Consider the following 51558-nt stretch of genomic DNA (forward strand, 5'->3'; position numbering starts at 1 on the left):
TGGCGCCCGACGGACCCACCATGTCATGATCGTCGCCGCCGGAGACCGACACGTCAGGTCGTACCCCCGCCGACATGTGAGCTCGTACGCGGACAGCTGAGGTCTTGGGCGATGCGAGGACGTAGCTCGCTACGACGCCCGCACGCGATCAACCATCCGGCTACCAGACGCTCCCGCCAGCCGTAGTCGAGTAACTCCACCAGATCGGCCGCTGCGGCGCGCCGGGCACAGCGTCGCAGCCGCCATTGGAACAATCGTTGACGTGGTCGTGGCATCACCAGCGCGTGTCCCATCAGCTCCAGATACCGCCACGTGCCACAGCGCCGCCGCACTCGCAGCTCATGCCGCCCGGCCGCGTCGAGCAGGACTAGCCCGAGGACAGCACCAAGGCAATAACGCATCCGGGCTACGACGTTGCGCAGCATTTGCACGATGACATCGAGCCCTCCACACCATCCGCTGTTTAACAACTGGCCGCAGTGCGTCATGCGAGTCGAAGATCAGCGTAGATCACGAGGGAGGGCTTGTCGTTGGTCCAGAGCCTGCAGACGTTGACCCAGTGCGCAACCGTCACCGATCCAAATCGTGTTCAGTGAGGCTGTTGGCGCAGCGCAGCCGCGATGGCCAATCGGCCTTCGACAGCGGCGTCCGCGCCGCGGAGGCTATGCTGCCCAAGGCACGTTGGCACCCCGTCGAGGTCAGCCCACTGCGGCCTTCCCCAGAAACGTCTGGACGCTTCGAGTAGCTCCTCCGCTACCTCCAGCTGATGGCGAACAGCACCGACCGCCGTGACGGCGTCCACCACGATCGCGACAGCCTCCTCGGGAAGGTCAATGTCGCCCAGCGCAGGAAGCGCCAGCAGCAGTCGCTGTGCCCGATCGAGGGCTGTCGTACCTTGGTTGGCCACGATGACAAGTTCCGGCCAGGTGAGGCCAGGGCCTCGAAAGTGCCCTTCCAGCATCGCCAACGGAATCGAATCTGTGAGCACCGCGGGAGCCATCAGGTAGTCCCAGCCGGCGTCTTCAGCCAAATTGCGCCACACAAGGTGAAGGTGGTGGCCGCTGGCAAGTTTCACGGTGAAGACCGGCCATCCGCCAGGCGCGCTCAGCTGAGTCAGCATCACGTCGGTGTCCGCTGGGTCCACATCGAAGGCGTTCACGGCCGTGCTCGCGCCGCCAACTGCCCAAAGCAGTGCGGGCCACACCGCCGGCTGATCCAGCCATGGGGTGGCGTCGAGCAACATCGACGGATCGAGCGCGGGTCTGAACGCGTCGAGATAGCCGGGAATCATCACCGCGGCATCCTGGCAGGGGCTCCCTGCGTTCTGCAACGCTCCCCGCACGAATCCTGAGGCGAACGGCTTTGACGCCCCTTATCGTCACAGTGTGTGTCACGCTCCTGCCGATCCCGACGAGCTGACCATCCGCTGTCTTGAGAACCCCGATCGCACCGTCCGGCTGTATGACCTTCCCGGATGAGTCCCGGACCGGTTCTCCGTGGAGCTCGATGCGGATGGGATTCGTGCGCGCTTCGGCCCGGTCGACGTGTGGGTCTGGAACGACGTCGAGCGACCCGCTTCGTAACGGCACCGGCCGACGACTTTCAGGGTTGGGCTGGCCAGCAAACCTGGTCGAATAACCATCCCAGGATCGACGCCAGCTACCACCGCGGCGGTCATGTGGCCTTGCGGAGGACGCTGAGGCTGTGGTTCGCCCGCATCGAGAGCTGGTCGGCGTCGGTGACCAACTGGATTCAAGCGATGCGCGGATGAGGCGGCTCGCCGACGAGCTGCGACCGTTCCTGCCAGACGCAACGGCGAGGCAGCCGCGTGATGCCCTGCTACCGCAGGTCCCGCACCTCGGCGAATAGTGCCGCCGAGTCACCATCTTCGAATCGGTATGCAGCAGTCTCATAGGATCCGGCGGCCAGCCAGAAAACGTCAGCGTCACCACTGCCGGTACCCATACAGCCACGGAAGCGTGACAGGTCCACCGGTATTACGTCACTGCTCGTGGCACCCAGCGCCGTCAGATACTCCCCGATGCAATCCTTGTCGCCATCAAATCTGAACTGCAAGACCGACGTCATGTCATTGAGGACGAAGAAGCGTGCATCGCTCATTCCGCAGGGCGGTATCGGAGTCCGGAACTTATCCATCCAATCTTCGAGCGACCCTTTCGACGAACCAGGGCACGCCCGCTGATCATTCGAGGCGCAGCCGGTCAGAGCTACCACGGACAGCATGCTCACGACCACGCCGAGAACATGACGCATCCTCACCATGACCACGGCGTGGAGCCAACCATTCTCACTTCGCGTCCAGCCCTCATGCCGCCTCCTGCCGACCGTCGCGTCGGATGACCTTGCCGAGAGTGTCGTGCAGATCGGCTTCGACCAGGTTCAGGAGGTCGCTGCCGAACGCGCACAGTGACAGCTCCCAGGGATGGCCCAAGGTGCCGAACCGGAGGTCCTCCGCAAGGTAGATGAAGTAATCCCCATCGGGGTACGGCGATAACGGCCAGCCGGGCCGGCCGATATTCTCCGGGCCGATCAGGCTTGGCCAGACCCGGTACGACGGGTGCTGCCAGTCCAGGCACAGGATCGAGCCTTCTCCCACCAGCGTCGTGAATCCAGCGTGCAGAACCCGGACCAGGCCATCCAGGCGGTCGTCTCCAGGTTCGTCGTCGAGGCTGCTCAAACTCCAGGTGACCGACGGGACCGGCTCGAAGATCGCCGGGAATCTGTGCATGCTGGGCCGGAAGTCGAACACCTTGGAGAAGTAGTCCCAGACCTCCTTCTCGTCGCCGGTCAACTCGCGGTACGCCTTCGTTACCACCGCCGCACCCCTACTCGATCCTCAAGGCGTACTGCGATTATGAATGGGCGATGCTGAATCCGATCGCCACTCCTGCGGAGACCACGACGTGACCGGGCGCGAGGTCTTCGCCGGCTCCAGACGCTCCCCCGCCACCATGCCCTCGGTACTCCTGGCGCATCCGCTCAGGGTCGACGTCCTCAATATGGACCACGGCTCCGAGCTGGAGACCGGCGGCTTCGGCATACAGCCGCGCCTTGCGTCGGGCGGCGTCAACCGCTTCCCGGCGCGCCTGGGCACGCAGCTCGGGTTTGGCGCGTACGTCGAACTCGACACTTTCGACATGATGGGCGCCGGCCGCGACGACATCGATCAGAAGCTGCTGAATCTCGTCGAGGTCGGGCGTCTCGATGGAGAATGACGACGCACACTTGTAGCCGACGAACTTGCGGCTCTCGCCATACCCGTCCCAATGGCTTTGCAGGCCCAGCCGCGAGTTCTCGACCGCCGTGTCGGCGAGCCCGAGCCGGCGAACGGCTTCGCGCACCGCATGCACGCCGCTGGTCGTGGCGGCAAATGCAGCCTCCGGCGACGCCTCGACTCGGATGACAGAGACCTGAATACGCGCGAGGTCGGGAACCGCCCGGACGCTGGCAGCACCAAATGCGGTTACACCCCACGGCTTGTCGATCAACACCCGGGAAGTCAACCACGGTTTGGTGCGCGCCACCGACCCGTGCCAAATGCCGACCATCGCGGCTTCCTCAGTGTTTGCCTGCCGCTCGGCAGCAGCAGGTGGCCGGACTGGCGGAGCGGTGATCCGCGGGCCCTGCGTGAGAAACTCGCCTGGCCGGTTGAGGGCGTGCTCTTCGACGTGGAGCACAACGCCTACTGGTACGGCGGATGGGGCGAACGGCCAACCGATTCCACTGCTGCCATCGCGCTGGCCCGGGAACAGCTCTGCACGGTCCCCCAATTGGCGCCGGTGTACTCGCACCGGTATCTGCCCGCTGAGCGTGGCGTATCGGGTCACCCGGTGTTGTCGGTGCATCAGACGGACATCATCTACTACGGCATGGACTTGCTGGACTACGTACACCAGGAGTTCTCGGCAGGTTCCGGCATGGATCGCGCGGATCCGCGATGGCAACCCCGAGCAACCGTGCGTTTCTGGCGAGAGTTCGTCGAATAGCCGCTGAAGGCGGTTCCTTCGAAGCTTCGCAGAAGTTTCTTCTGGAGGAGTGTCGGATCCGTTGCGAGTCCTTCGTAGCAGAGGTGACACGTCACGATGACCGCGAAGCAGGAAGTGATCGCTATGACCGCCACCTATACCTGGGACGTCTTCTCCACCCTCGACGGCTACGGCTCGTTCGTCGAGGGCGCCGACTGGGGCGGCTACTGGAGCAAGCAGGGCCCCGAACTGCTCGAGCACCGCGCCGCCCTCTTCGACACCGAGCAGCGCATGGTGTTCGGCGCAACCACGTTCCGGGAGACCGCTGCAATCATGTCCTCGGGCATCGACCCCAACGCCCTCGACGAGTGGAACGTCCGGGCGATGCGCATGCCGGCCACGGTCATCTCCGCCACGTTGCAGGACACCCTCGGCTGGCCGGACGCAACGATCGTGAGCGGCAACGCCGTGGACATCGTCGCCCAGCTTAAAGCGCAGTCGGACGTGCCACTACGCTCGCAGGCCAGCCTGTCGCTGAACTGGGCGCTGATGGCCGCCGGCCTGGTCGACCGCCTTCAGGTGACGATCTTCCCCGTCATCTCCGGGCGGACCGGGACGAGCCCGATTCTGGCCGGCGCGGGCGACTTCGACCTTGAACTGCTCGAAAGCCGGACGTTGGACGGCCACACCCAGGAGCTCGTCTACCGCCCCACGCCCCACTGACGGCTGCTGCTCATCGGGCGGCTCCCGGCCAACAGGCGAGCCGTGTGCCGTCGGAGATCGTGGTGGGCTCGCGCCTTGTCTTCGTCGAAAGGGGCACAACCTGTAGAGCGTCCTAGGCAACCAGTTCGTAGCCGATCTCCTCCCGCTAGTAGGAGGTGGCTGCTGTCGCGGCGAGATCCGCTGGAAGCGGGGAACCGTGCCGTAGACGGTGGTCCAGGTCGTCGAGGATTGCAGCGGTGGCGGTGGCTCCGAATCGGGTGACTCCGATGTCGGCCATGGCGAGCAGGATGTCCAGGGTGCGTACGCCACCTGCGGCCTTGACCTGGACCGCCTCGGAGACCGAGGCGCGCATCAGGCGCAAGTCGTCCATGGTCGCGCCGCCGTCGGCGAAGCCGGTGGAGGTCTTGACGAAGTGGGCGCCGGCGCGTTCGGCAGCCCGGCAGCCGGCGACTTTCTGTTCGTCGGTGAGGTACGCGTTTTCGAGGATGACCTTCACCAAAGCGCCGTCCGCCGCGGTGACGACTGCCCGGATGTCGTCTTCGACGTAGCTCGGATCGGCCGAGCGTAGGCGTCCGATGTTGAGCACCATGTCGATCTCGGCTGCGCCTTGCTGGATCGCCAGCCGTGTTTCGGCGGCTTTGATCGGTGTCGCGTGGCTGCCGTGCGGGAAGCCGACGACGGTGCCGACGAGCACGCCGGTGCCGGCCAGCAAGGTGGCGGCGAGCGGCACGTCGCATGGGCGTACGCACACGGATGCGACGTGGTAGCGGGCGGCCAGCGCGCAGCCGGCCTTAATGTCGCTTGTGGTGAGCTGTGGGCGTAGGAGCGAGTGGTCGATCATCTTGGCGACTTCGGCGACGGTGCGCATGGTCTCCCCTTCGACGGGTCAGGACTGGTCGACGTCGAAGACGACGTCGAGGCCGTAGCGGTCGGCGGCGTAGCGGCTTTCGGTGCGTTCCAGCGGGTGGCCGTGCTGGTCTTTGATCAGCCGCCGCTCGATGAGCACCGCGGAGCCGGGTGGGATGCCGAGCAGGTCGGCGTCCTGGCTGGTGGCGCACGCGGCGGTGACGGTGGCGTGGCCGCTGGTCGGGACGCGACCTAGCCGTACCAGGGCCGTGTGCAGCGACTCGGTGAGGTCGCTGTCGAGCAGGGCGATCAGGGTGGCGGCGAAGACTGCGGTCTCCACCGCGATGGGTGTCTGGTCTGCGAGGCGGACGCGCCGGATCTCGATGACGCCGTTCTTGCCTGGGCGTAGGTCGGTGCGCTCGGCGTCGGTCGCTTCCCGGACGTCGGTGCCGACGAGCCGCGACGTGGCCGTGCGTCCGGAGCGGCGCATCTGTTCGGTGAAGCGCACCAGGCTGTCGGCGCGCCGGTTCGACGCGGGCGGCGCGACGAAGGTGCCCCGGCCGGACTCCCGGTAGACGAGTCCGGCGGTGACCAGTCGGGTCACGGCGGCCCGGGCCGTCATCCGGCTGACGCCGAACTCTGCGCTCAACTGCGACTCGGACGGCAGGGGCGCGTGTGCGGGCAGGTCTCGGCAGCGGTGGCGTAGCGCCTGCTCGATGGCGTGATATCGAGGCGTCGATGGATCGGTCACGGGCTTCAGTATAGCTGTATATGCAGGTGTGGCGTGTCGACGCCACCTACGCCGTCTGCGGCCCGTTGAAACCTCATCGGCGCGGACACCATCCGCCCGCTCGGTGCGGCCGGGACGAGGCCGGCCTCGACGGGCATCGCACCATCTCGAAGGGACTCGGCGGTATGGACACCACGTGGCTGTATGCGATCAACCGGCTGGCCCGGGCGACCGGCTGGGCGCACCCGATCGTGCTCGGGTACGCCGACTTCGGTGTCGCGCTGTTCGCGGCATTCCTGGTCGTCGGCTGGTGGATGGCGCGCCGCCGGGGTTCTGCGCAGCAGATGGCGGCTGTCTGGTGCGCCGGGCTGGCGGTGCTGGCGGCGGTGGCGATCAACCAGCCGCTCGTGGCGCTGGCTGCCCGGCCGCGGCCGTACACCGCCCATCCGGACCTGCTGATCCTCGCCCATCGCAGCACCGACTGGTCGTTCCCGTCCGATCACGCCACGATGGCCGGGGCCGCTGCGGCGGGACTGTGGTTCGTCAGCCGTCGCCTGGGGCAGATAACTGCGGTCGCGGCGCTGTTCATGGCGTTCTCGCGGGTGTACATCGGCGCCCACTATCCCGGCGATGTGCTCGCTGGGCTGGCCGTGGGCGCCGCGACGGCGATCATCGTGTACGCACTGGCCCACCGGCGGCTGACCCGTCTCGCCGCGTTGATCGCCCGTACGCGGCTGCGGCCGCTGGTCGCCGGCCGCCTCGCGGTGGCTGGGTGAGCGGACTGCTCGACCACCTCACCAGCCTGCCGGCCGGGTGGGTCTACCTCACGGTGGCGCTGCTGGTGTTCACCGAGAACGTGATGTTCCTCGGATTCCTGATCCCCGGTGAGACCGCGGCGATCCTCGGCGGCGTCACCGCTAGCACCGGCCACACGAACGTCGTCACGATGGCCGCCGTTGTCGTACTGGCGGCGATCGCGGGAGACAGCGTCGGGTACCAGATCGGTCGCCGCTACGGCGTACGCATGCTCGACATCCGGCCGTTGCGGCGACGGCGCCGGCGCATCGACCAAGCCCGGCAGTTCCTGGCCCAGCACGGCGGACCCGCGGTGTTCTTCGGCCGTTTCGTCGCGTTCCTGCGTACCGCCATGCCGTTCCTGGCCGGCACGGCCCACCTGCGGTATCGAACCTTCCTGTCCTCCAACGCCGTCGGCGGTCTGATCTGGGGCGTCGCCAGCGTCGTCCTCGGCTACCTCGCCGGGAACGCCTATCGGACCGTGGCCGCCCGATTCGGCGAGTACGCCGCGCTCACCGTGGCGATCATCGCGATCGCCGCCGTGATCGTGTGGCGCGTCCGCCACCGACGCGAACAGCGATGATGTGGGCCGTCTCCGCAGGTTGACTGCAGAAACGGCCTCGGACGGCACTATTCTGGAGGTGAAGCAGCCCGCCAGCGCACCACCCGACCAACGGTGACCAGGCGGTGCGCGGTAGCCGCAAATTGCACTCCTTCTCGCAGTTTTGGGGGTGGCAAACCATGGCTTCCATGGTCAGCATCGAGCGGCATCCCGACATTGTGGCGTTGCGCCAGAAGTACGAGCAGGTCAACGAGACCTGGGCCGCCCACGTCGTCACCGGCCTCGTTCTGCTATCGGGGTTGTACCTGGCAATTTCACCCTGGGTAGTCGGCTTCCAAGCGCTGACACCTCTCGCCATCAGCAACATCGCCACTGGCGCGGTGCTCGTCGCACTGGCCTGTGGCCTGACCGCGTCGTATGAGCGTTGGCACGGCATCACCTGGGTGATTCCCGTTCTCGGTATCTGGGCGTTCGTCTCACCCTGGGTAATCCGCGGCACCGTCGACACCACGCCAGCAGTCGCGAGCAACGTCTCCGTCGGCGCAGTGACCGCCGTCCTCGGCGCCGCCACGCTCTACTTGAGCATGCGCAGAATGAGGCGCTGATACTGCCCGCGGGGTTCGGTACGCATGAGACTGAAGTTGTTTTCTGCTGGGCGTTGAACCGATAAGGTGATCTCCGGAGCGCCGGGAAGTCTGGTCGGCACAGTATTCGCCGACCCTAGGAGACTCCCGTGCGCGCCGCCGATCTCGTTCAGCCTTATCCGACGGTCACCCTCACCACGCCCGCGATCGAAGCGGCCCGGATTCTGGCCGACGCCGATCTGCCCGGGTTGATCGTCGTCGACAACCAGGGCCGGCCGTTCGCCGTCCTACCCGGTACGCAGGTCCTTCGGCTGGCGGTGCCCTCGTATTGCCAGGATGATCCCGCGCTGACCCATCTGATCGATGAGGCAGCGGCCGACGTGTTCGTCCGCGAACTCGGCGATCGCACCGTACGCGAGCTACTGCCGCCACAGCCCCACGAACTACCCGTCGTGCCACCGCAGGCGACCGCCTTGGAGATGGCAGCGCTGATGGCGCGTACGCGCAGCCCGCTGGTGGCCGTCGTGGACGGCGGGCTGCTCGGCGCGGTCACGTTGCACGCGCTGCTGGACCGGGTGCTGCCGGTATGAGCGTTCAGGCCTGGCTGGCGGTGGCCGTCTTCGCCGCGGCGTACGTCCTGATCGCCACCGAATGGGTCCACCGGGTCGCCGCCGCGCTCGGCGGGGCGATCGCGATGCTGCTCATCGGAGCCACGAATGCCGAGGAGGCGTTCTTCTCCCCCGACTCCGGCATCGACTGGAACGTGATCTTCCTGCTGATCGGCATGATGCTGATCGTGGCGGTGCTGCGCCGCACCGGCCTGTTCGAATATTTGGCGATCTGGGCCGTCAAGCGCGCCCGCGGCCGCCCCTACCCGGTGATGGTCATTCTCGTGCTGATCACCGGCATCGCGTCCGCCGGACTGGACAACGTCACCACTGTCCTGCTGGTCGCGCCGGTGACCCTGTTCGTGTGCGACCGGCTCGGCCTGCCCGCCGCGCCGTTCCTTATCGCCGAGGTCATGGCGTCCAACATCGGCGGCACCGCGACCCTGATCGGCGACCCGCCGAACATCATCATCGCCAGCCGCTCCGGGCTGACGTTCAACGACTTCCTGTCCGTGCTGGCCCCGATCGTGCTGATCCTGCTCGTGGTGTTCCTGGCCCTGTGCCGGTGGCTGTTCCGCCACGCGTTCGCCGCCGACAGCAGCCGGGTCGCGTCGGTGATGGCGATGCGCGAACGCGAGGCGATCCGCAACCCTCGTCTGCTCGCGGTCAGCCTCGCCGTCCTCGCCGTCGTGCTCGCGGCCTTCCTCCTGCACTCGATGCTGCACCTGGAACCGTCGGTCGTCGCGATCGTCGGCGGGCTGATCCTGCTCGCCGCATCCCGCCTCGATCCCGACGAGATCGCCCGCGACGTCGAATGGCACACGCTCATCTTCTTCGCCGGGCTGTTCGTCATGGTCGGCGCGCTGGTCAACACCGGCGTCGTCGACACCGTGTCGCAGGCGGCCACTAACGCGGTCGACGGCCGCTTGTGGGGCGCGACCATGCTGCTGCTGTGGGCGTCCGCCGCACTCTCCGCGGTCATCGACAATATTCCCTACGTGGCAACGATGAGCCCGATCGTCGCCGATCTCGTACACGCCGACGGCACCCCGCAAGGCAACGTGCTGTGGTGGGCTCTCGCGCTCGGCGCCGACCTCGGCGGCAACGCCACCGCCATCGGCGCGTCGGCCAACGTCGTCATGCTCGGCATCGCCGAACGCTCCGGCAAACCGATCTCGTTCTGGCAGTTCACGAAGTACGGGCTGATCGTCACCGTCATCACCGTCGCAGTCTGCGTGCCCTACCTGTATCTGCGGTTCTTCTGACCACCGCGTAGTCCGGTCGTGGTCGGGGTCGTCGTCATCGGGTTGGGCACCAGCGCTCCGGAGTTGCTCGTGTCGGCGCTGGCCGCCGGGCGGGGGGCACCGATCGTCCCGTAACGCTGCCGCAGCCGACGCCGGCTCGACGTGGACACGAGCTTCTGTCGAGATGTCCTTTCGCGGCCCGACGACCCACCCATGGCGTGTCGGTATCTATTTGTGCAGCTCAAGCTGCATAAAGTGGCGGATCATGAGAAGAGCACAGTGGACGACTTTGGCCGTGGCGATATCCCTCGCAGCGAGTCTGCTCGCCGCGCCAGCCCAGGCGGCAGGACCGGCGCGGTTGGGCGTCGGCGGCTACAAGATCATTGAACGTGGGCCGTTCCCGGTCGCCCCGCATGCCGTCCGCGGTGAGGCGGCGTACTGCCCTGGTGGGCTCGCTGCGATCGCCGGCGGCCTGGACAGCCACGGCGACGGGGTGGTGGCCTTCAGCTCGAATCCCACCGACGCCTCCGGGCTGGGCTGGACCTCCGCCGTTCGCAACACCGGCAACCAGCCTGGCTCCTTCACGATCTACACGATCTGCGCCGGCGTCGAGGGCTACGAGATCGTCTCGCCCGAATGGGTGCCGGTGGGCCCGCACAGCCACGAGTACTTTCACTCGGCGTGCCCGCAAGGCAAGCAGGTGATGGGTGGTGGGCAGTTCGCCTACCCCGGCGTCGACTACTTCGTGCTCGCCTCCGAACCGTTCGGGCAGCACGCCTGGCGATCGGGCATCTACAACAACTCATCCGAGCCGATCTCCATGGTCACTTACGCCGTCTGCGGCTTCGTCGGCGGCACCCACCAATTCGTCGGCGGCGGCCCCGCGACGACCATTCTCCCGGGCGAACGCGCAGCCGTCAGCGCGACCTGCCCAGGTCTGACCAGAGTCCTGGGCGGCGGAGCGCAGACCACCGACGACAGCTCGATCCTGCTCAGCTCATACCCCGTCGACGGCACCGTGTGGGTGGCCCGCTACCAGAGCCCTGTCAGACGTGACTACCTCCTGCCCGGAGCGGTGTGCGGATAGGCCCGGTCGCAGGAGTCTGAAAACGATCGAGTACCAGATGTCCGTCGGCGATCCAGTGGATACGGCGTTTCGGCGACGCTAGACGGCTCAGGCCCGGTCGCCGCCGACTGGCGACGGCGACCGGGAAGCCGGTCATGGACCGGAGCAGGGCGTTCCGTTGAGGGTCACCAAGGACGGCTTCGGATTGGCGTACGCGCCGCTGGTGGTGGCGTTGAAGCCGACATAGGCCGTCGCACCCGGTTGCAGCCGCGTGTTGTAGGACTCGTTGGCGGCCGAGACGACGGCACCTGACTGGGTCACGCGGCCCATCCAGGCCTCACGGATCTTCTCGTCGCCGGTGAACGCGAACCGGATCGTCCAGCCGTCGACCGTCGTCGTGCCGGTGTTGGTGACGGCCAGCTGCGCGGTGAAGCCCGAACCGTCGGCCCAGGGGCCGTAGTTGTCGTACGTGACCCGGCAGGCAGGCGTCCCGGTCGGCTGGGCGGCGCCCTGATCGGCCAGGAACGACGACAGCCACGCCAGCGACGAGTTCCAGTTGATCGCCACTTCGTTGGTCGCGTAGGAGTTGATGTCGTCGACGTAGCAGAACATCGGCTTGCATCCGGCCAGCAGTTGCTGCGCGAACGGGTCGTCCAGGCCCGCGTTCGCGCCGCCGGCAAGCGAGCCTGCGGGTGGGTTCGGGAGGGACGCGTCGAGCTGGTGGCTGTAGATGCGAGTGTGCTGGTTCTCGGACGCGTGCTCGCCCCAGCCGGTGACGTAGGACTGGTTCAGCGCGTTGCGGCCGAGGATGTAGTCCATCGCCTGGACCGCGCCGTCCCGGTACGCGGTGACGCCGGACAGGTCGTACGCCGTCGCCAGGACGATCGCGTTGTTGATGACGTTGCTGTTGCCGCCCCAGAAGTACGCGCCGGCGGTGCCCGGCATCGGCAGCCCGTACGCCTGACCGGCCTGGGTGGCCAGGTACGCGTCCGCAGCGGCTAGCACCGACTGGCGTACGCGGGTCTTGTCCGCCGCCGGTAGGCCGCTCGGGACGGTCGCGAGGTCGAGGCGGCCCAGTGCGGCGGTGCTGCCCCAGCCGAACCCGGTCGCGCTGAACACGTCGCCGGTGTGGTGGGGCGAGGCGGTGACGTCGGCCAGGTACCCGGCCGCGCCCGTGGTCAGGTACAGCTCGGCCGCCGCCCAGTAGAACTCGTCGCTGACATCGTTGTCGCTGTAGGAACCGCCGCCGTTGCCGTCGTTCGGGTCGGCGTAGATCGCCGGATGGGCTTTCGCCGCCGCGTACGCCTTCTTCGCCGCGGCCAGCGCACGATCGGCGAACGCCTTGTCGTAGGGGGCGAACAGGCGGGCGCCCTGCGCGGCGGCGGCGGCGAGGTTGAGCGTGGCGGCGGTGGACGGCGGGTGCAGTTCGCGGGGCTGCGGGTCGTCCTGCGGCTGCAGGGGCAGGCCCGTCCAGTTCCGGTCGTGCACCTTGTGGTGCGCCATGCCGGCCAGCGCCTGACCGTCCGGGACCTGCATCCGCAGCAGGAACTCCAGCTCCCAGCCCGCCTCGTCGAGCACGTCGGGCACGCTGTTGCCCCGTTCGGGCACGCGCAGCGTCGAGTCGCCGAGCCCGGCCCCGAACCGGCCGGTCGCCGCGGTCTTCGTCCGCTCGTACGCGCTGAGCAGCTGGGCCGTGGCGATGCCGCCGTTGACGACGTACTTGCCGTGGTCGCCGGCGTCGTACCAGCCGCCGCGTACGTCGAGCCGGTAGTCGCAGACCCCGGCCTGGCAGGGCACGTCCGTGTCGCCTTGGTTGGGGGCGACGCCTAGATGTCCGGCGGGGCGGGCGTACTGGGCTCCGACGAGCGATCCGTCGACGGCGATGCCGCTGCGCTGGATGTAGAAGAACTGGAGGGAATCGGAGCGCAGCTGCTGATACACCGCGCCGATGTCGAACGGATGACTGGTCTGCCCGTCGGCCGTCAGCGTGTACCCGGTTCCTGCCGTGGCGTACCCGTTGAAGTCGATGGTGTGGACGTTCTGACCGGAGGCGGCGTCGATGCCGCGGGGCGTCGTCTGGCCGGAGGCGACGACGGTGCCGGCGCTGCTGCGCAGTTCCCACGGCAGCGCGGTGGTCGCCTCGGTGACCAGCGTGGCGTGCTTGGGGCCGGTCGGCAGGTAGCCCACCTGGTTGACGCGGACCCGGGGGCCGGTGTCCGGCACGTAGGGCGGTTCCTCCTCGCCGCCGAGCAGCGAGACGTTGTCGACGCACAGGGTGTAGGCGGTGCTGTTGCCGCCGACTTGGAAGGCGACCTGCGCGGCGTCGGTGTCCTCGGTCGCGGTGAAGGTGTACGCGAAATGCCCGCCCGCCGCCGTCATCGGGATGTCGCGGACGAGGTAGGAGGTGTACGGCGAGGCGCCGAGCTGGACGGCGACGCGCACGGTGGCGCCGGGGTCCGCGGCGGCGTCGAAGGAGAACGCGTATTCGTGTCCGGCCAGCAACGCCACGTCGTTCTGGCCGACGCCGGCGTCCCAGGGATTGGCCAGTCCGCCCGGCACGTTCGTGCACAGGCGTCCGTCGACCACCCCGGTTCCGGTGGTGCCGTAGGTGTACCAGCCGGAGGTTCCGTCGCCGAAGTCGCCGTTGTCGATCTGCTCAGGACCGTCGCCGCCCGAGCCTGACGTCTCGCTGGACAGCGAGACGTCGTCGAGGCAGAAGGTGTACGCCGTGGCCGCGCCGAGCTGGAAGGTCAGCGTGCCGTTGGCCGAGTCGACCCCGGCGGTGAAGGTGTAGGTGAAGGTCTGCGCCGTGGGCGTGAGCGCGACGTCGCGGGACAGTGCGGCGGTGTAGGGCGCCTCGTTGAGCTGGACGTTGGCCTTGACGCTGGTGGCGACGCTGGCCGAGGCGGAGAAGCGCAGCGTGTAGTCGGCGCCGCCGATCAGCGGTATGCCGTTGTGGCCCACGCTGACGTCCCACGGGTTGGTGCTGCCGGGCGGGATGTCCGCGCACAGCCGTCCTGACTCGACGGTCAGGGCGGTATTGGCCGTGGCCCACCAGGGGTCGGTGCCGGTGTCGAACGAGCCGTTCGTGATGTGCTCGACCGGCGCCGCGTGCGCGGGCACCGCCGAGGTCGTGGCGGAGACGATGGCGAGCAAGGCGGCGCCGAGCGCACCGCCGATCCGCCGGAAGGCATGGGACATGGGGCGGTCCTTCCCGGAAGGTACTGCTGGGAGCGCTCCCAGCATTCTCGCGATGCTGCCAGCCTTCGCGACTCATGTCAATCGATCGATGGCGAGCGGCGGGCATCGGTGCGGGCACACGGCCTCGCCGCCCCGGGCCGCTCGCCGCTCGCGCCGACGTACGCCGCCGCAGTCATAGGCGATGTCTATGACCCTGGTCGGCAGCTGACCGCTACCGGCTCGCCGCCCGGCGGCGAAGCCTGGACGAGTGATCGTTCTCGCTGAGGAGTCTGGCCCCCGGTCCCCGGGATGGGCCGCCGGTATCGGGGTCGCCGCGCTGCTCGGGCTCGCCGCGACCGCGGCCGGCACGTTGGTCCCCGTCGTCGGCGCGCCGGTGCTCGCCGTCGTCGGCGGAGTGCTGCTGAGCCCCCTTGCCCGTCGCCGGACCGAGGCGCTCGGGCCCGGGCTGAACGTGGCCAAGGGGGTGCTGCTGCAGCTGTCGGTGGTGCTGCTCGGCGCTCAGCTGTCGCTCGGCGAGGTGGTACGCGTCGGCGCGGGATCGCTTCCGGTCATGCTCGGCACCCTCGGGGTGTGCCTGCTGCTGGCCTGGATCCTCGGCCGGTGGCTCGGCGTCCCGCGCGATCTGCGTACGCTGATCGGCGTCGGCACCGGCGTCTGCGGCGCGTCCGCCATCGCGGCGACCACACCGGCGATCCGCGCCCGCGCCGACGACGTGGCGTACGCGATCTCGACCATCTTCCTGTTCAATGTGGCCGCGGTGGTGGTCTTCCCGCCGCTCGGCCGGATGCTCGGCTTGAGCGAGCACGCGTTCGGGCTGTTCGCCGGGACCGCCGTCAACGACACGAGTTCCGTGGTGGCCGCCGCCGGCGCGTTCGGCCCCGACGCCGCCCGGTATGCCGTCGTCGTCAAGCTCGCCCGCACGTTGATGATCATCCCGATCGTGCTGGTCCTCACTGCCCTGACGCGTCGCCGCGACGGCCTGCCGCCGACGTCCGGAATCCGGCGCGTCACCACCCTCGTGCCGTGGTTCCTGGTGGCGTTCGTGGCCACCGCCGCGCTGCACAGCGCGGGGCTGATCCCCGCCGCGGTGCAGCCCGTCGCCCATCAGGCGGCGCTGTTCCTCGTTGCGGTCGCCCTGGCCGCCGTCGGGCTGTCCACCGACCTGGCCGCGATACGCCGCGCCGGCATCCGGCCGCTGCTGCTCGGCCTTCTCCTGTGGGCCTCCGTCAGCGTGACCAGCCTCGCCCTGCAACACGTCACGGCCTAACCGGCCTCCGTCAGCGTGACGGACTAATCGGCCTCCGTCAGCGTGACCAGCCTCGCCCTGCAACAACTCACGGCCTAACCGGCCCGCCAGGACGAACGCCTGTGCCACACTGCGGACGATGCCTTTGCCGCCCTGGATCAGCGACCTGCCCGCGCTCGACCTGCTCATCTCGGTCGCGGAGACCGGCAGCGTGGGCCGCGCCGCGCAGGTTCACGGGATCACGCAGCCCAGTGCCAGCGCCCGGCTGGCGAAACTGGAACGCCGCCTCGGCGTACCGCTGCTGGTACGCTCCCGGCGCGGCAGTCTGCTCACGCCGGCCGGCGAAGCGGTCGTCGCCTGGTCGCACGGGGTCGTGGACGCCGCTCAGGCGCTGGCCGACGGTGTCCTGACGCTCCGTGCGGACCGGCAGGCGCGGCTGCGCGTCTCGGCGAGTCTCACCGTGGCCGAGCATCTGGTACCCGCCTGGCTGCTCAGTCTGCGGCGTGCTCATCCCGGGCTCGACATCTCGGCCGCCGTGGCCAACAGCAACGGCGTGATCGAGGCGGTCCGTTCCGGCACGGTGGACCTCGGGTTCGTGGAGTCGCCGGACGTTCCGGCGGATCTGAGCTCCCGGGTCGTCGGCGACGACCGGCTGGCCCTCGTCGTCGCGGCCGGGTATCCGCTGGCCGCACACGCGTGGCGGCCACTGCGCCCGACTGATCTGGCAGACCAGCCGTTGCTGTTGCGCGAACCGGGTTCCGGCACCCGAGACACCTTCCTGCGGGCGCTGGAACAGGCTCTCGGCTTCGCCCCGAAACTGCCGCACGTGATCAGCCTGGGTTCGACGACGACGATCCTCGCCACCGTACGCGCGGGCGGCGGCGTCGGCGTGATCAGCTCCCGGGCGGCCGCGGCCGCCATCGCCTCCGGCGAACTCGTCGAGCTGACGGTGGACGGCATGCCCCTCGTCCGTCCGCTGAACGCCCTCTGGCTCGGGCGTACGCCGACCCCGCTGGCCGCCGAGCTCTTGACGATCGCCGCCGCGACGGCGTGACCACCGCCCGACTCGGTGGCGCGAACCGTGCGGCATCACTCCCTAGTTACGCGTGGGGTCGCCGTGCTCGGGCAACAGTGGTCACGGCCGTATTATCCACAGTCAACATGAGGATTTGATGACAGCGGAGCGCGGCCGTGGCGGCACAGTTGATCCTATGTAGATCGGCATAAGAATCTTGTCATTTCCCTGTTCCGCGTGACCCCGACCGGCGGCTATGGTCCCAGTGTGGAGTCGACTGACGGGATTCATTCCGAGGGAAGCGGACGCCGCGCCACGACGCGCACCCGCGTTGCGATCGCGGCCGTGGCGACGCTCTGCGCGGCGATCGTCGGCTTCGCCGTGACCGGTCACGCCCCGGCCTCGCCCGGACCGCAGTTCGTCCAGGACGGACACTGGGTCTACAGCGACGTGAGCCAGGCTGCCTATCACGTCGACGGGGCGACCGCCCGGGTCGACGCGCAGGTCTCGGTGCCGAGCGACGAGGCCGGCAGTCAGGTCACGCAAGGCGAACAGTCCGGCTACGTCGTGCAGCGCTCGCGGATCACCATGTTCAGCAAGGCGACGCTGGGTGTCGAGGGCAGCAGCACGCCACCCGCCACCGAGCAGCCCGTCATCCTCGAGGTCGCCGGGGGGCCGTACCTGGTCTATCGCAACGCCGGCCAGGTCGTGCGGCTGGGCGACCCGGCCGCCACCGTCGCCGCTGGTGGACCCTTGTCGCGGCCCGCGGCGACCGGCGACGGCACCGTCTGGTTGCATCGCATCGACAGCGGATCGTTGTGCTCGCTGATGAGGTCTGCTGCCCGCCTGGTCTGCCATGCGCAGCTCGAGCAGGGCCACGCCGGTGCGCTGACCGTTGTCGACGACCAGGCCGTCCTGGTGGACACCACTTCGGACACCCTGCGCACGATCGGCGAGCGGGGCCTCGGCGAGCCCGTCGCCATCGGCAGCGATCTGCCGAGTTCGGCGTACATCGCCAGCAGTGCCGCGACCGACCGGCTGGCCGTCGTCGACCCCGACCACGCCCGCCTGATCCTGCTCGACACCGCCGGGCTGCACAACCGCCCGGCCGCCAAGCCGATCGTCGCCGACCTGCCCCGGGACGGCCGCTTCGGCGAGCCGATGGCCACCGCGAACGTCATCGCGCTGATCGATCAGAACACCGACGAGGTGCTGACCTTCGATCGCACTGGCGCCCCGACCGGCCGCGCGAAGGTCCCGGCCGGCACCCGCCTCGCCGCGACGTCCACGCCGGCCAGCGGCGACCACGGCGCGCCCCGGCTGCTCCGCGGTGACGACGGACGGATCTATGTCGACAGCGCCGACGGCTCGCACGTTCTCGTCGTCGACGCCGTGAACGGCTTGATCAAGAGTGTGCGGATCGGCGCCTCCAGCCCGTCGGCCACGGCCTCGACAGTGGCGACACCGACCGGCACGCCCACCACCACCACCGCCACCACCGCGGCCGGCGGCCCGTCTCTCGTCCCGGTTGCCGCCGCCGCCCCGGCCGTCACCGTGCGCACCACTACGGACGCCGTCATCGTCAAGTGGAACCGGCCCGACCTGCGCCGTGGCACGCTCGTCCACTACCTCGTCTCCGCGCCCGGCCAGCCCGACCGCGCCGTCACCGGACAGACCGTGCAGTTTGCCGGCCAGCCCGGGCCCGTCACCGTCCGCGCGGTGACGCGGTTCGGCCCGCCTGGTTCCCGCACGCTCCTGGGCACCGTGGGTTCGGCGACCATCAGCCTCAAACCGCCCACGATCAAGATCCTCAGCCTGCACAGCCCAAACGGCGGCCTGCTCCTCAACGTCCAGGTCGCCAGTGAGGGCGCCCCGACCAGTTGCAAGATGAGCTTCGTCGGACTCTGGACGACACCGCAGCCGTGCAAGGGCACCACGCAGCTCGACATGACCAACCTCGCGTGGATCGGGGCCATCACCGTCTACGCCAACGTCACCAATGCCGTCGGCACGCAGACAGTCAGCATCACCGCCGTCCCCATCGTCCCCTGAGCACCCGCCGCCCGAAGGTCACGCCCTGACCGTCCGTCTCGGAGCGGCCGTCGGAACACGCGCTCGTCAGCTGTTCTCGCCGAGCTGAACCAGGCCCTGCTCGTACGCGAGGATCACCGCCTGGACGCGGTCGCGCAGGTCGAGTTTGGCGAAGATCCGGCCGATGTGCGTACGCACGGTGCCGGGGGCGAGCTGGAGGTCTTCGGCGATCTCGGGGTTGGACCGGCCGCGTCCGATCAGCGTGAGCACCTCGCGCTCGCGGGCGGTGAGCGGGCCGAGGCGGTCGTCGGGCTGGGCTCCGGCCGGCGTCGTGTTCACGAAGTGGGCGATGAGCCTGCGGGTGACGCTGGGCGCGGTGACCGATTCTCCGGCGGCGACCGCCCGGACCGCGGCGAGCAGGTCGTCGGCGATCGCGTCCTTCAGCAGGAATCCGCTCGCCCCGTTGCGCAGCGCCGCGTACACGTATTCGTCGAGGTCGAAGGTGGTGAGCACGAGGATCGCGACCGCCGGCGTCGAGGCGGTGATCCGCCGGGTGGCTTCGATGCCGTCCATGCCCGGCATGCGGATGTCCATCAGGACCACGTCGGGCCGGGTGCGCTCGACGACGCGAACCGCCGCCGCGCCGTCTGCGGCTTCGCCGACCACGGCGATGTCGTCGGTTTCGTCGAGGATGAACCGGAATCCGGTCCGCATCAGCGCCTGGTCGTCGACCAGCACGACCCGGATGTGCCGCTTGTCGGTGACCGCGTCGCTCATGACGCTGCGGCGGGGATGGGCAGCCTGGTGCGGACCAGGAAGCCGCCGCGCGGGTTGGGGCCGACGGTCAGCGTGCCGCCGAGCAGGTGGACGCGCTCGGCGATGCCCCGCAGGCCGTTCCCGTCGTCGGTGTCCGGGTCGGCCGGTGGTCCGGTTCCGTCGTCGGTGACCTCCACGTCGACATACTCCGGTCCGGCGGCCAGGCGCACCCGCGCCGTGGCGCCGGCTCCCGCGTGCTTGAGCGTGTTGGTGAGCGCCTCCTGCACGATCCGGTACACCGACGCGTCGACGCCAGCTGGCAGCTCCGCTGGCGCACCGTCCAATGAATACTGCACGGGTACGCCGGCCGCGCGTATCCGTTCGATGAGGGCGGGCAGCGCGGCGACGCCGATGGGCGACGCGAGCCGGTCCCGTGTGTCCAGCTCGGGGCTGAACGCGCCGATGAGCCGGCGCATCTCGGCCAGCGAATCCCGGCCGACCGTGATGACCTCGCGGACCGCCTGGGTGGTGCGTTCGGGACGGCGATGCTGGGCGGCGAGCGCGGCCTGCGCCTGGACCACGATGACCGACAGGCTGTGCGCGATGACGTCGTGCAGCTCCCGGCCGATCCTGGCGCGCTCGTCCGCGGCGGCGAGTTCGACGCGCTGGCGGTGCTCCCGCTCGAGGTCCGATGCGCGCTGTTCGAGGGTGCGCACGTGGGCCTGGCGGCTGCGGGCCGCTTCGCCCAGCGCGTAGCCCAGAGCGAGCGCCAGCAGGACGACCAGCGCCAGCTCGATGGTCTGCTGGTGGACGAACGCTTGCAGCTGGTCGTCGGCGACGGCGGACTTGCCGTCCGCCCTGGTCCCGTAGAGCCATACGCCGGCCTGCCGGGCGCCGTCCTGGCCGGCTTCGGCGTCGGGAATCAGCCCGCCGCTCAGGCTTGCCGCCACTTCGACGGCGGCCACGGCGGCCAGCGCGGCCAGCGACGTCCAGCGTGACCTGCTCCGGCAGGCCACGGTGTAGAGAACGATCGGCACGGCCAGATCGATCAGCGTGGGGAACGGGATGCGGCGATTGTCCGCCTCGGAGATGAGCTGATGCGCGACCGCGCCGAAGGTGACCACGACGAGTGCGGGGACCGGCCAGCGGCGCTGCAGCAGCAGGCCCAGGACGATCACCGCGCCGAGTGTCCACCAGGCGGCGACGATCCACGGCTGCGCCGGCGCCGCCTGGCCCGGCTTGCCTGCGGCCACGTTGGACAGTGCCAGCATCGCCGCCGCCAGCGCGGCGTCGAACAGGTAGCCGCGCCACGGCTCGATCCGGCGGTACAGGTCGATCACCGAGGGCACGCGTCCAGGATAGGTAGCGCCGCGGTCACGTACATCAGATCGTGGTCGTACGCCGCGTATGCGCGCGGTCGTACGGACGGCGGCCAGGATCCGAGCGCGCTCAGACGATGGCGGGGCGCTGCGACGCGATGCTCGACGGCATGACGAGACATCTGAGGCTCGGCCTCGCGGCCGCCGTCGTTGTGGCACTGGCAGGGCTCGCCGGCTGCACGGGCACGTCCCCGGCCGCCGCGCCGTCACCCAGCGCGGGCGCGCTCAGCGAGGCACAGATCGTGGCGATCCTTGAGCAGCACGCGCAATGCGTACGCGAGCACGGCGTCGCCGGCTTCCAGGCGCCCGCCTTCGCCGACGGCAAGGTGCAGGGGAAGGCTGACAAGCCGGCCGGCGTCGACGACGAGACATTCGCGTCGGCACTGGACGCGTGTCAGTCGGTCATGCAGCAACTGCCGGCGAGCCTCTGGGGCGGCAGGCCCGTGCCGAGCGCGTCGGACATCGACAAGTTGCGCAGGTTCGCCGCGTGCATGCGGCAGAACGGCTTTCCGGATTGGCCCGACCCCGACTCCCGTGGCCGGTACGCGATCACCGGTACGCCGATGGAGCAGGAGATGCAGAAGGGCAACGAACTGCCCGCTCCGTGCCAGCAGTACCTGGACGGCGTACGCGTCGGGATGACGCAGCCGTGACCAGCCGGCGCAAGGTGCTCGGCGGCGCGCTCGTGACCGTCGTCGCCGGCGGGGCGGCCGGTGCGGCGTGGCTCACCGAAGCCCGGCAGCCCGAGGGCCAGGGCTCGGCGACGGCGCAGGTTCCGACCGCGACCGCCGAGGTGACCCGCGGGACGATCTCGGAGCGGTTTCAGATCAACGGCACCTTCGGCTACGGCGCCACGTATCCGATCGTGCACCTGGGTCAGCCCGGGGTGCTGACCGGGATCACCGCAGCGGAGATCATGGTGGCTCGCGGCGCGCGGCTGTACGCGGTGGCCGATCAGGCCGTGCGTCTGCTCTACGGCCGTCTGCCGGCGTACCGGGACTTCGAGGCGGGCATGACCGACGGCCCGGACGTGCGGCAGTTGGAGACGAACCTGGTCGCGCTGGGCCTGGACCCCTACCGCAGGCTCACCGTGGACGGGCATTTCTCGGCGGCCACCGCCACGGCGATCCGGCGCTGGCAGGCCGCCTGGGGCCTGCCGTCCGCGCAGCGCAGCGGCAGCCTGCCGCTGGGTCAGGTGGTGTTCCAGCCCGGCGCGGTACGCATCACCGAGGCGCTGGCCACGATCGGCGCCATGGCCCAGCCGGATCAGCCGGTGGTGACGGTGACGGCAACCACGCCGGTGGTCACCGCCGCGATCACCGCCGACCGGCGACGCCTGATCAAGGTCGGTGATCGGGTCGCCCTCACCCTGACCGGGACGGCGCCGTTCCCCGGAACCGTCCTGGCGATCACGCGTCCACCCGCCGCGTCGGGGCAGTCCGGCTCGTCGGACGGCGGCGGCGTGGAGTCCCCGTTCCAGGCGACGATCAGCGCCACGCCGCCGTCCGGAACGGGCACTCTGGAGCAGGCGCCGGTGTTGGTGGCCTTCACCCGCCAGACCCACGAGAACGTGCTGACCGTCCCGATCGTCGCGCTGCTCGCCCGGCCCGGCGGCGGCTACCAGGTACGCCTGGAGTCCGACCAGTACGTGCCGGTCGAGCCGGGCCTGTTCGACGGCACGGCCGGGCGGGTGGAGGTGACCGGTGACCTGACGCCCGGCCAGCGAGTGAAGGTGCCCGCCTCATGAGCGCCGTGCTGGAACTGCGCGACGCGCGCAAGGTCTATCCGGGAAGCCCGCCCGTCGAATCGATCCGCGGCATCGACCTCGCCGTCCACAGCGGAGAACTGACAGCGGTGGTCGGCCCGTCCGGCTCCGGCAAGTCCACGCTGCTCAACCTCGCCACCGGGCTGGACCGGCCGACCAGCGGCTCGATCCGCATCACCGGCGAGCCCATCGAGCGGCTGTCCGACCGGCGGCTCGCCGGGCTGCGGGCGTACCGAATGGGCGTCGTCTTTCAGCAGTTCCACCTGCTGGCTCAGCTCAGCGCACTGGACAATGTCGCGACCGGCCTGCTGTACCGGGGCGTGCCCGCCAAGCAGCGCCGCGCCGCAGCGGCCGAAGCACTGGATCGGGTGGGGCTGGCCCACCGCACGCACCATCGAGCCCGCACGCTGTCGGGCGGCGAACAACAACGAGTGGCCATCGCCCGGGCCTTGATCGGCCGCCCGCCGATCGTCTTCGCCGACGAACCCACCGGCAACCTCGACTCGGCCAACGGCGCCGAGATCCTCCTGCTGCTACGCCAATTGAACGCAGACGGCACCACAATCGTCGTCATCACGCACAGCGACGAGGTCGCCCAGGCCGCCCGCCGGCGGATCAGCTTGCGCGACGGGCTCGTCGAACACGACTCCGGGAGTACCGCATGACCCTACTGCCCCACATGCGTGCGGCCGACCTGCTGCCCGTCGCCACGATCGGGCTGCGTACGCGGCCGGCTCGCACCGCCCTGTCGGTGCTCGGCGTGGCGATCGGCATCGCCGCGCTGGTGGCCGTGCTCGGCATCACCCGATCCAGCCAGTCCGACCTGCTGGCGCGTATCGATCGCCTCGGCACCAATCTGCTGACCGTCACGAGTGGACAGAGCCCGAGCGGCCAGGAGCGGCCGCTGCCGTCGACCGCGGCGGGCGGGGTCAGCCTCACCGCCGGGATACTGGCCAGCGCGCCGACCGCCGAACTGGCCGGGATGAAGGTGCGGCGCACCGACCGGATACCGTCCGTGCTGTCCAACGGCCTGGCGGTACGCGCCGCGAACGCGTCGCTGCTGACGGTCCTCGACGGGCACCTGACGCACGGCACCTTCTTCACCGACGTGACCAGCCGGTACGCGATCACCGTTCTGGGGCATGCGGCGGCCGAGCGGCTCGGTGTCGAGGACCTGTCCGGGGACCCGCGCGTGTTCATCGGCGGCTACTGGTACACCGTCATCGGCATCCTCGCCCCGCTCGACTTCGCACCGGAGGTGGACCGCTCCGCGCTCATCGGGTTCGCGGCCGCCGTCGCCGACTTCGGCCATGACGGCACCGCCAGCCGGATCTACGTCCGCGCACAGCAGGAGCGCACGGCCGAGGTCGCCAGCATGCTCGCCCGGGCGGCCAACCCGGAGCAGCCGCGCGACGTCACGGTCAGCCGGCCATCGGACGCGCTCACCACCCGGCTCGACGTCGCGAACTCCGGCACCTTCCTCTTCCTCGGCCTGGGCGCGGTCGCCCTGCTCGTCGGCGGAGTCGGCATCGCCAACGTCATGGTCATCTCGGTCCTCGAACGACGGGCCGAGATCGGCCTGCGGCGCGCGCTCGGTGCCGCCCGGCGGCACGTGGCCGGGCAGTTCCTCGTCGAATCGCTGCTGCTCGCGGCCTGTGGAGGCGCCGCCGGTGTGCTGCTCGGCGCGGCAGCCACGTATGCGCTGTCCATGCAGCGGGGCTGGCAACCGCTGGTCCCGCCGGCCGCGGTGGGCCTCGCCCTCGCCGCCGCGTGCTTGGTGGGCGCCGTCGCCGGCCTCTACCCCGCCGTACGCGCGGCACGGCTCACCCCGACCGACGCGCTGCGCGCCGCCTGATGGCTGTGCCGCCCGAACCTGACACCTCGGACGATGCTGTCCCCCACTATCCAGGCCGGGTTCGCCGCGTCGCGGGGAACGCGATCTGCAGGAAAGCGTGCTGGTGTCCGCGCTCGATCCTGCCCGGCCGGATTCGAACCGACGTCTCGCATCCCGAAGGGAGTGCGCGATCCTAGGCCGCTAGACGACGGGCAGGACCTGAAGGCTACGTGACCTCATCTTCTTCTCGCGACAGATTTGCTGGGCAAGCGCCTGCGCGACTGGCACACCAAGTGTGCCGACCCGTCCCCGGCCTCACATCGACGCCTACAGTTGCGTTCCCAGGCCTTCAGCAGTGTCAGCATGCCTCGTCTTACACTCCTGCGGTGCCGATCTTCGACGATGCCGACCGGGGCACCCATCCCGAAGACCTGATGCTGTTGCAGCAGGGGCATGTGCATCTCGTCAGGCATCCGTGGGCGCTGGAGCGTCTCCGCCGGGACCTCGAAAGGCTCGGGTACGACTATGCCGTCGCAGACCTCGGCGGTTGCGAGCATGCCGACGCCCTACGCAACGCGGTGATCGCCGCCGTACCCGGCTGGCCGCGCGATTACGGTGCACGCAAATGGGCGGCATTCTCCGACGGCCTCGCCGACTGCCTGCTGGACGCAGATCATTCCCAGCGTGTGCTGGTGCTCGACCGCTTCGACCGTTGTTACGCCGACCACCGAGCCGACGCAATGCTTCTCCTCAATGAGCTCGCCGGAATCGGTCGCTGGCATCTGCTGTTCGGCCGCCGGCTGATCGTCCTGCTTGTCAGCGACGATCCCGAGCTGCAACTCGCCCCGATCGGTGCCCAATACGCAGGCTGGAACCGTCATGAATGGCTCCAGGTCCATCGCGAAGGCAAACGCCTACCCCCATGGATCGCCCCTGAGACGGCCGCCGGATGATGAACATGATCGATTGGCTTGCTGACGTTTGGTCGCGGGCGGCCTCGGTTCAGATTGCCGACGGCGGCGAAGACGCCGGTCCGATCGCCACCCGGACCGTTCTGGCCGAGATACGCGATCCCGCCGCCCTGGCCGAGCTGCGTTCGGCGACAACGACCGGATCGTTCACCGGAGACATCTGCCGATGCCACGGCAGCCGAACACTGGTGCTTCGCGACGCTGCCGGTGAGGTGATCGCACACGCGAGTCTGCACGGTTACGACACTGTCAGCTGGGAACGCAGACGCTTCCGCGACGACTTGATCATCGCCCACCCAGCGAGCCTGCATCTTCTGCTAGCCGCCCAAGGCGTTCCCGGCCAGATCGTTCAGTTTTACGGGCCGCTGACCGACCTGCTGCAGCTACACGAAGGACGTCCACAGTTCCGGCCCGCGGGCGAGAAGGCGTTGCGTCATCTGGCTGACCGTAAGGTCCCCGAGGTTCTGCGGCCCGTGCTCGCCTCGATGACCGGCCAGGAAGCCGGCGGACTGTCCGACGAACAGGTGGGCAAGCTTCGCCGGCTACTGGTCGGCCATGAACCGTCCCCGACCCGACGGGCGGAGATGCTCCTCGGCTGGCTCGGTCGGCTCTCCGTTCCAGCGGAGGCGTTGTGGGGTGAAGGAGTTCTCGTCCGCCAATTACTCGCCGACATCGCCTCGCACGACATCGCAACCGCCGCCGACGACCGGCGAACCGGACACATCGCCATGGGAATCATCAACCTCGTCCAGCACAACGGTGATGACCGGACACTCACCAGCCCGATCGTCCCCATCTTGCGGGAATTGTTCGGCAACCGTCGTCCAGGCGGTGGAGCCTCGAAGGCGCTCGGTTAGCATCGCGGAATGCCTGTCACCGATGCCGACGTCGCGGCAGATCTTGATCAGGCCGGAGTGGTGTTCCTGGAGCGGATACACGAGGAGGTCCGGCTGCCGTTGCCTCCTCCTCCACCGTTTCACTCGCCAGCGACCTGCGGGCCCGAGCACGGCAGGTTCGACTCCACGCCAGAGGAGATCGTCGACGTCAGCGATCCGGAGATGGCCACGAAAGTAAACGCCGGTTGGTGGCGGATGGCCACCGAGTACGGCGTCATCGACGACCACCGGGAGTTCCTGCTCAGCGTCGACTACCGCGCGCCAGGCGAGATCGATCCCGAGTACGCCTGGATCAGGGTGCGGCTGTCCGACGAATGGGACCTGGCGGGAAGCGGCTCGACCGCTTTGCGGAGCGGCTTCGCTGGGCTGTTCACCGACCGGTTCGTTCCGGAGTTCTCCATGCTTTCTCTGGACTGCCAAGCGATGCTCAGCACAACCGTGTGGGGTCTCGGGACCGTCAGCACCATCGTGATCCGCCCCGATCGCCTCATCAACCGCGCGCGGTGATCCTCAGCAGTGCCGCCAAGCATCCGACCACACGCCAGGAAGTCGCCCAGGGTGGATTGCGCCGGATCGCTTCCGATCCGGCGCCCAAGGGCGGCGCGGAGAACGAGGTGAAGGCCGCCAAACGGGGCCTGGTGCCGACCATGACCTACCTACGCGCCAGTTACGGGTCTTTCGCCGAGATCCAGCACACCTGCGACATGTTCATGGCCGGGGTCAACGGCAGGGTCCACCGTGATACGCGCCGGATCCCGATGGAGATGCTCGGCGAGGAACGGTTCCAGCTGCAGTACTTTGCTGACACCATCGCGGACCAGTCCAACGTCGTGTGGGCCGAGGCTCGGCGGCCATCGACCCAGGGTGATTGAACATCCAGGCATGTAACTGTAAAGTTCACTGCAAGAGAGCGCTCTCACGCCCCCCGTCCCTGTACCCCAAAGGACCTATCGTGAGAATCGTTGCAACGGTCGGCACGCTCATCCTCGCCGCAGCGTCGACTTTGCCCGCCCCTGCTCAAGCACGCCCGCCCGCACCGCAACCATCGACCGCCCTGCAGCAGGCACTGCAACGAGACCTGCACCTGACGCAGGCCCAGGCTAGTGTCCGCCAGGCCCACGAGGCCGCCGCCATGGCCGTCGAGCCCGGCGTCCGGGCGGCCCTGGGCGACCGCTTCGGCGGCGCGTGGTACTCCGCCGACGCCGCCCAGCTCGCTGTCGGCGTCCTCACCCCCGCCGACGCCGCCCTCGTCCAAGCGGCGGGAGCGAAACCGGTCACCGTCGCCCGTACCGAACGGCACCTGGCCGAGGTCAAGAAGAAGCTCGACACCGTGGCCAACACCGCCACGAAGGAGGTGTACGCCTGGTACATCGATCCGGTGGCCAACCAGGTCGTCATCGCCGCTGCCACCGCGTCATCCGGGCGTCGGCTGGCCGACGCCGCCCATCTCACCGCCGACGCTGTCCGGCTGGACACCACCGCCCGGCCATTCCAGCCCGTCTACGACATCCGCGGCGGCGACCAGTACAACATCAACGGCACGACGCTGTGCTCTATCGGCTTCTCCGTGAACAACGGCGGCTTCGTCACAGCCGGGCACTGCGGCACCGCAGGCAACCCGACCTGGGGCTACAACAACGTCGCCCAAGGCAGCTTCGCCGGCTCCTCCTTCCCCGGCAACGACTACGCGTGGGTCCGCACCAACAGCAGTTGGACGCCACGCCCGTGGGTCAACGACTACGCCGGCGGCAACGTCGCCGTGGCCGGCTCGGCGGAAGCACCCGTCGGCAGCTCGATCTGCCGCTCCGGGCGCACAACGGGCTGGCGGTGCGGAACGGTGCAGGCCAAGAACGTGACGGTGAACTACTCAGGCTCGCTCGTCTACGGGCTCACCCAGACCAGCGCCTGCGCCGAACCCGGCGACTCGGGCGGGTCTTGGATGTCTGGCAACCAAGCGCAGGGCGTCACCTCGGGCGCCGGCGGCAACTGCACGACCGGAGGCACGACGGTGTTCCAGCCGGTCAACGAGATCCTCGGTGCGTACGGGCTGAGCCTGACCACGGCCGGCGGCGGCACTAGCCGCATCATCGGCTGGCAGAACAAGTGCATCGACGTGCCGAACTCGAACTTCGCCGACGGCCAGCGTCTGCAACTCTGGGACTGCAACGGCACCAACGCCCAGAACTGGACATTCCCCGGCGACGGCACGATCCGGACCGTGAACAACCTGTGCATGGACGTCGCCTGGGGGTCGACCGCCGCCGGCGCGGCCATCCGGATCGCGAACTGCAGCGGCAACCCGGCCCAACAGTTCGTCCTCACCGGCGCCAACGACCTGGTCAACCCACAGGCCAACAAGTGCGTCGACGTCAGCGGCTGGGGTGGCACCGGCACGCCGCTACAGCAGTGGGACTGCACCGGCGGCGCCAACCAGAAATGGTGGCGCGGCTGACCGAGACCGTTCCTAAACAGTGTCCAGGGGTGAGCCTTGTGCCCACGTCCCGGAACTGCGCGCATCCCGAACGGTGTTGGATGCGCTGGTCCTCCGCGTTCTCGTTGTCTCCGTCCGGTGACGTGCATCGTGTGCACGCTCCGTGACGGGTGGGCGGGTTTCCTCAGGCCCTGGAACGCCCGGTCCGGCCTGGACGGTCCGATGCCCCACAGCATCACTCTGGTGCTGCGGGGGCGGTGCCGTCCGTCGCCGGATCGGATGCCCGAGGGCGCGTCGCCCGATCGCGATACCAGCGGCATCGTGACGGGACATCTTTCGCTTGTCGCTGGTCAACGGCTTGCGCCAGTGCTGGTCGCCCCACATCGACGTGTACGCCGGGTCAACGGCGACGATCGCGATGTCCAGCTCTGCGGCCATGGAGACGATGCGGGCCTTGAGCTTGCCGGTCGGCATGCCGGAGATGAGCTGCCGGAACCTTGTGCGCCGGCCGTGCTTCTCGCGGGTCTTCTCGGCCGTGAAGTCCAGGTTCTCGATGCCGATTGCCTGTGCGCCGGTCTGCTTCGTCCAGTGCAGCAACTGGGTGAGGGCGTGCCGGATCTGCGCGTCGCGATGATCGGCGGTGCCGGACAGGTCGTAGTGGAAACGGCGCGGATCGCCGATCGGATTGCCGTGCTGGTCGAGCCGGTAGGCGGCGAAGTGGTCGGCGTTGGTGTCGACGCCGACGATGCCCTTGGCTCGGGCCGTATCGAGCGGGATCGTCTTCACGGGCGTTCGTTGCCACGAGGCGGTGAGGTACCAGCGTCCGCGCCGCACGTCCAGGTGGATGCGGTAGGCCACGGCCCGGTTACCGCCGATGCGGTCGCGCCACTCGTCGCCCCGGTGCTGGAACTGCACGTGGGCGGCGAGGATGTACCGGCCGTGCTTCGCGTTCGCGTGATGGGCGAACGGGGCGGGCAGCTTGATCGACACTTCGCCGTCGGGGGTGACGCGGATCGTCTCGTTGCCGAACCTCTTACCGGACTCGCCGTCAGCGGCCAGCAACCAGCGCTGCGCTTCCCACCGCCGGCGCCACTGCGCTTCGGTGAGCTGCGCTGCTTGGAGGGTGTGCCGGTTGTTCAGCAGGCGTCGGCCGCCGCGCACGACGTGCACGACACCGGCCTGGCGGTCGGCCTGCTCCTGCCCCATCCGGTGCTCAAGCACCACCAGGCGGCGCGACTTTTGGAACCACTCGTGCTTCGAGCGGTATCCGCCCGCCGCCCGCTTGGTGCCCTTCTCTGCGATCGGCAGGGACAGGCGGTGCATCAGCGTCTGGACACCAGCTTCGAGGGTCTGGATGTGAGCGAGCTGGCATCGACGAGACAACGCCCACTGATCGTGCGTAGCCCTCGTGATCGACCCAGCCCAGCGCGACGACGACTCAGCCGTCAGGCGTTGCTTACGGGCCGCCCACCTATCCGAGTTGTGCTCCAGACCGTCAGCGCACCGCGTCTTGAGGTCCAGCGACGCCAGACGTCCCAGGTGCTCGCCCACCGCCCGAAGCACCTGCTCGTCCTCGCCGGTGAGGTGCTTGAGCCGGTCGCGTATCGCCACACCGGACGGGCCGAGGACGACGAACGACGCGTCGATGGTACGCAGTTGCTTGTTCCGTTCAGCCATCGGCCGCCGCCGCCGCCTCCAGAGCCCTCTCCGCCCGGTTCTTCGCCGAGCCGCGGCCGTACAGACGAGCGCAGAACGACGTCAGCACCTCCACCATGTCGCCCACCAGGTCGTCTTCAACCTCGCCGTCGTCCAAAACCACCAGGCGGCGGCCGGTCGCCGACAGGGCGGCCTCAACGAGTTCGACGTTCATACACCCGAGGCGGTCTTTGCGCTCCACCACCACACAGGTCACCTTCGGGTCGGCCAGCAGACGGCACACCTTCGTACGGGCGCCGTCCATACCCGAGGCGATCTCCGACTCGACACGCACGACCTTGTGCCCCGCCTTGGCAGCCCACGCCGACAGCCGGGTGATCTGGCGCTCCAGATCGGCCCTCTGATCATGAGAAGACACACGGGCATACAGGCCCACACCTCCGATCACCATGGGTGAGGTGTTCGCGTCGATGTTCACCAGGATCGTGCGCGGCCCCACTCGCTCCGCAGGGACCGGCAACGTGCCCTCACGGAACCAGCGATACGCGGTACGCGGAGCGATCCCCTGTGCGCGTGCCCATTCCGTCAGGTTCACACAGAAGACCATACAACACTCGTGACACCTAAAGGACACTCGTAGACACACATTCGAGAGCAGCTACCCACCCCCGCGCGTCAGCGCCGCCCGGTACGCGTCCGGGCGGCGCTGACGTCCCACCGATTGTGCCGAGGTGGGTCGGGGCCGACATGGTCGTGCGGGAGTCTGCCGCCGGACGCTACTCCCCCGTGGTCGCCTGGCAAGGCGGACGCTTCGCCAGGCGACCACGGCATCGTGATCATCTGCTGTGGGTGCTGATGTCAGACCGAGTAGCGCGACTGCTCGACGGCGAACACGACGCGCGTGTCGACAGCCTCCCTGACCGTCCACAGCAGATCCGGGTTGCTTGCGTCCTCCCAGTACGAGAGGCCTTCGGTATAGCCGATCCACGTGAACTGGCGAGCCGAGATACCTGGTTCCCAGTAGTACATGGCCTTGGGCAGGCTGGCCCCGAACCACCACCGGCCGTTGTGCGACACCGCTCCCTGAACGTGCGGGTAGGTGTAGTTGAGAGCCTGCGTGGCGTGCACCAGCCCGTCGGCGCCCGGTTTGAACGCCTGCGTCGCAGCGTCGAGCGGGTAGCGCACCGCGTGCCGGGTGCCGGACGTTTCGATCCACTCCGTCGTGACCAGTGACAGTTGCGCCCGGTCGAGTCCGAGGGTCGACCATTGCAGAGGCGAGCTGCCCGCATTACGAACCGTGCCTACCGACGGCAGCACGTATTTGTAGCCAGCCGACTCGTAGCTGCCGTCCGACTGGCGTCCGATGCCGTCGCCGGAGTCGTCGACACGCCAGATCTTGCGCATGTCGAAGATCTCGAGCCCGGTGCTGCCGTTGCTGACATACAGGTAGTCGCCGTACCAGGAGATGCCGGAGGCGTGCAGCGTGTAGGCGCTGAAGTTCGGGTTCCCGGCGCCGTCGATGTACGGCTTGACCAGCATGAGCTTGCGGTACGTGTTCGGATGGTCGGCGTCCCAGTCGGCGAGGATCACCTTCGTGCGGGTGGTGTCGTAACTGCTGCCGCACTCGCTCTTCTGGTACCAGCTGGTCACGATCAGTTGCCGGCCGTTGTAGTCGCCACCGGTGGCGTCACGTGTCGTGGTCAGCCCTTGCGGAAAGGTGTGGCAGTCGCTGGTGTCGGCTGCGTTGAAGCAGAATCCGGTCAGTGGCCCGACGAGATCCGCCAGCGACCCCGTGTTGCACAGGCCCCGCCGGTCATAGTTCGCATCGTCCATGACGGTGGGGACGGTCACGTTGGGAAGCAACGCGTCCAACCGGCTCGCCGCGGCGCCATAGGCGGCATAGTTCACCTTGATCGCGAACGGGGTGGTCGAGATCGGCGATGGGGTCGCCACCGCCGCCGACACGACCGTTCCGTCGAACGCCAGCACGACCGCGGTGCATATCAGGCTTGTGAGCACCGCTTTCACAAGGGATCGAGTCATGCCGCATTGGTAAGACCTCGATTTACAATCGCCCTACAGTTTGTCTCAAGGCCGAGGCGGCACGGTCGCAGGATGCCCTCTGGACCGCCTTGAATAGACCCGCCTGTCTACGTGAGACGCTGCAGGAGTCGACGAACCTGCGTCTGGTTTGGGGCATCGCGCTCGCGTACGCTGCGACGATGGCCCTGGAGTTCCGCCTTCTCGGCGACTTCGAGGTTCGCCGAGAAGGCCAATCGCTGCACCTCGGTGGGGTGAAACCGCGTCAGCTGCTGGCCACACTTCTGCTGCAGCCGGACCAGCCGGTCTCCATGGATCGCCTGGTGGAGGTCTTGTGGCCCGCGGATCCACCCCGATCCACCGCCGCCAACCTGCACACATATGTCAGCGCGCTGCGCGGCGCGCTCCCGTCCAGCCGCATCCTGCGCCGCCCACCGGGGTATGTCTGTGAACCCGGCCCGGCCAGCATCGACACCACCTGCTTCAGCACGCTCGCCGATGAGGCGTCGCGGCTGCGCCGGCTCGGGCGCAACACCGAAGCGCTCGCCGCGTGCCACGCAGCGCTCGGGCTCTGGCGAGGACAGGTTCTTGCAGACCTACCGCAGAGCCCGCTGTGGCACATCGACCTCAACCGCCTCACCGAGCGTCGCCTGCTCGTTGTCGAGGAGTCCATTGAGGTGAGGCTGAGCATGGCCGGCTGCGACGCCTCCGACGAACTCCAGGCGATCGTGGCCGAACTACGCGGGCTTGTAGCCGAACATCCACTGCGCGAACGGATGTGGCTACTACTGCTGCGCACGCAGATTGCGCTCGGCCGGCGCGCCGACGCACTCACCACATATGCGGACTGCCGCCAGATCCTCGCCGCCGAACTCGGTGTGGAACCCGGCCCGGCACTGCGTCAAGTGCATCTGAGCCTGCTCGCCGAACCCCAAGCCCTTCGCCCCACACCGGCAGCAGCGCCCCGCCTGGGCAGCGAGGCGCGCCTCATGTTGAGCGGGCTGGCCGCGTTCGGCGATACATCACTACCCGGGTGGGTCGCAGGCGCCGTGCTCGGCGCCGACAACGCCGTTTCGATGGTGACTGAGCTGGTCGCGGCACGGCTCATCACCACACGCGGGCCGGACGAGCTGGGCCAACGGCGGTTACGGGTCCCGCCGCTGGTGCGTCTGCTCGTTCAAGACACCCCACCGGACCAAGCCGCCCTCACCCGCGCACTCGGCGGCTACCTGCACCTTGCCGAGCAGGCGGCCGGCGCGCTGCCAGCGAGCCAGTTCGGCCCCGGTGTCACTGTCGCACCGCGGTGGGACCGCCTGCCCGTGTCGGCCGCGGTGCACACCGACCCCCTCGGATGGTTCGCCGCCGAACACGTCACGCTACTCGCCGCGATCGACGTCGCCGCCCGTGCCGATCGCGCCGATTTCGCTTGGGAGCTGGCGTTCGTACTGCTGCCCTGGTGCTCCCTGGCATTGCGGCCAGACGTCTGGAACCGCAGCCATCACACGGCACTGCAGGTGTGCCAGAGAGCTGATGACCTTCTCGGGACCGCGGTCACGCTCCGCGGAATCGGCCAGCTGCACCTCTACCACGACGAATATCAGCAAGCCGAAGCTGCCCTCACCCGGTCCCGGCTGATCTTCGCCCGGTTGGGCCACCCCGCCGGCGTAGCGGCCGCCCTCGGAGGGCTCGGCGCGATGCACCTACTTCGCGGCGAAGCCGGCCAGGCCATCGACTACTACTCTCGCGCGTACCGCTGGTATCAAGATGCCGGATTGCAATGGGGCGAGGCCTACGCGCTCGGATCCATCGGCCGAGGTTGGCTAGCCCTCGGCGACACCGACCGCGCAAGCGCCTACCTGAATGACGCACTCGACCTGGCCATCGGCGTCGGTGACCGACACCGGATCGCCCACCTCACCCATCAACTCGGAGTCGTCAGCGCCCGGCGAGGACATACCGCCGAAGCCGAAGCCCACTTCGGTGCCGCGCTCGACACATTCGTCGCCATCGCCGACCTTCACGGCGAGGCATACACACTCGTGGAGCTCGCCGCCCTCACCGGTGGTGACCGCCAGCTCATCCGAGCCCTCGACATTTACCAACGCCTCGGAGACCGCAGCGCGGAAGCGACAACGGCCTCACGCCTCAGCCAGTATTACTCCGCCAGCGGCCGATTCGACCTAGCGGACGCGTACCACGACGAAGCCCGCCGACTCGCCAACTGCCTACATTGATCCCACTTCGGCCACGCGGGAAGTCCACCGCAACTGCCGCACGAACAGCCGGTGCGCACTGCGCACTGGATCGCACTGACGATGTCACGAGGTAGGTGGTTCTCCGGCGGCCCACCGGCCCTGAGCGGCCGGAAAATCGGCTCCACCAGCTGCCACTGCCCGCCGGTCAGGCCGGATAGTAACCGCGCCTTCGCAAGCCTCGACCACGATGGACGAACAATCCGCAGGCAACACACTCTGCGCCTCTGGTCGCCGGCCGAGTTGGTGGCGCTGGTCGCCGATCAGCCGACGCAGTACCCAAACGCCTGAGCAGGGTGGCGTCACCGCCGCGCGCCGTGCGGGTTCAGCGTGGCGTGCCCGCCCAGGCGTCGATCTGCGTCACCGCCGCCCGGACCGCCGTCACCGCCTGTTCGATCAACCCGGTGTGCTCGACGACAGCGGTCCGATAAAGCATCACGAGCCGCAGGTCGGCTTCCTCGAGCGGGATGCTGCGTCCGGCCCACAACGGGATCACTCGCTCCCGCGTAGAGCTGACTGATCCGAAGGCCAGTTCGAGTTCGCGGCCAGCGCTCTCCACCGCGGCCAGGGCCAACGCGAGGTTCGGGGGTAGCAGCGCCACCGGTTCGCCGCGCAGCAACGATCCCAGATCCGGGCCGCGTCCGCTGACGGTGTTCATGACCGCTTCCCATTGAGCCTCGGTCATGTCCGCCGGCGTGCGCGCGGCCAGCCAGGCGTCCAAGGCCGCGAGCTGCCCCGCTAGGACGTCACCGGCCACATGCGACGATTGTGTCTCGGCGTGGAACAGCGATGACAGCTGCCGCAGATGTGCGCGAGCCCAATGACGGGTCTGGCGTCGCTGGCGCAGCTCCTCAGCTGCGAAGGCCAGATACGCGCCGAGGAAGACCGTCGCGAACTGAACGATGATGTCAGCCACCCCCGCAGGCTACTGCCGGCCGGCATCAGTTCTCTGCCCCGACCACGGCTGCAGGCTCGACTTCTCCGGACCCGAATACGACGCTGCACAGCGGGCGGGCTTGCCCGCCCGCTGTACGCGAGACCGCCGAGGGCCAAGTCGACCTTGCCAGGGGGTCATCGGCAGCGTCCGACGGCCGCGACCTGAACGTCGACATACTCCTTGGTGCCGACGGGATCCAACGACGACCGCGGCGCCGACGCTAGACGCTGAGCACGCGTACCGCGGACGTTCATCGAACGCCTCAATGACACAGCCGACGCTCCGGCCGTGCGAACTGAGTCGCCCGGCGCCTTGGAGCACGTACGCACGGCCGGGAGGCGTTCTCGTGATGGAGAACCCATCCCGGCCGTCGAGCTGCCAATCTTGTCGGCCTAATACTTCTTGACCATTTCTCGCCGAACTGCGGCGATGAGCAAGCCTGTCAGAAGGTGCGCCCTCTGGCTGAGTAGTCGTTGCCCCAGATCTTGGGGTTCTCTCGCAGCGGGTTGGTGGACATACGCCCTGCGGCCATGTTTGCAGCGAAGCTATTGAGCGTGGACGTCGCGGTGGAGACGACGGCTTTCAGGCAGTCGTTGTTGGGCGCGCCTTTGGAGCCGTAGCAGCCGTTGATCACCTGCATAGCGTTCGCCATCGTGCCGGATTGGCCGCACATCGTGGCTTGTATCTCACTGTCTGAGCATGCGCCCTTGCTGCTGCCGCCGAGGCCGTAGTTCGTAGCGATGGCGATGTAGGCACCTGATCCGTCGCCGCCGCCTTCCAGCGTCTGCGCCGCTTCGAGAACATCCTCGGCGTTCACGTATTCGCAGTCGTTGCCGCTGCAGAACTCGATGTCGACGCAGTCCTCGCCGGTGGCGCACATGGCGACGTCGTACGAGTCCGACAATGCTCGGCTGTATCCGTTGCATCCCCGATACTTCTCGGAGCTTTCGCAGGTCAGATACAGCGCCCTGATGGTGTCCCAGCCGCTGTTGGAGAGGTCGAACTCCTCCATGGTGTCCAGGACGTCGCGGGTGAATTCGAAGGGGTCGTCGGATGCCCCGGTGATGGGCACTCCGTTGAGGTAGATGCCGTCGTCCGTGATGAGGAGTTCGTTGCCTCCCTTCATCTTGAAGGTGGTGTCGGAGCTGGTCAGTCCCTCGTCGCCACGGCATGTCCCCATCGCGCCGCAGCTGCCGAGGTTGTCGCCGTTGCTGTTGGTGCAGGCGTACCCGCCGGCTTGGCAGCTGACGCTGGTGTCCTTGCCGCTGCTGCTGCATCCGGAGACGCCCGCGCTGCATTGGGTTTCATACAGTCCACTCGGATCGGACTTTGCCAGTGGGCTGTTGGACGCGTACGCGTACCCGTTGAGTTGTTGGGGGTTGAGGTAGTTGGCGACCGGGTCGGCGGAGATGAACCGGCCCACGGTCGGGTCGTATTCGCGGGCGCCGACGGTGGTGAGCGCGATGTCGGTGTTGTCGATGCCGCCGATGAAGCCGCGCTGGTCGGGCCAGGCCGTTGCGCTGGATGAGCGCAGGTTGCCGAACGGGTCGTAGCGGCGCACGGTGGCGGTGAGGGTGTCGCCGTTGACGATCCATTGGCCGCTGCCGTGGTGGTCGGCGGCCATCCATTGGATGTCGCCCTTGCCGACGCGTACGCCGACGATACCTGCGCCGTGCTGGTAGTAGCGGGTGGCTTCGACGGAGGCGGTGGCGGCGGTGTAGGTCAGTTCGTAGCCGGCCACCCAGGCGGTGAGGTCGCCGTTGGGGTCGGCTCGGAGCAGCCGGTTGCCGTCGGCGCCGTCGAAGAACTTCGTGATGCCTTCGGCGCTGGTGATGGTGGCGACCCGTCCGGCCGGTGTCCAGGTCAGGGCGTCGGTGTCGGTGCCGCGCTGGATCTTGATCGTGTTACCGGCGGCGTCGTAGGTGAACGCTGTCGACGCTCCCCCACCAGCGGTGGGCGTCACCGTGGTCACCTGGTGCGGGTTGCCCGTCCCGGCCTGGGGGTAGGTGTACTGGTTCTTGACCGAGCCTGCGGGGCTCCATTTCGTCTCGGCGACGCGGTTGCCGGTGAGGTCGTATTGGTAGGTCGACCAGTACGCGCCGGGCCCGCCGACGGCGTTCGCCGCAGGTGTCGGAGCGCAGGCGCCGGTGCCGGCTTGTGCCCAGGCCTGGGTCAGCCGCTGCAGGTAGTCGTACTGGAAACATTGGGTTTCCGGATCCAGCGCCGCGGAGCTGTGCACGGGGTTGTCGGTGATGGACAAGACGTTGCCCGAGTCGTCGTACGCGTAGGACAGTGCGGCGACTCCGTTGTTGCCGGTGGTATCCGAACCGGCGGAGTCCTTGTCGAAGTAGAACTCGCTGAGCCGGCCGGTGCCTTCCTCGTAGATCCAGGTCTGCCAGGCCTGTCCGGTCGTGCCGCCGACGGTGTCAGGGTCGCCGAGCCTGCGCTGGAGCAGTTGCCCGTACGGGGAGTAGACGGCCGCGTCCACGTAGACGTGCCCCTCGCCGAAGTCGTCACCGTTGCCGGTCACCCGGGTCGGCTGGCCCAGCGCGTCGTAGTAGTAGTTCATGCTTTCCTCGGCGAGCCCGCCGGCGGCGCTGGCGGTCGACGTCAGCGGCGCACCGTTGGCGTGGTAGGTGAAGGACTGCCAATAGGTTCCGGCCAACGCCCCGGCCGCGGCCGGAAGGTAGGTATAGGCCTGCTGCGGCTTGCCGTCGAGGGTGTATTTACGGACCTCGCTCTTCCATGCCTGGCCGTCGATCCAGTGCGTCGAGGCGTACGGGTAGCCGGTGCCGCGAGTGGTGCCGTCGTAGGTCCGTTCGATCGTGAGTTTGCCGGTGTTCGCCGCGCCTTGCCAGACCTTGGTCGGCCGGCCGATCTTGTCGTACGCGTACGAAAGCTGAGCGCCGTTGCCGTCGACGGTCGAGGTGAGCTGTCCACCGGAGTTGTACGTCCGCCGGGTGATCCCGGTGTCCGGGTCGTCGACGACCGTCTGCCGGCCTTGCAGGTCGTACTCGAATCGCCAGATGTTCTTGGCGGGATCGGTGACCTGTCGGAGATCCCCTCTCGGCGTGTACGCGTACGTGGTCGAGTCGAATCCGCCGGTCGCCCCACGATCGTGGTACTGCCGCAGTTCGACCGTTCGTCCCTGGGCGTCGGCCAGCGTCGCCGTCGACGTCCCGCCCTCAGGTGCGATCGTCCTGGTCATCCACTGGGAGGTGCTTCCGCCGTAGCGGTAGCTGGTCCGCCACTGTTCAGCGCCCTTGACCAGGAAGATCTCGTCGCTGACCCGGCTGGCCGTGTCGTAGGCGTACTCGGTGCGGGACACGTCGTTGCCCGGCGAGATCCACACGAGTTTGTCGGTCGGACCGGATTGGTTGTTGAACACCGGCCCCGACTCGACCTTCGTCCGGCCGTACGAGTCGTAGATGGTCTGCGAGATCAGCCGCCCGCTGTAGGTCTGGACCTGCGTCTGCCGTTGCCGGGACAGCGAATCGTAGAACGTTGTCGAGGTCAGATAGGTCTCGTCCGGCAGCAGTTCTTTCGTGGTCACCGCCGACGGCTCGGTCTGGGAAACCTTGTAGCTGAACAGTTTCGTCGCACCGACGGTCGCCGGATCCCGGCCGGGCGTCCAGACCGCGGTCGTGCGGCCGAGCGGGTCGTAGGTCAGCGTGCTCACCCCCGTGTTGGGCGCGACCCTTTTCGTCATCGCACCCCACGCGGGTTCCATGGTGGTGGTCGTGACATGCCCGACGGCGTTGGTCACCGTCGTCTGCGTGACCGGTCCGGCTCCGGCCGGCGTGTACGCCGTCTTGGTCACGCCCCCCAGGGCGTCGGTCGTGGTGAGCGCCCGGCCGAGCGCGTCGAACGTCGAGGTGCCCATGGTGGCGTACACGGCGGCGCCATCGCTCCACGAGTCGAGGGTCTCGGCTTTGGTCATCAGGCCCTTGGCCGGCGCGGCGGTGTAGGTGGTGTTGCCGTCGTAGTAGGCGCGGACCGAACTGAGCAGGTCCGCCGGAAGGTTCGGCGTCGCCGCGCAGGTCACCGACACGGTCTGCTGGGTCGCCACCGCGCCGTAGATCCAGGCTGTGCTGTTGTCGGCGTAGGTGATGCGCTGGCATTTCTCGTCGCCGGTCACGGCCAGATCGCCGCTGTCGTCTGTGCTCACCACCCGCCCGAACGCGTCGAACGCGTTCTGACTGCGGGTCTGTCGCCAGGAAGACCCCGACAACAGCGTCCTCGAGTCTGTGCGCTGCGCGCCGGTCAGGAACGCCTCGACCTTTCCTCCTTCATAGGTACGCACAGCGGTGCGTGAATGCCAGTACCAGGTCGTCGTCGAGCCGATGATCGTGGTGTCGTCGTAGGACGCGGTCTCCCACACCATCCCGGCCAGCGACCGGTGATCCACTGCGGTGTTGCCCTGCGCATCGGTCACGCTCACCGACCGGGTGCCGCTGGGCTGCTTGTCGCCGTCGAAGCCGCGGAAATAGCGCGTACGCGTCCGCTGTTGTGGACCGGCGTCGGCCGGGTCACCGACTCGGGTGGTGACTTCGGCGTACCCGCGCCACTGGTTCCAGTCCCGGTCGTCCTTCGCCACGAACTCGGCGTCGTTCCATCCCCACAACGCCGACGTGCCGCCACCGGCGGTGGAGTAGTCGTAGAAGCGCCACACCACCGGGCCGCCCCCGACGGCGTCGGCTTCGGCGATCGAGCGGACGACGTATTTGTGGAAGTACGCGTCGACCGGCTCGTTCAAGCCCTCCGGGGTGTACTTCACCGGATAGCACCGGCGGGTGTTCGTGTGGTGGCTGGAGGGGATGTTGCCGGGGCCGCAGTCCGGCTCCGAATAGTTGATCGTGGTGACGCCGCCGGTCTCGTTCTTGATCGAGGTCAGCCGGGGGCGCCAGATCGCCGGCCACGCCTCGCCGAGATCCACGCGGTTCTCGTAGAACGTGCCGCCGAACTCGACCGGCGGTTCGGTCGCGGTGCCGCCGACGTGGCCGGTGTGCCGGACCGCGGCCAGCCACAGCACGACCTGTTCCGCGTCGCCGTAGTCCTTGAACTTGTGCGTCAGCGCCCATGAGTCCACCTTGCGGAAGCTCGTTCCGTCGGCGACATAGGTGGCGACGCCGGTCAGCCGCTTGGTGGAGAAGAACGCCGGCGAGTACGTCTTGCAGCCGGTGCTCGACTCGCAGTTCAGCTCCCATGGGGTGTCCGGCCAGTTGTCCTTCTTCGGTTTGCTGCTGGCATCCCGGCAGTCCGACAGGCAGCGGTCGGCCGTCGTGAACTCGACCTTCGCCGTGGGGCCGGCCGTCGAACCGTCCCGCAGGCCGTACTCGATCTTCTGCAGCCAGGCTTCCCGGACGTAGGTCGCGGTGGAGTCGGTCGACACCGCCGGGGCGTACCGGCCGGTGGTCGTGCCGTAGGTGTATCGCAGCAGATTGCCGTGCACGTCGACGCTGTAGTCCAGCATCCACCGGTACGCCTGGTCGCACCGCGAACCCTCGAAGTCGCCGGACTGGTAGCACGCCTCGCCGGAGTGGTTGCCGAACACCGGCACGGTCAGCCGGCTCGACGCGGTCGATGCGAAGTAGTGCTTCATGCCGTCGGTGGTGGTCACCACCCACCGTTCGGTCGACGCCACGCCGGCACTGGCGGCGCTGCCGGCCCGCTCGACGCGCCAATTGGCGTCGGCTGCCGAACGCCACTTTCCGGTCTCGTCGTCGCGGACCAGCGAGCCGCTGGCGCCGTTGAGCGAGATCGTCAGCGACGGCGAGTCGCCTTCCCAGCACAGGTCCCCGGTCGGGTCGTCGCCCTGGTTGCCGTCCTCCTCCGATTCGGCGCCACAGGACACGTAGGTGCGTTCGATGAAGCTCGGCGAATAGCTCCAGCCGTCGCCGATCCAGGACGCCTGGTTGTTGGTTCCCGATGTACGCCCGTCATGCGACGCCGACGCGTACGCCAGACTCAAGCCGGGCGTCGGCCCGGCCGCCGGCGGAACGCGCATCCCGTAGCTGTAGGTGAAACCCCCCGACGAGCCGCCATGCGTCCATGCTCCGGTACGCGGCAGATCGGTGGCGCTCCAGTCACCGCTGCCCGACGCACCCACCGCATCGGCGGCGCTGCCGCTCCAGTTGGCCGCACCGTCCTGGAAGGCCGACGCGGTGCCGGACACCGGTTCCACCGCAGTGGACTCGAACGGCTGCGGGTCACGGGAGAACCCGTCCTGCGCGGCGGCTGGGGATCCGGTCACGATCAACGTCGCGACCAGCATCGCCGCGACCGGCCCGGCGATGGCTCTGCTAAACCTGCTGGTGAACATGGGTCGGCTCCTCATCAGTCCACGCACATCGGGATCGGGGCGGCGGGCGAGATCTGTTCGATCACGTGAGCGGGAAGAACTCCTTGCCAGACGAGGACATCGTCGATGGCTCCCTGCAATCGCTGCGACCGGGTCCCGGCGGCGAGGCCGGTCGCGCCGATCACCAGCGGGCCGGTCGCGTTCCATGGGCTCGTTGGGCCGGCCTTGGTGCCGACGAGGCTTCCGCTGACGTAGAACCGCATCTGCGCCGCTGCGATGTCGTAGACGCCGACCAGGTGATACCAGGTGCCCACGACCGGAACCGGCCCGCCGTACAGCGTCCGCCAGGTGGTGTCGGCGGTGTCGGCGTTCATCATCAGGAATCCGAACTTCTGCTCGCTTGCGCTGAATCGCAGCCGCATGCCGGTCGCCTGCTGCCCGGCGGCCGACACCACGGTCTGATCCACCGCCAGCGTGGTGAGCCGCACCCAGGCCGAGACCGTAAACGAATCGTCGGTGGCGAACACCGGTCCGGCCGTCGCCGCCGACCCCGATCCTGACAGCTCCAGCGCGTTGTCCGGCTCGCACTTGGCCCCGTCGGTGGATCGCGTCTGGCCTTCCAGCACGACATTGTGGCTCTTTCCGGAGGTGTCGGTGCCCACGCCGCCGCTCAGGCGCCACCGGCCCGTCAGCTCCGCCGGCGGGTACCCCATCATCGACGTGAGATCTTCTGCGTCGATCGGACCACGCCACAGGCGTACGTCCTGCAGAGAGCCTTGGAAATGCCCGCTTCGGACCGTCGTGCCATTAGACACGGACTTTCCGCAGCCGATCAGAAGACCCGCAGTCGTCGGGGCCATCCGGGCGAGCGTGATCTCAGACGCGAGCGTGCCGTCGACGTAGAAGCTGCGGGTCCGCATGGTGGCGTCGTAGCTCACCGCGACGTGGTGCCAGGTACCGGGCAGGACGTTGCCGAAGCGCGCGAGATACTGCGTGTGGTCGGCGGTGAAGTAGCTCAGCCCGAACTGTACGGCGCCGGAGCCCGCCGACCGCGTCTGCAGCTCAAAACCCGCATCGTAGGCGTCGTTGACCGTCGACAGCAGCGTGCCCGTATTCGTGGTGTCCGCCTTGACCCACGTAGCAGCCGACCAGGACTTCTCCACCGGCATCGCGAGGGCCGGCGACTCCAGGCACGAGCGGCCGTCGAGTACCACCGCACCTTGCGGCCGTTGGAACCGGTCGAAGCCGACCGTGACCCCGGCGGGAATGGTCAGCGTGCGACCGTAGCGGGACGAGTCGGTGCCACCATTGCGGAACTCCCACCTTGCCAGCTGAGCCGCCTCCGGCAGGTCGGTCTTGGCTAGGTGGTTTCCCCCGTTGGGGAGCACTCCCTGCCAGATGCCGAGACCGTCGATCGCGCCGTCGAGATAGTTCGACGTGGTTCCGGCGGAGGTTCGCAGGCAGCCCACCCCGAAGGTACTGGCGCCGTTCCACGGCGTGAAATCGATCGGCCGTTGCGCGCCGACACCCGCGCCGCCGTCGCTTGCGATCAGCCTCTGCACACCGGCGTCCGGGTCGAAGGTCGCGAAGAGGTGCACCCATTGGCCTAGGGGCAACGGGTTGTTCGCGCTGATGCCTTGCTGGGTGTAGGCGGCTGCGCCCGTCTTCGCCAGCAGGAAGTAGAAGCGGTTGTCGGTGGCGTCGTATTCGATCTCGAAGGCCGAGTGCAGGGAGTTGCCCTGCGAAAGGATCTTTGTGTACGGCGTGGGTGCCGAGTCCACTCGCACCCACAGCGACACACTGAACGCCGCGTCGGTGCGTACGGGCGCGGTGCCGGTCAAGCAGGAGCTGCCATCCAGCTCGAGCGCTGCGTTCGGCCGGCCGTCATGGTCCGCGCCGAAGGCCCGGGTACCGGCCGCCGTCGACAGGGCGGAGGTGCTGAGCCCGGCGTCGTCATACGTGTCGCCCTCGAACCGCCACATGCCCTTGGGGAACGCCACGACGTCGTTGCCCACGAAGAACGAGTAAGTGCGTTCCATGGAGCGATTGCCGGCGTTGTCCACGGCGCGTACGTAGAGCACGTGCCGTCCGGCCGAGGCGACCCTGGTGATCGTGGGCGACGTGGACGCCGCCGACAGGTCGTAGGTCGGCGTGTTCCACGAGTACTCGTAGGCGCGCAGCCCTGAGGAGACGCCGTTGACGACCGGATCGGAGGAGGCGAGCGTGAGCGTCACGGTCGAGCCTTCGGCGTACGGGGCGGCTGGGGCGGCGGATACCGTCGGCTTGGTCGGCACGGTCGCATCCACCGTGAAGTAGCAGGGATCGGTCCAGCCGGAGTTGATCGCGGACGACTGGCGCGCCTCGGACCGAGCCGCGTACGTGTAGGCCCCGTCGGCCAGTGAACTGGTCAGCGGCCAGCTGACCGGGGAGTACGCCGCGACCGCGTCCGGGGTGCGGTAGGCGTACAGGTCGGTGTCCGAACCTTGCTTACGGACCCGGATCCGGGTGTACACCGATTCGGACTCCGACGCTCTGGCCCGCAAGCCGATGGTCGGCTTCCGCGAGACAACCCATTGCGTCGCCGCCGTGCTCGGTACGCAGCCGTCGCCGTCGATCGTCAACCGATCCGGCTTCGGCGGATAGATGTAGTAGGTGACCTCCAGACGAACCGACTTGGTCTGGATACGCCGCCACGCGTTGCGGTCGCCTTCGCTGGAAGAGCGCAAGCCGAAGGAGATCGTCGCATTGTTCTCATCGGCGGCCGACTGCACACGCTTCTTGACGTTGGAACCGTCGAACGACACCCATTCGTTGGTCGTGCCTGAACATCCGCCCGACGCGTTCGACGACGGCACGTCCTTGGTCTGCAACTGGCTGCCGTACAGCCAGTCGACGCCGTTCCAGGAGACGCCGTTGGAGATCTGCTTGGTGCGCCACAATTGCAGCCCGTACGTGCCACAGCCACCGGTGTGGGTCTGCAGGGCCTTCACCGCAGCCTTGTCGATGTACTTGCCCTTGAGCTTCCCGATGTTCAGCGTGATGACCGACCGCCACAGGCCACAACCGTCGCCACAGTCGCTCCAGGTGTTGTAGCCGACACGCATACCGCCCGACCGAGGCCAGCTCGTGTCACCGGTCCAGCCCTTGCTCGGCGCTCCGGCGTACACATTGGCCCAGGCCTTGCGGGTGGATGTGAATGGCGGGTCGATGTAGACCGGGAAGGTCAGCGAGGAGTCGGCGAGCATCTGGACATCTGGCTTCAGCGTGATGCCGGTCTTCGTCACGTCCACCGCGACGTCGCCGATCTGGCCGGGGTCCCCACCCGCTGCGGCCGTAGCTGCCCGGGTCGTGGCTGCGAGCGTCGTCTGACCGGCCGGCGGCGTGGAGTCCCACATGATGCCTTGCCCTGCTTCGAACACCACCTCGCCGGCATCGTCGACGACGTCGATCCGGCCGGTCTCGGGGTCCTCCACGACCGACAGCCCGTCGGTCGTGATCCCGATCGCGATCTCCTTCAGGATCGGGTCGTCGGCCGCCTCCGGCGTCTTGAGCACCAGGACCCAGGAGAATCCCACCGCCTCGGCCTGCACCGCGAGGTCCACCCCCGGCCGCACCTCCGGATAGGTGGCCACCGATCCACTGAAGACCGGCGCCGGCAGCGCCCCCAGCGGCCAGGTCAGCGACAACGAGCCGCGGCCAGGATCGGTCGCGGTGACGAAGGTGTTCTGCCCGCCGGCACCGGCGGTGATGCCGATGATGGTCGCGGCCGAGACGCCGGAGCCGTTCGCCTGCGCGACGAACGACGGGTCGATGTCCACCCACGCGCCCGCGGCGTTCTTCACCCAGTAGGGCTCGACCGCCACCTGGGCATCCATCAGACCCGTGGGGGTGGCGAACACCTGCCGGTCCACGTCACGCAGGCCCATCACCTCGACGTTCACCCCACAGGCCAAGGCATATTGGTACGCCGTGAGTTCGTCGTCGGCGGCTGGTGGACCGTCGAACACCGGACACGGCACGGCTGGGAGTTCTTCGTCGCCGGGATCGGCCGACGCGGCCGCCGGGAGGGCGACCAGCAGGGCGAGCGTCATCGCCGCCGCAGCGGTCGCGGCTTGCCAGGAACGAAACCAGGGATGCGCGGGTGACGAGGCAGACACGGGGGCACCTCACAAGACCGTCGGCCGTCAGTTGTGACGCCAGCGGCGGAAGCCGCAGGACCGCCTCACGCTAGGTCGCACCGCTTGCAGAGAAATGGAAGAAATCTTGAATCCGCAGGCTGCACTGCGGATACACCGGTCTTGGGAAGGGCACGACCGTAGCCGGCCGGGTAGCGGCACTGGCCTACTGTTGCGCCCGGCAGGCCGCCCCTTGCCGCGGATCGGAGGACTGTCGGTGCGTTTCCAAGTGCTGGGACCTGTCGTGGCACACGGGCCGCAAGGTCCGGTTCCGTTAGGACCGGCCCGGCAGCGCACAGTGCTTGCGGTCCTCCTCGTCGAACCCGGGTCACCGGTCACCGTGGAGCAGCTGATCGACCGGGTCTGGGGCGTACGCCCGCCGCGGAGCGCCCGGCATACGCTTTTCAGCTACCTGTCACGGTTGCGTGCTGTGCTGTCCGCGGTAGGCGGTCCGGTCCCAATCCGGCGCACCAGCGGGTACGCGCTCGAGTCGGACTGGGCAACGGTGGACTTCGACCGGTTCCGGGAGCTCGCCCTCGGCGCACGATCGGCTGACGACCCCATTGCAGTGGGTTTGTGGAACGAGGCGTTGGAGTTGTGGCGAGGCACACCCTTCGCCGATCTCGACAGCGAGTGGCTGGGCACCGTGGCTGCACGATGGGAAGATGAGCACCACGCGGCCGTGCTGGACCGCAACGATCTGCTGTTGCGACGCGGCGAGTACGCGCGCCTGGTCCCGGAGCTGACCGCGGCCGTGGGCGCAGCGCCGCTGGACGAGCGGCTGACCGGCCAGCTGATGCAGGCGTTGTACGCCAGCGGCCGCCAAGCCGAAGCGCTCGCCCAGTATCGGCAACTGCAGGAGCGACTTGTCGGGGAACTCGGCAGCGATCCGACGCCGGCGTCAACGGAACTCTTTCAGCGGATCTTGCGCCATGACCCTAGCCTGACCGGCCGGCCGACAGCGCATCCAGTAGCGCAGACGCTGATCCCGCCGCGGCGTCCCGCACAGCTCCCGGCCGACGCCGCCACCTTCATCGGGCGTCACCCCGAGCTACGAAGACTCGACGCCATCCTGCAGGACGACTCGTCGCTCTTCGCGACCGGCGGCGGCACACACATCGGTCCGGCGGCGCAGGCCGGTTCGGCCGCCTCGTCGGCGCTCGTGGCGGTGGTCGGTCCTGGAGGTGTCGGCAAGACCGCGCTCGCTGTCCGATGGGGATACACCCGTAGCGACAGGTTTCCCGGCGGGTTGCTGTATGTGAATCTGCGGGGCTTCGACGAACGCGAGCCGGTGACGTCGCGTGAGGCGCTCGGGCGGCTGCTCACGGCGCTGGGGCATCCGGGGGACGCCATCCCTGCGGACGTGGACGCCGCCGGGGAGCTGTTCCGGACGACGACGGCCGAGCAGGGGATCCTCCTGATCCTGGACAACGCCAGTGGCGCGGAGCAGGTCCGGCCGCTGCTGCCCGGGGCTGGGGCGTTCACGATCGTCACCAGCCGTGATCGGCTCACCGGGCTGGTTGCGGTCAATGGCGGTCAGCTTGTCCGCCTTGACATCCTCGCCCTGCCGGAGTCCGTGGGTCTGCTCGCCGAGGTTCTCGGCCCGGACCGCGTGGCAGCCGAGCCGACGGCTGCCGAGCGGCTCGCCGACCTGTGCGGTCATCTGCCGCTTGCCCTGCGGATCGCGGCCGCCCGCATCGCCGACGGCCCCGGTGGCCCGATCGCGGATTACGTGGCTGAGCTGGAACGCAGTGACCGGCTTGACGTTCTTGCTATCGACGGTGATCCCGCGGCCGCTGTGACAGCGAACCTCGACCTGTCCTATCGGGTGCTCGACGATCGGGCACAAGACATGTTCCATCGGATAGGCACCCTGCCCGGCGAAGACTTCTCGCATGACCTCCTGACCGCGGTGTCCGCAACATCTGACAGCGACACGATGCACGCGATACACCGTCTGGCCGCCGCGCATCTGATCGAACAGCATCGCCCGCAGCGTTACAGAATGCACGACCTCGTGCGTCTGTACGCGGCCCGCACGGCCAAGCGGAACCTCACGGAACAGGCTCGGCAGACGGTCATCGACAGGTTCATCGAGTGGCATCACGACCGCGCCTATCAGCCGATCGATGACGAAGAGACCAACGTCCTGCTCGCCTGCGAGGTGCTGCGTGACCATCCAAGGCTATGGCGGCTTGTCGTTCCGTTGCGCAACACCCTCAACGAGTGGCGTTCCATCGCCCGTGTCCGGGAGTTCCTCGACGTAGCCGCCCATCGGGCCGAGCAGCTCGGCGACAATCCTGGGCTGTTTCGCATGACAGCGATGACGGCCTCCGCGGTACGTACCGAAGGTGACAGCGCCCGTGCGGTTGAGCTGGGCAGGCAGGCCCTCGCTCTCGCCGAGAGCCTCGGCGACCGCGAACGCGTCATCGCCGGCGGGAACCTGGGCATCTACCTCTTCGACCACGGGGACTTCGCCGGCTCGGCGGACGCGTTCCTACCCGCGGTCGACCTTGCCGCGGCGTCCGGCAACACGCGCTCGCAGCTCATCTTCGTCAGCAGCCTCATCCAGGTTCTCGTCCGGCTCGGCCGCGTCGGCGAAGCCGAGGCGTACCTGAGCAGAGCGCAGACCGTCTGCGAGGCTGCCCTGACGCCGGAGGAGCATCGAGTCCGGCTCTGGCTGTCCGCCGCCGAGATACATTCCAGCCGAGGCGACTTCGCAGCGGCCCTGGACGCCGCGGACGCCGCCCTGGCCATCGCCCGCCAGGGCTCCTATGGACATCTCGACATGTGGTGCCTGCAGGTTCAGGCCCAGATCCACTTGTACGCGGGACGCCCCGAGCCCGCTCGACAGGCGTTCGAACTCGAGCTGGACTATGCCAGGAACCGCAACATGACCTCCTTCGAGCCCGAGATCCTCTGCGACCTCGCCGACGTGTACGTCGAACTCGGCGAGCATCGAACAGCGGTCGAACTCATCGCGCAGGCCCAGGCAAAGTGGCCAAAGGTGCCGGCAGGGCTGGAGGCCTTCGTCGACCTCGTGCTCGCCGGCGCCCACAACGGACTCGCCGACTTCCAGACCGCGAACCGGCACGCGGCAGCAGCATCAGCTGCATATGCGGCGATGCCGTGGCCCGCGCGGCACGAACTGGCCCTGATCGCGTACGCCACCGCATGCGCGGGACTTGGGCAGACAGCCGCCGCGCAAAGGCACCAGGCAGCGGCAGACAGCATCGGGACGCTGATCAACCAGGCGCGAAAGAGCAGGCGCGCCAATGGCCTTCTCTCGCGGTCGTGTGAACCTGCCCGCCCGTCGCCGTAGGGCCGCGACGACACCCTGACCCTTCTCCCCCGCCGATCTCCAGACGCCGCCTCGGCGTGCGGGTGTCCCTCACCGCGAGCCGCGGTGCGGCCTCCATCTGTGAACCGGCGGTCGCCTGATGCGTGCCATGCAGGGCACGGCGGCCCGCCGAGGGCGTGGCGCGAATCTCCACGCAGCCTGACTGCCGACAGGCATCGGGTCTCTGCCTCCGACGATCGCGCACGACCGTTGCATGAAGGGCCCTCGCGCCCTAGACTTGGACGATCGCCCAAGGCATTCGTTCAGGGCGTACGCCCAAGTCTGTGAGGAGTGACATGGCGCAGACCGCAGCCGAGCAGGGCAAGCGCGCCCGCGAGCTCTTGCTGACCGCCGCGACCCAGCTCATCGGGGACCTCGGCTGGACCGCGGTCAGCACTCGGCTGGTCGCGGAGCGGGCCGGAGTGCGGCCCGGCGTGGTGCACTACCACTTCCCGTCGATGCAGGCGCTGCTACGTGAGGCCGCCATGAGTGCGATCGGCCAGATGGTCGATGCGGTCGGCCCGATGCTGCGTCAAGCACCGTCGACAACGGATGGTGTCGACGCACTGCTGTCGATGCTGGACGGGTTCACGGGCACCGATCCGGAGTCGTTGCTGTTCAGCGAGACCTATCTGGCCGCCACTCGCGACGAGCACCTGCGCGTGGCCCTGGGCGCTCTCGTTGAGCGGTTCCGCGCTGACGTGAGCGGATGGCTGCACGCGCATGGGCACGTCGATCCGGACGGGACCGCGGTGCTGCTACTGGCGGCCCTGGACGGATTCGTGCTGCACAAGGCACTCAATCCGGGCTTGAGCGTCGAAACAATCCGACCGGCTTGGCATCGACTGGTGGCCACCCCGGGCAAGTGAGGAGCACAGGATGCGCACGATCATCGTCGGAGCGGGCATCGCCGGGCTGGCAGCCGCACAACGCCTGGCAGACCTCGGCTCGCACGTCACAGTGGTAGAAAGGGCGTCCGGACCGCGCAACCAAGGCTACATGATCGACTTCTTTGGACCCGGATATGAAGCCGCGCAGCGGATGGGCTTGCTCGCCCGGCTACGCGAGCTCGGCTATCACGTCGAACGGTTCAGCTACGTCGATGAGCATGGCCGGATCCGGGCGAGTATGGACTACCAACGGTTCGAGAAGGCCGCCAGCGGTGCGATCGTCAGCATCATGCGCCCCGATCTGGAACGTGCGCTGCGCGAAGCCGTCGACGGCCGTGTGGACCTGCGCTACAGCGTCACCGTCGAAGCTATCGACAACCGGCCCGACGGCGTGTCGGTTACCCTGTCCGACGGCAGCGCCCTGGACGCCGACCTGCTCATCGGCGCCGATGGGATCCACTCGGCGACCCGGGCGGCAACGTTCGGCCCCGAGCAGGCTTTTCTGCGATTCCTCGGACTGCACACCGCGGCATTCGTATTCGACGACCCCGTTGTTCACGACCAGGTGCAGGACGGCTTCTTTCTCACCGACAGCGTTGACGTGCAGATGGGCTTCTACGGGCTACGCGACGGCCGTGTCGCGGCCTTCACTGTGCATCGCACGTCCGATCCGGAGTTGCCCGCGGACCCTCGCGCCGCTGTCCTGCGCACGTATCAGGACCTGGGCTGGTTGACCGCTCGCGCGTTGGGGCTATGCCCCAGTTCGGCCGACGTCTACTACGACCAGGTGGCCCAGATCGAAATGGACCAGTGGGTCAACCGCCGGGTCGTCCTGCTGGGCGACTCGGCGTACGCGGTCTCGCTGCTAGCCGGGCAGGGCGCGTCCCTCGCCGTAGCCGGTGCCTACGTCCTGGGCCGTCAGCTGGCCACCACCCCTGACATCGATCGTGCCCTGGCCGAATACGTGCGGCGCTGGCATCCCGTCGTCACCCAACGCCAGCTCATCGGCCGCCGCGGCGCCAGCTGGTTCCTCCCAGCCAGCACCACCCAGCTGCGGCTACGCCGCCTCGCGGTCACAGCAATGCGGCTACCAGGCCTGGACCGCTGGCTCGGCACCGCACTGGTCGGCAAGAACCACACGCCCATCGACACCATCGCACTCGGCACCACCTGACACAACGCGCCCAGGACGGTGCGGCCCCCTCAGAGCCCGTTGAAGAACGGGTTGTTGTCGTAGGTGGTTGGGAGAATCGTGGCGTGAGTAGGTTCGCCGCGTTTCGGTTCACCGTTGATGCCCG

General features: G+C 68.4%; 41 protein-coding genes and 1 tRNA gene. 25 read left to right on the forward strand and 17 right to left on the reverse strand.

What is annotated here, in order from left to right; all coding sequences use genetic code 11:
- Nucleotides 1-53 precede the first annotated feature (53 nt).
- Nucleotides 54-488 (reverse strand): DUF6000 family protein, encoded by a 435-nt coding sequence (locus AB0M47_RS22455; RefSeq protein ID WP_363416888.1) that lies wholly within the window; start codon nucleotides 486-488, stop codon nucleotides 54-56.
- Between the two features lie 101 nt (nucleotides 489-589).
- Nucleotides 590-1294 (reverse strand): hypothetical protein, encoded by a 705-nt coding sequence (locus AB0M47_RS22460; RefSeq protein ID WP_363416891.1) that lies wholly within the window; start codon nucleotides 1292-1294, stop codon nucleotides 590-592.
- 180 nt (nucleotides 1295-1474) lie between these two features.
- Between AB0M47_RS22460 and AB0M47_RS22465 the strand changes: the two genes are divergently transcribed.
- Nucleotides 1475-1771: a DUF6228 family protein gene (locus AB0M47_RS22465; RefSeq protein ID WP_363416894.1), complete on the forward strand. Its 297-nt coding sequence runs from the start codon at nucleotides 1475-1477 to the stop codon at nucleotides 1769-1771.
- Between the two features lie 68 nt (nucleotides 1772-1839).
- On the opposite strand, the gene AB0M47_RS22470 is transcribed toward AB0M47_RS22465, so the two are convergent.
- The 3 genes from AB0M47_RS22470 to AB0M47_RS22480 form a co-directional block, all read right to left on the reverse strand.
- The gene (locus tag AB0M47_RS22470) at nucleotides 1840-2256 is read right to left on the reverse strand and encodes a hypothetical protein (RefSeq protein ID WP_363416897.1); all 417 of its coding nucleotides are present in this window, start codon (nucleotides 2254-2256) and stop codon (nucleotides 1840-1842) included.
- Nucleotides 2257-2326: 70 nt separating this feature from the next.
- A complete protein-coding gene (locus tag AB0M47_RS22475) occupies nucleotides 2327-2836 on the reverse strand; it encodes a DUF2716 domain-containing protein (protein ID WP_363416900.1) in 510 nt (169 codons plus the stop codon).
- Between the two features lie 37 nt (nucleotides 2837-2873).
- Entirely contained in the window at nucleotides 2874-3569 is a 696-nt protein-coding gene (locus AB0M47_RS22480) for an SIMPL domain-containing protein (RefSeq protein WP_363416903.1), read from the reverse strand.
- Between the two features lie 108 nt (nucleotides 3570-3677).
- Here AB0M47_RS22480 and AB0M47_RS22485 point away from each other — a divergent pair, with 108 nt between their 5' ends.
- Together AB0M47_RS22485 and AB0M47_RS22490 are read left to right on the forward strand one after the other, a co-directional pair.
- Nucleotides 3678-4007, forward strand: a complete 330-nt coding sequence (locus AB0M47_RS22485) for a hypothetical protein (protein ID WP_363416906.1) — start codon at nucleotides 3678-3680, stop codon at nucleotides 4005-4007.
- A 123-nt stretch (nucleotides 4008-4130) separates the two neighbouring features.
- Nucleotides 4131-4709 (forward strand): dihydrofolate reductase family protein, encoded by a 579-nt coding sequence (locus tag AB0M47_RS22490; protein WP_363416909.1) that lies wholly within the window; start codon nucleotides 4131-4133, stop codon nucleotides 4707-4709.
- A gap of 145 nt (nucleotides 4710-4854) precedes the next feature.
- Here AB0M47_RS22490 and deoC read toward each other — a convergent pair whose 3' ends face one another.
- Both deoC and AB0M47_RS22500 read right to left on the reverse strand, forming a co-directional pair.
- Entirely contained in the window at nucleotides 4855-5577 is a 723-nt protein-coding gene (gene deoC, locus AB0M47_RS22495; protein WP_363416912.1) for a deoxyribose-phosphate aldolase, read from the reverse strand.
- 18 nt (nucleotides 5578-5595) lie between these two features.
- A complete protein-coding gene (locus AB0M47_RS22500) occupies nucleotides 5596-6306 on the reverse strand; it encodes a GntR family transcriptional regulator (RefSeq protein ID WP_363416915.1) in 711 nt (236 codons plus the stop codon).
- 20 nt (nucleotides 6307-6326) lie between these two features.
- On the opposite strand from AB0M47_RS22500, the gene AB0M47_RS22505 reads away from it, so the two are divergent.
- The 6 genes from AB0M47_RS22505 (at nucleotide 6327) to AB0M47_RS22530 (ending at nucleotide 11165) form a co-directional block, all read left to right on the forward strand.
- A complete protein-coding gene (locus tag AB0M47_RS22505; RefSeq protein ID WP_363416918.1) occupies nucleotides 6327-7061 on the forward strand; it encodes a phosphatase PAP2 family protein in 735 nt (244 codons plus the stop codon).
- Complete coding sequence (locus AB0M47_RS22510) at nucleotides 7058-7663, forward strand: DedA family protein (protein ID WP_363416920.1); 606 nt, start codon at nucleotides 7058-7060, stop codon at nucleotides 7661-7663. Before AB0M47_RS22505 ends, AB0M47_RS22510 begins: the two co-directional genes overlap by 4 nt.
- Nucleotides 7664-7830: 167 nt before the next feature.
- On the forward strand, nucleotides 7831-8247 hold the full coding sequence (locus AB0M47_RS22515) for an SPW repeat protein (RefSeq protein WP_363416923.1): 417 nt from the start codon (nucleotides 7831-7833) through the stop codon (nucleotides 8245-8247).
- Between the two features lie 128 nt (nucleotides 8248-8375).
- Nucleotides 8376-8816: a CBS domain-containing protein gene (locus tag AB0M47_RS22520; RefSeq protein ID WP_363416926.1), complete on the forward strand. Its 441-nt coding sequence runs from the start codon at nucleotides 8376-8378 to the stop codon at nucleotides 8814-8816.
- Nucleotides 8813-10099, forward strand: coding sequence for an ArsB/NhaD family transporter (locus tag AB0M47_RS22525; RefSeq protein WP_363416929.1), 1287 nt, complete (start codon nucleotides 8813-8815; stop codon nucleotides 10097-10099). Before AB0M47_RS22520 ends, AB0M47_RS22525 begins: the two co-directional genes overlap by 4 nt.
- A gap of 244 nt (nucleotides 10100-10343) precedes the next feature.
- A complete protein-coding gene (locus AB0M47_RS22530) occupies nucleotides 10344-11165 on the forward strand; it encodes a hypothetical protein (protein WP_363416932.1) in 822 nt (273 codons plus the stop codon).
- 132 nt (nucleotides 11166-11297) lie between these two features.
- Here the strand turns inward: AB0M47_RS22530 and AB0M47_RS22535 are convergent, their stop codons facing one another.
- Complete coding sequence (locus AB0M47_RS22535; protein WP_363416935.1) at nucleotides 11298-14345, reverse strand: glycoside hydrolase family 9 protein; 3048 nt, start codon at nucleotides 14343-14345, stop codon at nucleotides 11298-11300.
- 247 nt (nucleotides 14346-14592) lie between these two features.
- Here AB0M47_RS22535 and AB0M47_RS22540 point away from each other — a divergent pair, with 247 nt between their 5' ends.
- The 3 genes from AB0M47_RS22540 (at nucleotide 14593) to AB0M47_RS22550 (ending at nucleotide 18658) form a co-directional block, all read left to right on the forward strand.
- Nucleotides 14593-15612: a putative sulfate exporter family transporter gene (locus tag AB0M47_RS22540; RefSeq protein WP_363416938.1), complete on the forward strand. Its 1020-nt coding sequence runs from the start codon at nucleotides 14593-14595 to the stop codon at nucleotides 15610-15612.
- A gap of 118 nt (nucleotides 15613-15730) precedes the next feature.
- Nucleotides 15731-16645, forward strand: coding sequence for a LysR family transcriptional regulator (locus AB0M47_RS22545; RefSeq protein WP_363416941.1), 915 nt, complete (start codon nucleotides 15731-15733; stop codon nucleotides 16643-16645).
- Between the two features lie 306 nt (nucleotides 16646-16951).
- Nucleotides 16952-18658: a hypothetical protein gene (locus tag AB0M47_RS22550; RefSeq protein ID WP_363416944.1), complete on the forward strand. Its 1707-nt coding sequence runs from the start codon at nucleotides 16952-16954 to the stop codon at nucleotides 18656-18658.
- A 66-nt stretch (nucleotides 18659-18724) separates the two neighbouring features.
- Here the strand turns inward: AB0M47_RS22550 and AB0M47_RS22555 are convergent, their stop codons facing one another.
- On the reverse strand, nucleotides 18725-19414 hold the full coding sequence (locus AB0M47_RS22555) for a response regulator transcription factor (RefSeq protein WP_363416947.1): 690 nt from the start codon (nucleotides 19412-19414) through the stop codon (nucleotides 18725-18727).
- On the reverse strand, nucleotides 19411-20742 hold the full coding sequence (locus AB0M47_RS22560; protein ID WP_363416950.1) for a sensor histidine kinase: 1332 nt from the start codon (nucleotides 20740-20742) through the stop codon (nucleotides 19411-19413). The genes AB0M47_RS22555 and AB0M47_RS22560 overlap by 4 nt, the downstream gene beginning before the upstream one ends.
- Before the next feature lie 140 nt (nucleotides 20743-20882).
- Here AB0M47_RS22560 and AB0M47_RS22565 point away from each other — a divergent pair, with 140 nt between their 5' ends.
- Genes AB0M47_RS22565 through AB0M47_RS22580 form a run of 4 tightly spaced genes read left to right on the forward strand, consistent with a single transcriptional unit; the run spans nucleotide 20883 to nucleotide 24392 of the window.
- On the forward strand, nucleotides 20883-21425 hold the full coding sequence (locus tag AB0M47_RS22565) for a hypothetical protein (protein ID WP_363416953.1): 543 nt from the start codon (nucleotides 20883-20885) through the stop codon (nucleotides 21423-21425).
- Entirely contained in the window at nucleotides 21422-22519 is a 1098-nt protein-coding gene (locus AB0M47_RS22570) for a peptidoglycan-binding domain-containing protein (protein WP_363416956.1), read from the forward strand. Before AB0M47_RS22565 ends, AB0M47_RS22570 begins: the two co-directional genes overlap by 4 nt.
- On the forward strand, nucleotides 22516-23202 hold the full coding sequence (locus AB0M47_RS22575) for an ABC transporter ATP-binding protein (RefSeq protein ID WP_363416959.1): 687 nt from the start codon (nucleotides 22516-22518) through the stop codon (nucleotides 23200-23202). Before AB0M47_RS22570 ends, AB0M47_RS22575 begins: the two co-directional genes overlap by 4 nt.
- Nucleotides 23199-24392 (forward strand): ABC transporter permease, encoded by a 1194-nt coding sequence (locus AB0M47_RS22580; RefSeq protein ID WP_363416962.1) that lies wholly within the window; start codon nucleotides 23199-23201, stop codon nucleotides 24390-24392. Before AB0M47_RS22575 ends, AB0M47_RS22580 begins: the two co-directional genes overlap by 4 nt.
- 118 nt (nucleotides 24393-24510) lie before the next feature.
- Here AB0M47_RS22580 and AB0M47_RS22585 read toward each other — a convergent pair.
- Nucleotides 24511-24587: transfer RNA gene (locus AB0M47_RS22585), tRNA-OTHER, on the reverse strand.
- 170 nt (nucleotides 24588-24757) lie between these two features.
- Here AB0M47_RS22585 and AB0M47_RS22590 point away from each other — a divergent pair.
- The 5 genes from AB0M47_RS22590 to AB0M47_RS22610 all read left to right on the forward strand — a co-directional run bounded on the left by AB0M47_RS22590 (nucleotide 24758) and on the right by AB0M47_RS22610 (nucleotide 28690).
- On the forward strand, nucleotides 24758-25324 hold the full coding sequence (locus tag AB0M47_RS22590; RefSeq protein WP_363416965.1) for a hypothetical protein: 567 nt from the start codon (nucleotides 24758-24760) through the stop codon (nucleotides 25322-25324).
- Nucleotides 25325-25329: 5 nt separating this feature from the next.
- On the forward strand, nucleotides 25330-26199 hold the full coding sequence (locus tag AB0M47_RS22595; RefSeq protein ID WP_363416968.1) for a hypothetical protein: 870 nt from the start codon (nucleotides 25330-25332) through the stop codon (nucleotides 26197-26199).
- 9 nt (nucleotides 26200-26208) lie between these two features.
- Complete coding sequence (locus AB0M47_RS22600; protein ID WP_363416971.1) at nucleotides 26209-26745, forward strand: hypothetical protein; 537 nt, start codon at nucleotides 26209-26211, stop codon at nucleotides 26743-26745.
- Entirely contained in the window at nucleotides 26742-27110 is a 369-nt protein-coding gene (locus tag AB0M47_RS22605) for a hypothetical protein (protein ID WP_363416974.1), read from the forward strand. Before AB0M47_RS22600 ends, AB0M47_RS22605 begins: the two co-directional genes overlap by 4 nt.
- An 80-nt stretch (nucleotides 27111-27190) precedes the next feature.
- Nucleotides 27191-28690, forward strand: a complete 1500-nt coding sequence (locus AB0M47_RS22610; RefSeq protein WP_363416977.1) for a ricin-type beta-trefoil lectin domain protein — start codon at nucleotides 27191-27193, stop codon at nucleotides 28688-28690.
- A 12-nt stretch (nucleotides 28691-28702) separates the two neighbouring features.
- Here AB0M47_RS22610 and AB0M47_RS22615 read toward each other — a convergent pair whose 3' ends face one another.
- The 3 genes from AB0M47_RS22615 to AB0M47_RS22625 form a co-directional block, all read right to left on the reverse strand.
- Entirely contained in the window at nucleotides 28703-30346 is a 1644-nt protein-coding gene (locus tag AB0M47_RS22615) for a hypothetical protein (protein ID WP_363416980.1), read from the reverse strand.
- On the reverse strand, nucleotides 30339-30920 hold the full coding sequence (locus AB0M47_RS22620) for an IS607 family transposase (RefSeq protein ID WP_363416983.1): 582 nt from the start codon (nucleotides 30918-30920) through the stop codon (nucleotides 30339-30341). The genes AB0M47_RS22615 and AB0M47_RS22620 overlap by 8 nt, the downstream gene beginning before the upstream one ends.
- 263 nt (nucleotides 30921-31183) lie before the next feature.
- On the reverse strand, nucleotides 31184-32368 hold the full coding sequence (locus AB0M47_RS22625) for a hypothetical protein (protein WP_363416986.1): 1185 nt from the start codon (nucleotides 32366-32368) through the stop codon (nucleotides 31184-31186).
- Nucleotides 32369-32547: 179 nt separating this feature from the next.
- Between AB0M47_RS22625 and AB0M47_RS22630 the strand changes: the two genes are divergently transcribed.
- A complete protein-coding gene (locus AB0M47_RS22630; RefSeq protein ID WP_363416989.1) occupies nucleotides 32548-34599 on the forward strand; it encodes a BTAD domain-containing putative transcriptional regulator in 2052 nt (683 codons plus the stop codon).
- A 343-nt stretch (nucleotides 34600-34942) separates the two neighbouring features.
- Here AB0M47_RS22630 and AB0M47_RS22635 read toward each other — a convergent pair whose 3' ends face one another.
- The 3 genes from AB0M47_RS22635 to AB0M47_RS22645 all read right to left on the reverse strand — a co-directional run bounded on the left by AB0M47_RS22635 (nucleotide 34943) and on the right by AB0M47_RS22645 (nucleotide 46012).
- Nucleotides 34943-35533, reverse strand: a complete 591-nt coding sequence (locus AB0M47_RS22635) for a hypothetical protein (RefSeq protein ID WP_363416992.1) — start codon at nucleotides 35531-35533, stop codon at nucleotides 34943-34945.
- Between the two features lie 463 nt (nucleotides 35534-35996).
- Nucleotides 35997-41876, reverse strand: a complete 5880-nt coding sequence (locus AB0M47_RS22640; RefSeq protein ID WP_363416995.1) for an RHS repeat-associated core domain-containing protein — start codon at nucleotides 41874-41876, stop codon at nucleotides 35997-35999.
- A 14-nt stretch (nucleotides 41877-41890) separates the two neighbouring features.
- Complete coding sequence (locus AB0M47_RS22645) at nucleotides 41891-46012, reverse strand: LamG-like jellyroll fold domain-containing protein (protein ID WP_363416998.1); 4122 nt, start codon at nucleotides 46010-46012, stop codon at nucleotides 41891-41893.
- Nucleotides 46013-46106: 94 nt separating this feature from the next.
- On the opposite strand from AB0M47_RS22645, the gene AB0M47_RS22650 reads away from it, so the two are divergent.
- From AB0M47_RS22650 to AB0M47_RS22660, 3 genes are all read left to right on the forward strand, one after another.
- Nucleotides 46107-49352, forward strand: a complete 3246-nt coding sequence (locus tag AB0M47_RS22650) for an AfsR/SARP family transcriptional regulator (protein ID WP_363417001.1) — start codon at nucleotides 46107-46109, stop codon at nucleotides 49350-49352.
- 314 nt (nucleotides 49353-49666) lie between these two features.
- On the forward strand, nucleotides 49667-50239 hold the full coding sequence (locus tag AB0M47_RS22655) for a TetR/AcrR family transcriptional regulator (RefSeq protein WP_363417004.1): 573 nt from the start codon (nucleotides 49667-49669) through the stop codon (nucleotides 50237-50239).
- Between the two features lie 10 nt (nucleotides 50240-50249).
- Nucleotides 50250-51434 (forward strand): FAD-dependent monooxygenase, encoded by a 1185-nt coding sequence (locus tag AB0M47_RS22660; protein WP_363417007.1) that lies wholly within the window; start codon nucleotides 50250-50252, stop codon nucleotides 51432-51434.
- Nucleotides 51435-51558 lie beyond the last annotated feature (124 nt).

This window comes from Hamadaea sp. NPDC051192 (assembly GCF_040682475.1).
GTDB lineage: Bacteria > Actinomycetota > Actinomycetes > Mycobacteriales > Micromonosporaceae > Hamadaea > Hamadaea flava.

Bases quoted from the DNA above. Each gene is read 5' to 3' on its own strand.
- AB0M47_RS22575 (WP_363416959.1), top strand. From the start codon at position 22,516: ATGAGCGCCGTGCTGGAACTGCGCGACGCGCGCAAGGTCTATCCGGGA.
- AB0M47_RS22565 (WP_363416953.1), top strand. From the start codon at position 20,883: ATGACGAGACATCTGAGGCTCGGCCTCGCGGCCGCCGTCGTTGTGGCA.
- AB0M47_RS22490 (WP_363416909.1), top strand. From the start codon at position 4,131: ATGACCGCCACCTATACCTGGGACGTCTTCTCCACCCTCGACGGCTAC.
- AB0M47_RS22530 (WP_363416932.1), top strand. From the start codon at position 10,344: ATGAGAAGAGCACAGTGGACGACTTTGGCCGTGGCGATATCCCTCGCA.
- AB0M47_RS22465 (WP_363416894.1), top strand. From the start codon at position 1,475: ATGAGTCCCGGACCGGTTCTCCGTGGAGCTCGATGCGGATGGGATTCG.
- AB0M47_RS22455 (WP_363416888.1), bottom strand. From the start codon at position 488: ATGACGCACTGCGGCCAGTTGTTAAACAGCGGATGGTGTGGAGGGCTC.
- AB0M47_RS22535 (WP_363416935.1), bottom strand. From the start codon at position 14,345: ATGTCCCATGCCTTCCGGCGGATCGGCGGTGCGCTCGGCGCCGCCTTG.
- AB0M47_RS22660 (WP_363417007.1), top strand. From the start codon at position 50,250: ATGCGCACGATCATCGTCGGAGCGGGCATCGCCGGGCTGGCAGCCGCA.
- AB0M47_RS22580 (WP_363416962.1), top strand. From the start codon at position 23,199: ATGACCCTACTGCCCCACATGCGTGCGGCCGACCTGCTGCCCGTCGCC.
- AB0M47_RS22655 (WP_363417004.1), top strand. From the start codon at position 49,667: ATGGCGCAGACCGCAGCCGAGCAGGGCAAGCGCGCCCGCGAGCTCTTG.
- AB0M47_RS22480 (WP_363416903.1), bottom strand. From the start codon at position 3,569: ATGGTCGGCATTTGGCACGGGTCGGTGGCGCGCACCAAACCGTGGTTG.
- AB0M47_RS22595 (WP_363416968.1), top strand. From the start codon at position 25,330: ATGATCGATTGGCTTGCTGACGTTTGGTCGCGGGCGGCCTCGGTTCAG.
- AB0M47_RS22555 (WP_363416947.1), bottom strand. From the start codon at position 19,414: ATGAGCGACGCGGTCACCGACAAGCGGCACATCCGGGTCGTGCTGGTC.
- AB0M47_RS22630 (WP_363416989.1), top strand. From the start codon at position 32,548: ATGGCCCTGGAGTTCCGCCTTCTCGGCGACTTCGAGGTTCGCCGAGAA.
- AB0M47_RS22640 (WP_363416995.1), bottom strand. From the start codon at position 41,876: ATGTTCACCAGCAGGTTTAGCAGAGCCATCGCCGGGCCGGTCGCGGCG.
- AB0M47_RS22515 (WP_363416923.1), top strand. From the start codon at position 7,831: ATGGTCAGCATCGAGCGGCATCCCGACATTGTGGCGTTGCGCCAGAAG.
- deoC (WP_363416912.1), bottom strand. From the start codon at position 5,577: ATGCGCACCGTCGCCGAAGTCGCCAAGATGATCGACCACTCGCTCCTA.
- AB0M47_RS22615 (WP_363416980.1), bottom strand. From the start codon at position 30,346: ATGGCTGAACGGAACAAGCAACTGCGTACCATCGACGCGTCGTTCGTC.
- AB0M47_RS22525 (WP_363416929.1), top strand. From the start codon at position 8,813: ATGAGCGTTCAGGCCTGGCTGGCGGTGGCCGTCTTCGCCGCGGCGTAC.
- AB0M47_RS22625 (WP_363416986.1), bottom strand. From the start codon at position 32,368: ATGACTCGATCCCTTGTGAAAGCGGTGCTCACAAGCCTGATATGCACC.
- AB0M47_RS22650 (WP_363417001.1), top strand. From the start codon at position 46,107: ATGGAAGAAATCTTGAATCCGCAGGCTGCACTGCGGATACACCGGTCT.
- AB0M47_RS22600 (WP_363416971.1), top strand. From the start codon at position 26,209: ATGCCTGTCACCGATGCCGACGTCGCGGCAGATCTTGATCAGGCCGGA.
- AB0M47_RS22505 (WP_363416918.1), top strand. From the start codon at position 6,327: ATGCAGGTGTGGCGTGTCGACGCCACCTACGCCGTCTGCGGCCCGTTG.
- AB0M47_RS22545 (WP_363416941.1), top strand. From the start codon at position 15,731: ATGCCTTTGCCGCCCTGGATCAGCGACCTGCCCGCGCTCGACCTGCTC.